Source organism: Streptomyces sp. NPDC001532, assembly GCF_040298625.1.
Lineage (GTDB): Bacteria > Actinomycetota > Actinomycetes > Streptomycetales > Streptomycetaceae > Streptomyces.
Genome location: NZ_JBEPAL010000060.1, coordinates 1 through 42943, shown reverse-complemented (window position 1 = coordinate 42943; position 42943 = coordinate 1). Strand labels below are relative to the sequence as shown.

Sequence of the window (42943 nt, the reverse complement as noted above, 5' to 3'; positions counted from 1 at the left end):
CGTTCAGGCTGGACATCACCGTACGCATACCGCGCTCGTCGGCCTCGCCGATGGCCTGGAGCTCGATGCCGCCAGCACCGCCACGCCCGCCGCCGCGGCCATGAGCGCCGGCCGCGGGTTGCGCAGCGCGATCCGGGCGGCCCTGCGCACCGGCTGGGGCGCGCGGTGCTCCACGGCGTGCCCCGCCCGCGTGGCCCCGCCCTGGACGGCCTGACCCGCCTGGGCCGCGCTGCTGCGCAGCTGGACGGTCATCGCCCCCGCCTTGTCCCTGAGGTCGGCGGCGCGGGCCAGGGCGCGGTCGCGGACGTCCGCGCGGGAGGCCAACTCGCTCAGGGTGGAGCCGAGTTCGACCCGGGTGCGCTCGATCTGCCGACGCAGTTCGTCGGGCGCCTTGGCGCCGCCCAGCTGCGCCTTGATGCGGTTCGTCATCGGTGTGCCCTTCCATGGTCCTCGCCTCTGCGGACCCTTCGGGTACCCTGACCGGCCGTCACTACCCGCGTGGCCGACGGGCTCCACGTCTCAGCATCGCTTACACGTACCCCGAAGAAGATTTAAGTGGTGCTTGACTGTCCGGCTGCCGAGACTGCTTCCATGACGCACACCACCCTCTCCGCCCCGCCCCTCGGCCGCGCCCTGTGCGCGATGGTCACCCCCTTCACCCCGACCGGCGCCCTCGACCTCGGCGGCGCGCAGCGTCTGGCGGACCGGCTGGTGACCGAGGGCTGCGACGGACTGGTGCTCAGCGGCACCACCGGCGAATCACCGACCACGACCGACGAGGAGAAGGCGGCGCTGGTGCGGGCGGTCCGCGAGGCGGTCGGCGACCGTGCCTCGGTGATCGCGGGCGTCGGCACCTCCGACACCCGGCACACCGCCGAGCTGGCCCGGCAGGCCGAGAAGGCGGGAGCGGACGCCGTCCTGGTCGTCACGCCGTACTACAGCAGGCCTCCGCAGGACGCCGTGGAGGCCCACTTCCGGGAGGTGGCCGACGGCTGCGGCCTGCCGGTCGTGCTCTACGACATCCCCGGCCGCACCGGCACCCGGATCGAGCCGGAGACGGTGCTCCGGCTCGCCGCACACCCCAGGATCGTCGCGGTGAAGGACTGCTCGTACGACTTCCTCGGCACCCAGAAGGTCCTCGCCCGCACCTCCCTCGCCTACTACGCCGGCTGCGACGAGCACAACCTCGCCCTGTACGCGGTGGGCGCGGCGGGCTACATCAGCACCGTGGCCAATGTGATCCCGGGCCGTCTGCGGGCGGTCCTCGACGCCTTCGACGCCGGCGACACGGCCGGCGCGGCCCGCCTCCAGCGGCGGGCCACCCCGCTGATCGAGGCGATGATGTCCGCGGACCTGCCCGGCACGGTCACCGCCAAGGCGCTCCTCGCCCAGCTGGGCCTGTCCGGCGGCCCGGTCCGCGCACCGCTGCGGCCCGCCGGCCGGGAGGCGGTCGACGGGCTGCTCGCGGCGTACGAGGAGGCGGTGACCGGCTGCTGAAAGCTGGTCCTTACGGCTGCTGGGAGCAGGTCCTGACGGCTACTGCGAGCAGGTGTCCTGACAGCTGCTGCGAGCAGGTGTCCTGACGGCTGCTGAGAGCAGGTCCTGATTGCTGCTCAGCGCCGGGCGAAGACCGGCCCCCACTGCGTACGGGCCGTGTTCGCGTTCTGCTCACGGACACCGGTGAGCGGCACGACCTCCTCGCTGCCGACGGTGACCAGGACCAGCCGGGGCCGGTAGGTCTCCGGGCCGGCTCCCGCCGCGTTCTCCCAGGTGATGAGCCGCCGGTCGTCCGCCCAGGCCTCGGCGCCGCTGCCACGCACCTCGCCGACCTCGGCGCCGGTCCGCGGATCGAGCAGCGAGGTGTACGACCTCCCGCCCTTCTCCCGGCCCAGCCCGCCCGCGGCGATCCTGCCGTCCGGCGAGAGCCCGGCCGGGGCGTCCCAGACCAGGTGCCGCTCGGCGGCGGGCGGCTCGATCTCGTCGCCGCCGAGGTCGTAGTACTGCCGCTCCGAGTTGCCCGGGACCACCCGCGACCACACGGTCCTGCCGTCGGCGCCGAAGGCGAAGTCCTCGCGGAAGTTGAGGTCGTCGCGAGGCGCGGTCGCGCTCCAGGTGCTCTTGCCGGAGGACAGCTCGAAGAGGAGGAACCCGGTGCGGTTGTCCGTCCCGAACGGCGCGACCCAGTCCTTGACCTTCCCGTACGCCGCGTCCCGCAGATCCGGGTTCTCCGCGTACGCCGTGGCGACCAGCCGCCGCCCGTCGGGCGAGAACTCGACGGCACCCACCCCGTGGTCGACGTCGATCCAGGTGTCCACGTTCCCCGTGCGCAGGTCGAGCAGCCCGATCCGCTTGGTGGGCAGCTCCCGCTCCAGCACGGCCGCGGTGTCGAGCCCGGGCGCGACGGCGACGTAGGACCAGCGGTCGTCCTCCTCGTACCGCCCGGTGCCCGGATCCAGCAGGTGGTACGTACGCTCGGCGACGCCGCGCGTCTCCGACCGGGCGGCGACCTCCATCGTGTAGTACGCGGCGAGCGCCACGTCCCCGGCGGCGACCATGTCCCGCGGCGGCGACTGATCGGGATGCGCGTGCACGTCCTTCTGCTCGACGACCCCGGCGGGCCGCACGTCCTCCTTGCCGCCGGAGTCGAGCAGCGGCACCCCGACCGAGACGGCGACCACCGCGGCGGTGGCCACGGCGACGGCGGCGAACCGGCGGGCGCGGCGGCGCCGGCGGACGGCCAGCACCCGGTCGGCGAAGCCCGCACCCGCCGACGACTGCTCGGCGGCCTGCTCGCGCAGCGCGTCGCGCACCAGTTCCTCGACGTTCACGGACGTACCTCCACGGTCTCGGCGGTCTCGGCGGTCTCGACGGGCGCGAAGTCACGCGACGGCAGGGGCTCGGCGTCCGCGTCCGGCCGGCCGAGCGCGGCCAGCTCGGGGGCGAGCGCGCGCAGCCGGGCGAGGGAACGGTGTGTGGTGGACCGCACGGTGCCGACCGAACAGCCCAGGGCGCGGGCCACGTCCGCCTCCGGCAGATCCTCGAAGTAGCGCAGCACCAGCACGGTGCGCTGCCGCGCGGTGAGCCGGGACAGCGCCTCACGCATCACCAGCCGCAGCTCGGCCGCGGCCGAGACATCGATCGCGGCGACGGCCGGATCGGGCGGCTCGGCGACGCTCAGCTCACGCCGCGGCCACTTCAGCCGCCAGCGGCTGACCTGCTGCCGGTACAGCACCTGCCGGACGTACGCCTCGGGCTCGTCGATCCGATGCCACCGCCCCGCCGCCTTGATCAGCGCGTTCTGCAGCAGATCCTCGGCGGCGTGCCGATCGCCTCCGCTGAGCAGCACCGCCGTCCTCAGCAGCGCGGACGACCGGTTGGCCACGAAATCCCGGAAGTCCTCCTGCGCCTGGGCATCCATCGTCACCTTCTCCACCCCGGGCCGGACCCGCTGTCCGCACCCCTGTGCCCCTACGGACGAGTCGGGAGCCCCGCCACTATGCCTGCTGCCGGAAAAGAAGGCGGGCCCGCACCGCGACGGCATGCGGTACGGGCCCCGAGCCCCGTCACTCCGCGGCGGCTCCCCCACCCAACTGGAGGAAGTGCTGGAGCACGTCCTCCAGAGGATCGTCGATCTGCCCGGCGTTGACGAGCCCGATCCGGGGCCCGTTGTGCGAGCCGCTGTTGGTCTCATCGGCATGGGCGACCCCGGCCGGCCCCGCACACACCCCCACGGCCACCACGACACCGACCACCCACCGCACTACACCCCTGCTCATCACTCAGCCCTCGCCATCCCGTGTCGTTCCGCTTGGTTTCGGCATCTGATCGGACGACCTGCGCGTCCACCCGTTCATCTGCGGAATCGCCGAAAGGTCACGGTCGGTAATCCGTTTACGTGATCGTCGCGAGGACGGCGGAGCGCTCGGTGGATACTTGCCGCACATCAACCCGGGGGGGGTCCATGCGGTTCGACCAGAGCCTGGCGGACAAGCTCGACGCAGCCATGTTCGATCAACTGCTGCCGCAGGACGCCGTGGAGTCGCTGACCGGCTGGCTGGCCGACCCCGCGCGAGGCAAGCGGTACGCGAACGGCAGCGGCCCGCACGCCATCGTCTACACACCGTCGAAGTGGCCGGCCGTGGCCCCTTGGCCCGCCGGCTTCGCCGACCGGACGACGGCGGGCCCCTCCACCGTCAGCCGGGCCGACGTCGTGACCGCTGTCAGGGCCGCGGGAGCAGCGGAGAACTGGACGGAGGCGTTCGTGGCCACCCAGGTCTGGGGCTACGGCCCCACGGGCTACGGCCCGCACCGCACCGCCCGGACACTCGCCCGGCCACATGTGGACGCGGTTCTCGCGGATGCGGTGTCACTGCTGGTGCACGAGGGGGCGATCGCGGCGTACGAGAGGCTGAGCACCCTCCATGGCCTCGGCCCGGCGTTCCACACCAAGTTCCTCTACTTCGCCGGCCTGGCCCTCCCTGAGGTGCGGGGTCCGCTCCCGCTGATCCTCGACAGCGTCCTGGCCGGCGTTCTTCGCCGCCACGCCACGAGGGCCGGGCACGCGGCGGGCTACGACTGGTCAGAGGCCATCGCCAACCGGGTATGGGGCAGGGGCAACTGGACCTCCCACCGCTACGACGTCTACCTCCGCTGGATGCATGAAGCCAACGACCACCTGACCACCGCGTCGAAGGACTGGCGCGTGCCTCCGGACGTCCTCGAACTGGCCCTTTTCAGCCAGGCCTGGGCTCCCGCAGGCCACTTCGGTGGTCCCGCCTGATCACGTCGGCACCGCCCGGTTGCGTGCCGTCCGCCCGCCGGGGTGGGATGGACCGCATGATCACTCGAACCCTCTACTTGTTCAGCTCGGCGGCACCCCCGGTCTTCGACGTGGCGAAGGTGATCGAGGACGCTCAACAGCGCGGGTTCGACGTCTGCTTGGGACTCACCCCGACAGCCGCTCGCTGGCTCGAGGAGAGCCTGGACGGGCTCGCGGCGCTGACCGGGCACCCGGTGCGCTGGGATTACGAACTGCCCGCCCAGCCGGACCCGTGGCCGCCGGCGGACGTGATCGCGTTCGCTCCGGCCACCTTCAACAGCCTGAACTCCTGGGCGACGGGCATCACCCGGGACTTCGTGGTGGGCGTCGTCGCGGAAGGGATCGGCAAGGGCATCCCCATCGTGACGATGCCGTGCGTGAACGCGGCCTACACCCGGCACCGCCAGTTCGAGCGAAGCGTGACGGAGCTGCGGGAGATGGGGGTGACGGTGCTGTACGGGGAGGACGGATTCGTCCCGAACGAGCCCGGCGAGGGTTACCCGCTCGCACACCCGTGGCACCTCGTCCTCGACGCCGCTGAGCGGGCTGTGGTGTCGTAGGAGCCCTGCCGCATCACGTGCGCCGCCGATCTGCTCCGTGATGGTTGCGGATCTCCACGTTGCAGTCGGAGACCCGCGAAGAGTCACCCCGCCGGGCCGCCTCCTGCCGTTGCCTGGCAAGGGCTTGGCACACTCCGCACTCCGGTGCCACGGCCGGCCAGCCGAGCGGTGGGCACATCGAGCGGCCGCTCCTGGGACGGCGACCCGGAAGCAGCGTACCGATATGCCGCTCAGGCACTCGACCAGCTTGAGCGCACCTGGTACGCGACCGGCATGGACCGCGTCCGAGACGTGCGTCGCGCGTTGGCGCAGCACCAGCACGAGCGCTGTGTACGAGAGCTGGACGAGCGCCTGTACAGCTGGTCGACGGTCGTCAGCGCCCTCGCTCGTTGAACCGGGCGATCCGCGGGGACAGCGCCAGGAGGCTCTCGACGCGGAACGTCGGGAACTTCTCGGCCTCTTCGGTCCGCCACTGGATCGTCGCCCACGGACCACGGTGCACCAGCGCGGTGTGCATCCCCGCCGCGGCAGCCGGTTTGATGTCGTTGTCCACGCGGTCGCCGACGTACAGCATCTCGTCGATCTCGGCCGGAACGACCTCCGCGACCCGGCGGAAGAACGCCGGGTCCGGCTTCGAAGCACCCCAGTCGTCGGAGGTGCCGATGAGATCGACATCGTTGCTGAACAGCGCGCGCAGGATCTTCCCGGCACGCACGGTCTGGTTGCCCGCGATACCCAACCACAGGCCGTCCGCGCGCAGAGTGGCGAGCGCGTCCCGCACGTCCGGGTACAGGTCGCTCTCCTTGAAGGTCTGCGGCCGACCCGCCTCCGCCCGCCGCTCACGCTCCGCACAGAGATCGAAGCCGGGCCGGAACTCCTCGAACACCTCTCGATAGTCCCGGCCCTGGGCGATCATGGCACCGAACATCGCTGCGAACGTATGTCGGGGTACGACGAGCCAGTCGGCCCAGGTGCCGTACTCCGTGGTCTCGTCCACGAGGCATTCACTGCGCGGGCGCGAGCAGCCTCTGCGGCACGGCCTGCCTGCTGTCTTCACCCCGAACTTGTGAAGCGGCTGTCTCCCTCAACGCACAAGCGCCCTCCCTGGCCGTCCCAGGGCCGTGGAAGGGCGCTCAGCGTTGACCGACGTCGACGGCCACCGGACAGCTCGGCAGCAGCTCAGGACGTTGATCGACAAGGCGGCCGCAGCTCACGCCGCGGCCGTCCGTGATCAGTTGTGGCTGTGCAGGATCTCGTTCAGGCCGCCCCACTCCGCGTTGTTCGGGCGGGCCTCGACCGTGCCGGTGACCGAGTTGCGGCGGAAGAGGATGTTGGAGGCGCCGGACAGGTCGCGGGCCTTGACGATCTGGCCGTCGGGGAGGGTGATGCGGGTGCCGGCGGTGAGGTAGAGGCCCGCTTCGACGACGCAGTCGTCGCCGAGGGCGATGCCGATGCCCGCCTCGGCGCCGACCAGGGAGCGCTCGCCGATGGCCACCCGCTCCTTGCCGCCGCCGGACAGCGTGCCCATGGTGGAGGCGCCGCCGCCGATGTCCGAGCCGTCGCCGACGACGACGCCCTGGGAGATGCGGCCCTCGACCATGGAGGTGCCGAGGGTGCCGGCGTTGAAGTTGACGAAGCCCTCGTGCATGACCGTGGTGCCGGCGGCGAGGTGCGCGCCCAGGCGGACGCGGTCGGCGTCGGCGATGCGGACGCCGGCCGGGGCGACGTAGTCGGTCATGCGCGGGAACTTGTCCACGCCGAAGACGCTGAGGTGCAGGCCGCGGGCGCGGGCCGCGAGCCGGACGGTCTCCAGGGTGTCGACGGCGACCGGGCCGAGCGAGGTCCAGGCGACGTTGGCGAGCAGCCCGAAGATGCCGTCGAGGCTGGGCTCGTTCGGCTTGACCAGGCGGTGCGAGAGCAGGTGCAGGCGCAGGTACGCGTCGTGGGTGTCGAGCGGCTTGTCGTCCAGGGAGGAGATGACCGTACGGACCGCCACGGTCTCCACACCGCGCACGTCGTCCTTGCCGAGGGCGGCCACGGCGTGCTCGCCGAGCAGTTCGGCGGTGCGGTCGGCGTCCAGGCGCTCGGTACCGGAGGGGCCGGGCTCGGCGGCGAGCTCGGGCGCGGGGAACCAGGTGTCGAGAACGGTGCCGTCGGCGGCGATCGTGGCGAGGCCGGCGGCCACGGCGCCGGTGGTGCGAGGAGCAGTCGTGTCGGTCATGAGGGAAACCTAACGCGGCGGGGGCCGCCCGGGCGAACCGGTCCGGCCCCCGTCTCACGTGCCGGGCGAGCCCCGCGAGAGGGCTCAGGGACGCTCGTCCTCACCGTCCACCACGGCCGTGTCGAGGCGGGCGACGCTGATGACGACCTCCCCGTCCGAGTCGAGGAGGCGGGAGCCGCGGTAGCGGCGGGAGTCCGGGTCCAGGAGCAGTTCGCTCCGCTCCGCGGCGCCCGCGCGGTAGATGGCGACCGCGTCCCGTCCGGCCGCGTCCTGGACGTCCGCCGCCCGCACGCCGGGCACGGTGGCGAGGGCGCGGTAGACCTTGGCGAGGCCCTCGGGGTCGTAGACGTCCGAGCGGCTGATGATCGCGGTGAGCGCCCGGTACTCGTGCTGCGTGCGGCTCTCGAACGGGTCGGTGGCGTGGAAGAAGGCGCGGGCCTTCGCCCGGACCTGCGCCGGGTCGTCGGGCAGGCTCCTGAGGAAGGCGTAGTGCTCGCGGGGCGAGTGGTCGTCGCCGGCCTTGCCGTTCTCCGTCGCCGGGTCGGCGTAGCGGACGGTCCGCTCGTCGGTCTGCGGGTCGGGGGCGTCGTCCGTCGTGTTGATCTCGATGTCCTCGGTGTGGATCCACTGGCCGTCGCGCGCGGTGACGGCGGGACCCGCGGCGATGGCGTCCGCCGCGTCCTTCAGCCAGTCCTCGGCGCTGCCCAGTTCGACGGTGTAGCCGGGCCGGCTGCCCGGCCGGACCTCGTCGCGGCCGTCGGCCAGCCGGGGGCCGATCAGCGCCGCCGCCGTGATCGCCGCCGCCGCGCCGATCGCCGCGAGCCGCCAGTCGGAGCGCAGCCTGCGGGTACGGCCGGGCCGGGCCGTGCGCAGCAGCCGCGCGCGTCCTTCGGCGAGCCCGTCGCGCGGGCCGGGGGCGTCGGCCCGCAGTTCCCGCACCGCCGTCATCTCGTCCATGGTCAGACCACCTCCGTGGCGTCGAGCGTGAATGCGGGATCGGCGCCGAGTGCGGTGCGCACCTTGCGGCGGGCGCGGTTGAGCCGGGAGCGGACGGTGCCGACGGGGATGTCCAGGGCTTCGGCGACCTCCGGGTAGGTCAGGTCGGCCCAGGCCACCAGCAGCAGCACATGCCGGTCTCCGGCGGACAGGCCGGCCAGGGCGCCGGCGAGCGGGGCCTGGGCGGTCTGGGCGGTGACGCGGTCGTCGGCGCGCTCGGACCAGGAGGCGGCGACCGGGTCCAGTCCGGTGCGGGCGAGCGCGCGCAGGGCCCGCAGCTCGGCGCGGCGCTGCTTGCCGATGAGGTTGGCGGCGATGCCGTAGAGCCAGGGGCGGGCGTTGGGGCGGTCGCTGTCGTAGCGGGCCCGGCCGCGGAAGGCGATCAGGAACGTCTCGGCGGTGATGTCGTCGGCGGTGCCGGTGCCCAGTCGGCGCTGGACGTAGCGGTGGATGTCGGCCGCGTACCGGTCGTACAGCAGCGCGAACAGTTCCGGCTCCGCCAGGGACTGGACGACGATCTCGGCGTCCTGGGGTGGCGCGTGCGGTCCGGTCACGGGGCCTCCATGGGAAGGGTTCGAATGGACATGCCACCCGCTGTTCCCCGAAGGGCGCCGAGGGGTTCACGCCGGCGGCACGGCCGTCCCGAGCCTCCGCCCCAAGGCATTCCGGCCGTACGGGGTCCCGCCCGGACAACGCGGTGGCCCCCGGCGGAAGAACCGCCGGGGGCCACTGTGCGCGGTCGTCGAAGCGACCTCAGACGTTGAAGCCGAGCGCCCGAAGCTGCTCGCGGCCGTCGTCCGTGATCTTGTCCGGGCCCCACGGCGGCATCCAGACCCAGTTGATGCGCAGCTCGTTGACGAGGCCGTCCGTGGCGGACTTGGCCTGGTCCTCGATGACGTCCGTCAGCGGGCACGCCGCGGAGGTCAGGGTCATGTCGATGGTCGCGATGTTCGCGTCGTCGATGTGGATGCCGTAGATCAGGCCCAGATTGACGACGTCGATGCCCAGCTCCGGGTCGACGACGTCGTACAGCGCCTCACGGAGTTCCTCTTCCGAGGCCGGCTTCATCTCAACGGTCTCGCTCATGCCGTCTTCCTTTCGGCGTCGGCGCCCAGCGCCTGGGCCGTCGCGTCCTTCCACGCCATCCAGCTCAGGAGGGCGCACTTGACCCGCGCGGGGTACTTGGAGACGCCGGCGAACGCGACCGCGTCCTCCAGCACCTCCTCCATCGCGTCGTCGGGCTCGATCCTGCCCTTGGACTGCATCAGCTCCAGGAAGGTCTCCTGGATCTTCTGCGCCTCGGCGAGATCCTTGCCGACCAGCAGCTCGTTCAGCACCGACGCGCTCGCCTGGCTGATGGAGCAGCCCTGGCCCTCGTACGAGACATCGCCGATGGTCGTGCCGTCGTACTTCACGCGCAGCGTGATCTCGTCGCCGCACGTGGGGTTCACGTGGTGCACCTCGGCGTCGCCATCCCGCAAGCCCCGCCCGTGCGGGTTCTTGTAGTGGTCCAGGATGACGTCCTGGTACATGGAGTCCAGCTTCACCTTTTCAGCACGCCCCTCAGCCGAAGAAGTTCCGTACGTGCTCCAGGCCGTCGACCAGAGCGTCGATCTCGGCCGGCGTGGAGTACAGATAGAACGACGCTCGCGTGGTCGCAGGAATTCCGTAGCGCAGGCAGACCGGGCGGGCGCAGTGGTGGCCGACCCGGACGGCGATGCCCTGCTCGTCGAGGACCTGGCCCACGTCGTGCGGGTGGATGTCGCCGAGCGTGAAGGAGATCGCGGCGCCGCGGTCCTCGGCCGTGGTGGGGCCGATGATCCGCAGGTCGGGGACCTCCGCCAGCCGCTTCACCGCGTACTCGGTGAGCGCGTGCTCGTGGGCGAGGATCTTGTCCATGCCGATCGAGTTGAGGTAGTCGATCGCCGCGCCCAGACCGACCGCCTGCGCGATCGGCGGGGTGCCCGCCTCGAACTTGTGCGGGGCGGGGGCGTACGTCGACGAGTGCATCGACACGGTCTCGATCATCTCGCCGCCGCCGAGGAACGGAGGCAGGTCCTCCAGCAGTTCCTGGCGGCCCCACAGGACGCCGATGCCGGTCGGGCCGCACATCTTGTGGCCGGTGAAGGCCACGAAGTCGGCCTGGAGCGCCTGCACGTCCACCGGCATGTGCGGCGCGGCCTGGGAGGCGTCGACGCAGACCAGCGCGCCGACCTCCTGGGCTCGGCGGACTATCGCCTCGACCGGGTTGACGGTGCCCAGGATGTTCGACACCAGCACGAAGGAGACGATCTTCGTCTTCTCGGTGATGATCTCGTCGATGTTCGACAGGTCGAGGCGGCCGTCGTCGGTCAGGCCGAACCACTTCAGCTTCGCGCCCGTGCGCTGCGCCAGCAGCTGCCACGGCACGATGTTGGAGTGGTGCTCCATCTCGGTGATGACGATCTCGGTGTCCGAGTCCACCCGGTAGGGCTCATCGGCCCAGCCGAGCATGTTCGCCACGAGGTTCAGCGACTCGGAGGCGTTCTTGGTGAAGATCACCTCGTCGCGGCTGGGCGCGTTGATGAACGCGGCGACCTTGTCGCGCGCGCCCTCGTACAGCGCCGTGGCCTCCTCGGCGAGCACATGCACACCGCGGTGGACATTGGCGTTGTAGCGCTCGTAGTACTCGTTGAGTGCGTCCAGCACCTGGCGCGGCTTCTGCGAGGTCGCGGCGTTGTCCAGGTACACGAGCTTCTTGCCGTCGTGGATCACTCGGTCCAGGACGGGGAAGTCCTTGCGGATCGCCTCGGTGTCGAGGAGGCCCGGCAGCTGTGTCACGCGGATGCGCCACCCTTCGTGTATGCCTCGTAGCCCTCGTTCTCCAGCTTGTCGGCGAGCTCGGCGCCGCCGGACTCCACGATGCGGCCCGCGGAGAACACGTGGACGAAGTCGGGCTTGATGTAGCGCAGGATGCGCGTGTAGTGGGTGATCAGCAGGGTGCCGACCTCGCCGGTCTCGCGGACGCGGTTGACGCCCTCGGAGACGACCCGCAGCGCGTCGACGTCGAGGCCGGAGTCGGTCTCGTCGAGGATCGCGACCTTCGGCTTCAGCAGCTCCAGCTGGAGGATCTCGTGGCGCTTCTTCTCACCGCCGGAGAAGCCCTCGTTGACGTTGCGCTCGGCGAAGGCCGGGTCCATGCTGAGGCGCTCCATGGCCTCCTTGACCTCCTTCACCCAGGTGCGCAGCTTGGGGGCCTCGCCGCGGATGGCGGTGGCGGAGGTGCGCAGGAAGTTGGAGACCGAGACGCCGGGGACCTCGACCGGGTACTGCATCGCCAGGAACAGGCCCGCGCGGGCGCGCTCGTCGACGGACATCTCCAGGACGTCCTCGCCGTCGAGCAGCACGGTGCCGCCGGTGATCGTGTACTTGGGGTGGCCCGCGAGGGAGTAGGCGAGGGTCGACTTGCCGGAGCCGTTGGGGCCCATGATGGCGTGCGTCTCGCCCTGCTTCACGGTGAGGTCGACGCCCTTGAGGATCTCCTTCGTGGCGTTGTCGGCCTCGACGGTGACGTGCAGGTCTCGGATTTCAAGCGTTGCCATGGGTGCCTCAGGACTCCTGGGTGAGGGAGACGAGCACGTCGTCCCCTTCGATCTTTACGGGGTATACGGGGACGGGGCGCGTCGCGGGAAGGCCGGACGGCTTGCCGGTGCGGAGGTCGAACGCGGAGCCGTGCAGCCAGCACTCGATCTGGCAGTCCTCCACCTCGCCCTCGGAGAGCGAGACGTTCGCGTGCGAGCAGATGTCGTGGATGGCGAACACCTCCCCCTCGGTACGGACGACCGAGACCGGCGTGCCGTCGAGTTCCACCCGCTTCGGGGTGTCCTCCTCCAGCTCGCTCAGTCCGCACGCCCGTACGAAGCGGGCACGGTCGAAGGTGGTCATGCGACCGACGCCTCCAGCTCCTCGTCGATCTTGGCGATCAGGCGCTCCTCGATGTCCGGGACACCGATCTGCTGGACCAGCTCGGCGAAGAAGCCGCGGACGACGAGGCGGCGCGCCTCGTGCTCCGGGATACCGCGGGCCATCAGGTAGAAGAGCTGCTCGTCGTCGAAGCGGCCGGTGGCGCTCGCGTGGCCCGCGCCGACGATCTCCCCGGTCTCGATCTCCAGGTTCGGCACCGAGTCGACGCGCGCGCCGTCCGTCAGGACGAGGTTGCGGTTCATCTCGTAGGTGTCCGTGCCCTCGGCGGCGGCCTCGATCAGCACGTCACCGATCCAGACCGCGTGCGCGGCCTCACCCTGGAGGGCGCCCTTGTAGACGACGTTGGACTTGCAGTGCGGCACGTTGTGCGTGACCAGCAGGCGGTGCTCCTGGTGCTGGCCGGCGTCGGTGAAGTAGAGGCCGAACAGCTCGGCCTCGCCGCCGGGGCCCGCGTAGGTGATGCGCGGGTGCAGGCGGACGACGTCACCGCCGAAGGTGACGACGACCGACTTGAAGGAGGCGTCGCGGCCGATCAGCGTGTTGTGCTGGGCGATGTGCACGGCCTTGTCGTCCCAGTCCTGGACAGAGACGACGGTCAGCTTGGCGCCGTCGCCCAGGACGTAGTCGACGTTGGCGGCGAGCACGGCGTCACCGGTGTGGTCGATGACGACGACGGCCTCGGCGAAGGCGCCCAGCTCGATCACCTGCTGCCCGAAGGCGGTCCCGCCCTGGCCGTGCACCGCGATGCGGATCGGCTCGGTGAGGACGGTCTCCTTGGGGACGGTGACGACGGACGCCTGCTCGAAGGCGGAGTAGGCCTGGGCGGCGACGCGGTCCACGGGGGTGCCGGCCTTGCCGAGCCGCGCGTCGTCGCGGCCGACGGTCTCGACGGTGACGCCCTCGGGGGCCTCGACGGTGACCTTCACACCGTCGCCGGCGGCGACGGCGGTGCCGTCGTGCAGTCCGCGCAGACGCTCCAGCGGGGTGAACCGCCACTCCTCCTCACGGCCGTGCGGGACCGGGAAGTCCGCGACGTCGAAGGACGGGGGCGCGCTCATGCGCGAGACGACGGTCGACTCCGCGGCGACCGCGATCGAGCCGGCGGTGGTGGAGCCCACCGGGAGATTCTGAGCCTCAGCCATGGCTGTCGTTGTGCTCTCTTTCCTACGTCAGTTGAGATCCTCGGCCCGCCCGAGAGGGGGCGGGCCGCTGCTGCCGGGAGGCGGGCGTCAGCCGACCGCGCCTTCCATCTGCAGCTCGATCAGCCGGTTGAGCTCGAGGGCGTACTCCATGGGCAGCTCCTTCGCGATGGGCTCGACGAAGCCGCGCACGATCATCGCCATCGCCTCGTCCTCGGAGAGACCGCGGCTCATCAGGTAGAAGAGCTGGTCCTCGGAGACCTTGGAGACGGTGGCCTCGTGGCCCATGGACACGTCGTCCTCGCGGACGTCGACGTACGGGTACGTGTCCGAGCGGGAGATGGTGTCGACGAGCAGCGCGTCGCACAGCACGTTCGACTTGGAGCCGGGGGCGCCCTCGCCGATCTCGATGAGACCGCGGTAGGAGGTACGGCCGCCGCCGCGCGCCACCGACTTGGAGACGATGTTGGAGGACGTGTTCGGGGCCATGTGGACCATCTTGGCGCCGGCGTCCTGGTGCTGGCCCTCGCCCGCGAAGGCGATGGACAGGGTCTCGCCCTTGGCGTGCTCGCCCATCAGGTAGACGGCCGGGTACTTCATCGTCACCTTGGAGCCGATGTTGCCGTCGACCCACTCCATGGTCGCGCCCTCGTAGGCGACGGCGCGCTTGGTGACCAGGTTGTAGACGTTGTTCGACCAGTTCTGGATGGTCGTGTAACGGCAGCGGGCGTTCTTCTTGACGATGATCTCGACGACCGCGGAGTGCAGCGAGTCCGACTTGTAGATCGGGGCGGTGCAGCCCTCGACGTAGTGCACGTAGGCACCCTCGTCGACGATGATCAGGGTCCGCTCGAACTGGCCCATGTTCTCGGTGTTGATCCGGAAGTAGGCCTGGAGCGGGATCTCGACGTGCACGCCCTTCGGCACGTAGATGAAGGAGCCGCCGGACCACACCGCGGTGTTCAGCGCGGCGAACTTGTTGTCGCCGGCCGGGATGACGGTGCCGAAGTACTCCTTGAAGAGCTCCGGGTGCTCCTTCAGGGCGGTGTCGGTGTCGAGGAAGATGACGCCCTGCTCCTCCAGGTCCTCACGGATCTGGTGGTAGACGACCTCCGACTCGTACTGGGCGGCGACACCGGCGACGAGGCGCTGCTTCTCGGCCTCCGGGATGCCCAGCTTGTCGTAGGTGTTCTTGATGTCCTCGGGCAGGTCCTCCCAGGACTCCGCCTGCTTCTCCGTGGAGCGCACGAAGTACTTGATGTTGTCGAAGTCGATGCCCGACAGGTCCGAGCCCCAGTTCGGCATGGGCTTCTTCTCGAAGAGCTTCAGACCCTTGAGGCGCAGCTTGGTCATCCACTCCGGCTCGGACTTCTTGTCCGAGATGTCGCGGACGACGGCCTCGCTCAGACCGCGCTTCGCAGCGGCACCGGCCTCGTCGGAGTCGGCCCAGCCGTATTCGTACTTGCCCAGACCCTCGAGTTCGGGGTGGGCAGTCTCCGTGGGGAGAGTCATGCGGGGTTCCTCCCGGCCGTGCTTGCAGATGCGTTCTTGGAAGTCTTCGGGATAAACGTGGTGCAGACGCCGTCGCCGTGGGCGATCGTGGCCAGCCGCTGTACGTGAGTACCAAGCAGCTCGGCGAAAAATTCCGTCTCCGCTTCGCACAGCTGCGGAAACCGCTCGGCGACATGGGCGACCGGGCAGTGGTGCTGGCACAGCTGCTCGCCGGTGGGCGCGCTGCGCGCGGTAGCAGCGTACCCGTCCGCGCTCAAGGCCTTGGCCAGGGCTTCGGTCCGCTCCTCGGGGCCGGCCTGGTCGACGGCCGTGCGGTAGGCGGCGGCCTGAGCGGCGATGCGGGCGCGGGCGAACGCGGCGACCGCCTCGTCGCCGCCCTCGCGCTCGGCGATCCAGCGCAGGGCGTCCATGGCGAGCGTGTCGTAGGACTGGTCGAAGGCGTCCCGGCCGTCGTCGGTCAGGGCGAACACCTTGGCGGGGCGGCCGCGGGTGCGGGCGCCGTACACCCGCCGCTCACGGGCCTCCACGACACCGTCGGCGACCAGTGCGTCGAGGTGCCGGCGGACGGCGGCCTGGGTGAGGCCCAGCCGGCCGGCGAGTTCGGCGACCGTCGACTGGCCGTGGTCCAGGATCGACCGCGCGACCCGGTTGCGCGTCGAGCGCTCCCCGGTCGCGAGCTCCTCCTGCGGGGCCCCTGTGGGGGTCTCCCGAGCCGCACCGACGTTTTTCACAACGCCATTGTTGCGTAATTCCTCGGAGCGTGACAAGCGGCGTCCGAACCGGCGTACGGTGCCCTGCGTCACTTAGGTAAACCTAAGATGACCTGCGGAAACGATCTTTGATCGATCAAAGCAGATCACAGATCCCTGGCGTGCGCCGACCCCTTCCGGGACACTCCCTCACCATGCCCACACCCCCTCCGACCGGCCCTCTTGTCACCCGCGAGACCCTCGCCGCGGACCTCGCCGAGCTGGGTGTCCGACCCGGCGACACCCTGCTCGCGCACACCTCGCTCCGCAGCCTCGGCTGGGTGTGCGGAGGCGCCGTCGCGGTCGTTCAGGCGCTCCTCGACACCCTCGGTCCGGACGGCACCCTGGTCGTCCCCACCCAGACCGCCGACCTGTCCGACCCCGCCGTCTGGGGGAACCCGCCGGTCCCGGATACCGGCGCCGCTGGTCGAGGTGGGCCGCCCGGGCCCGGACGGCTGGGAAGTGGTGACCGAGGTGTCCATCTCCTCCGAGCGGTTCGACGAGCTGGGCCACGACTACGAACGGGACCGCCCCGTCGTCCACGGCAAGGTGGGCGCCGCCGAGGCACGGCTGTTCCCCGTGGCCGACGCGATGGCATACGCGGAGCGCTGGCTGGCGCTGCACCGGCCGCGGGCGCTCGAACCGGAGTGAGCGAACCGGCCGTCCTCGGGTGCACTTCCGCACCCGCCCGCCTGAGGCCCCCCGCGGCTACCTAGACTCTGGAACCATGCGAAACGAGCCCGTGCTCCAGGTCCAGGCCCTGGTGAAGCGGTACGGCGACAAGACCGCGGTGGACGGCCTCGACCTGGTGGCCCGGCCGGGCGTCACCGCCGTCCTCGGCCCCAACGGGGCGGGCAAGACGACCACGATCGAGACCTGCGAGGGGTACCGGAGGCCGGACTCCGGCACGGTGCGCGTCCTGGGCCTCGACCCGGTCCGCGACTCCCGCGAGCTGCGTCCGCGCATCGGTGTGATGCTCCAGTCCGGCGGTGTCTACTCGGGAGCGCGGGCCGGCGAGATGCTGCGCCACGTGGCCAGGCTGCACGCCCACCCGCTGGACGTGGACGCGCTGATCGAGCGCCTGGGGCTCGGCTCCTGCGGCCGTACCGCCTACCGGCGGCTGTCGGGCGGGCAGCAGCAGCGGCTCGCGCTGGCCATGGCCGTCGTCGGCCGCCCCGAGCTGGTCTTCCTGGACGAGCCGACCGCCGGTCTCGACCCGCAGGCCCGCCGCGCCACCTGGGAGCTGATCCGGGACCTGCGCGCCGACGGCGTCTCGGTGATCCTCACCACCCACCACATGGACGAGGCCGAGCAGCTGGCCGACGACGTCGCGATCATCGACGCCGGCAAGGTCATCGCCCAGGGCTCGCCCGAGGAGCTGTGCCGCGGCGGCGCCGAGAACACCCTGCGCTTCACCGGCCGCCCCGGCCTCGACGTGGGCGCCCTGCTCAAGGCGCTCCCCGCGGACTGCACGGCCGCCGAGCTGACCCCCGGGTCCTACCGGGTGGTCGGCAAGATCGATCCCCAGCTGCTGGCGACGGTCACCTCCTGGTGCGCCCAGCACGGCGTGATGCCGGACCGGATCTCCGTCGAGCGGCACACGCTCGAAGACGTCTTCCTCGAGCTCACCGGCAAGGAGCTGCGCTCGTGACCACCCCCGGCACCTACGCGCCGAAGCCCGGCGCCGCGCCGCTGCCCCGCATGATCGCCGCGCAGGCCGCGCTGGAGACGAGGATGCTGCTCCGCAACGGCGAGCAGCTGCTGCTGACGGTGATCATCCCGACCCTGCTGCTGGTGCTGTTCAGCACCGTCGACGTCGTCGACACCGGCCCCGGCGAGGCCGTCGACTTCCTCGCCCCCGGCATCCTGGCGCTCGCCGTGATGTCGACGGCGTTCACCGGCCAGGCCATCGCCACCGGCTTCGAGCGCCGCTACGGCGTACTGAAGCGGCTGGCGTCCTCGCCGCTGCCGCGCTGGGGCCTGATGACCGCCAAGACGGTGTCCGTGCTGGTCACCGAGGTGCTCCAGGTGCTCCTGGTGACGGCGATCGCGTTCGCGCTGGGCTGGTCGCCGCACGGCGACCCGCTCGCCGTGGTGCTGCTCCTGGTGCTCGGCACCGCCGCCTTCTCCGGGCTCGGACTGCTGATGGCGGGCACCCTGAAGGCCGAGGCGACGCTGGCCGCCGCCAACCTGGTGTTCCTGCTGCTGCTGGTGGGCGGCGGGGTCATCGTGCCGCTGGACAGGTTCCCGCCCGCCGCCCAGGACGTGCTCGGGCTGCTGCCGATCTCCGCGCTGTCGGACGGACTGCGGGACGTGCTCCAGCACGGCGCCGGGATGCCGTGGGGGAACCTGGCGATCCTCGCGGTGTGGGCCGTGGCGGGCCTGGCGGCGGCGGGAAGGTTCTTCCGCTGGGAGTAGGCCGTACGACGCCGTACGACCTGTTTCACACCCCTAGTGAAAGCGTGCACAAGCGGCCCCCTACGATGGTGCGCGTGCCAAAGTTGACCCGCGCCGACGCCGAAGCGGCGTTGCGCAACCCGCTCGCCTTCATCGCCGCACGCTGGACCCCCACCACCAGGACGGTTCAGCGGGCGGCTCTCGCCGCGCTCGTCATGTCGGTGGTCATCGTGGTCACCGGGGGCGCGGTGCGGCTCACCGGCTCCGGCCTCGGCTGCCCGACCTGGCCCAAGTGCACCGCCGACTCGCTCACCACGACCCGGGAGATGGGTCTGCACGGCGTGATCGAGTTCGGCAACCGCATGCTGACGTACGTGCTGTGTGCCGCGGTCGGCTGGGCGATCATCGCCGCGCGGGCGACCGATCCGCTGCGGCGCGGCCTCACCCGGCTGGGCTGGCTCCAGTTCTGGGTCGTGATGGGCAACGCGATCCTCGGCGGTGTGGTCGTGCTGGTCGGCCTCAACCCGTACACGGTCGCCGCGCACTTCCTGCTGTCGTCCGCGCTGATCGCGGTCGCCACGGTGATGTGGCAGCGCGCCCGGGAGGGCGACGGGACGCCGCGCCCGCTGGTCGGCGCCTCGGTGCGGCAGCTGGTGTGGGTGCTGGTCGTCGTCACCGTGCTGCTGATCGCCGTCGGCACGGTCGTCACCGGCGCGGGCCCGCACGCGGGTGACTCCAGCGATGTGCCGCGCATGCCGGTGGACTGGGAGACGGTCACCAAGCTGCACGCGGTGCTGGCGTGGATCGTGGTGACGCTGACGTTCGCGCTGTGGTTCGTGCTGAAGGCGGTGGACGCGCCGAGCGGCCCCCTGCACCGCACCCGCGACCTGTTCCTGATCCTGCTCGCACAGGGCGCGATCGGCTACGTCCAGTACTTCACCGACCTCCCCGAGGTCCTGGTCGGCGCCCACATGCTCGGCTCCTGCCTGGTGTGGATCGGCACCCTGCGAGTGCTGCTGGCCCTCCGCGAGCGCCCCGCACCCGACGAGGCCCCCGTACCCCCACAGCCGAACCGGGCTCTGGCCGAGGCCTGAGCGCGGGGTCCGAGCTCGGCGCCCGACCGGCCCCCCTCGCGCCCCACCCCGCCGAGCATCCCTCACTCCAGCCCGTAGACCCGCCGAGCGCCCCTCACTCCAGCCCGTAGACCCGCCGAGCGTTCCCCGCCGCGATCAGGCCCGCCACCCGTTGGGCGTCCGTGAGGGACCAGGCGCCCTCGGCCACCCAGCCGCCGAGCACTCGGGCCAGGGCCTCGCGGAACAGCCGGGCGCCCACGACGTGCAGTTCGGGCAGGCGCTGGCCGCCACTGGAGAAGAGGATCTTGCCGAACGGGGCCAGTTCCAGGATCTCGGCGAGGACGGTGGCCGCGCGGGCGCCGGTGCGCACCAGGGCGGCGCCGGAGTCGGCGTAGACATGCGGGAAGACGCCGGCCAGATGGGCCGCGTGCCGGTGGTACGGGTAGCCGTGCAGCAGCACCAGATCGGTGCCGAGGCCCGCAGTGGCGCGGACGAAGTCGGTGAGCAGCACCGGATCCGTCCGGTCGATCCGCAGCCCGGGCTCCCCGAGCCCGGCGTGCAGCTGGAGCGGCCGGCCGGTGGCGACCGCGCTCCACAGCAGATGCCGCAGCAGCACCGGGTCGCTCAGCTCGCCGCCGACCCGGCGGCCGGCCAGCCAGCGTCCCGCGGCGCCGCGAACCTCGCCGGGGCCCGGCGGTTCGGGGGCGAGGGCGAGGCCGTGCCGTACGCCCGCGACCGAGGTGAAGGCGACGGCGTTCGCGGCGGCGCCGTGCACCGACTCGGCGAGGTTGGCGAGGAAGGACTCGACGGTGCCGGAGGTGTCGGCGACCTGCTCGGCCAGCTGCTCCAGCCGGACGATCTCCCGGGCCTCGGCGGCGGAGGCGGAGGCCAGCTCATGGGGGCCGGTGAGGTCGCCGGGCAGGCCGGTGTCGACGAGGTAGGTGGTGATGCCGCTGCCGCGCAGCAGCCGCCGGCCGGCCTCCAGGACGCCCAGTTCGCGGCGCCGGGCGAGGTAGCGGGCGGGCGGGCAGTGCGGTTCCAGGCCGAGCAGGGGCGGGCACCAGCGCCGTACCGCGAACCCGGTCTGGGTGTCGAAGAGGGTGGTGCCGGGCGCGGGCGGGCCCTCGGTGCGGGCCAGCTGGGCCTCGAAGGTGCCGAGGCCCAGCTCCGTTCTCAGTACGCCGTGGCAGTACTGGTCCACGAGGGACGGCGTTTCGATCATCCGGACTCCCGTGACTGGACCGCGTGACTCTACGAGTCCTAACGGGTGAACCGGGCGTCAGGTACTGCGGTCGCACACCCCGTGCGAACCGCGTGCGGTGTCAGCCGTTCGCCGGACCGCCCACCTGGATGCCCGCCATCCGGGACCACTCGTACGGGCCGGTCCTCACCTTGGCGGCGAACTCGCCGTCGAACTCCTCGTGGGCGGTGATGCCCGACTTCGCCACGGCCTGCTGGGCGATCTCGTAGGAGGGGGCCACCAGGTCGCCCCAGCCGCCGTCCTCACCGACGAGGACGATCCGGGCGCCGCGCTGACCGATGTACGCCACCTGGCCCTCGGCCCCGCCGTGTGCCTTGGAGAAGGCGCTGATCCGCTTGGCGAGCCGGGCCACCGTGCGCTCGGCCTTCGCGTCAACCTGCTGCGTGTCTGCCATGGCCAGGATGCTACCGATGGGTAGATCAAACGGCGACGGGCGGGGTGCGTGGCCTTGGCCACGCACCCCGCCCGTCGGCCGGTACGCAAGGTGTCTAGCGCAGGAAGGGGTCCACCGCGACCGCGACGAAGAGCAGCGAGACATAGGTGATGGACCAGTGGAACAGGCGCATCTCCTTCAGCTTCGCGCCGGTCACCTCGGCCTTCGCCCGGTTCTGCAGCGCGTGCGCCTCCCACAGCCACCAGCCGCCGGCGGCCAGCGCGACCGCCGTGTAGAACCAGCCGGTGTAGCCGAGCGGGGTGAGCAGCAGGGAGACGGCGACCATCACCCAGCTGTAGATCACGATCTGCCTGGCGACGACCTTGTTGGAGGCGACGACCGGCAGCATCGGCACACCGACGCGGGCGTAGTCCTCCTTCACCTTCATGGACAGCGGCCAGTAGTGCGGCGGCGTCCAGAAGAAGATCACCATGAAGAGGATGACCGGGGCCCAGGAGAGCGAGTTCGTCACCGCGGTCCAGCCGATCAGCACCGGCATGCAGCCCGCGATGCCGCCCCACACGATGTTCTGCGCGGTGCGGCGCTTGAGGATCATCGTGTAGACGACGACGTAGAAGAGGAGCGCGCCGAGGGAGAGCCAGGCCGACAGCCAGTTGACGGTGAGGCCGAACAGGAGCGTGGAGACCACCGCGAGGGTGATGCCGAAGGCGAGGCACTCGCGCGGGCTGACCATGCCGGTGACCAGCGGACGCTGGGACGTGCGGTCCATCAGCGCGTCGATGTCGCGGTCGATGTACATGTTCAGCGCGTTCGCGCCGCCGGCGGAGAGGTACCCGCCGACACAGGTGAGCAGCACCAGACCGAGGTCGGGCACGCCCTGCTCGGCGAGGAACATCACCGGCACCGTGGTGATCAGCAGCAGCTCGATGATCCGCGGCTTGGTCAGCGCCACGAACGCCTTCGCACGGGCCCCGAACGGCCGGTGACTCGGGCTCTGGCTCGTCCCGATTTCCCCCATCGCCTTGACGGCATGGGAGGTGCCCCCATCCGCAGGACGGGATTCAACGGCCGTCACGCACACCCCTGACAGAGACATCCCAGCAAGCCCCCGGTGTGAAGTCCCGGTAAAGGCTCGCGCGTACCACGCCACTGTAGACGTTGCCCATACCCCGATCTTCGCGGGGGTGGGGTCGTGTTGGGCGGCGCACTGCGGCGCATGGCGGAGGCTCGGAAACGATCATTCGGCCGAGCGATCGGCCACCCGCTCAGATGTGCGCCCGATGACCGTCGGGTGACCCCTACATGTGCGCCGGATGAGCGTCGATTGAGCGGTCAGATGAGCACCTTCGTATTCACTTGGCGAAGTCGGTACGGCCCAGTCAGGAGGCGGATCCCCGCGAGTCCCGGCAGTCTGGAATGACTCGAAAAAATGCACGTTCTCACGGGGGTAGGCTCGACAGCGGCCGGTGGGCGCCGAGTGCACCGGCGGTCGGTGTACGCCCAGGACACCGGCATTCGACATGTGGAGAGGAGCCCTGACCCAGGGTGAGCACCAAGCCGACCACCACAGAACTCGAGTGGACCGAGCTGGACCAGCGGGCCGTGGACACCGCCCGAGTCCTCGCCGCCGACGCCGTACAGAAGGTTGGCAACGGCCATCCGGGTACGGCGATGAGCCTGGCACCGGCCGCCTACACCCTCTTCCAGAAGGTGATGCGGCACGACCCGGCGGACGCCGACTGGGTCGCTCGCGACCGGTTCGTCCTATCCGCGGGCCACTCGTCCCTGACCCTGTACACCCAGCTGTACCTGGCCGGCTTCGGCCTGGAGCTGGACGACCTGAAGGCCTTCCGCACCTGGGGTTCGAAGACCCCGGGCCACCCGGAGTACGGCCACACGACGGGCGTGGAGACCACCACCGGCCCACTCGGCCAGGGTGTCGCCAACGCTGTCGGCATGGCCATGGCCGCCCGCTACGAGCGCGGCCTGTTCGACCCGGAGGCCCCCGCCGGGGAGTCCCCCTTCGACCACTACGTCTACTGCATCGCCGGTGACGGCTGCCTCCAGGAGGGCATCTCCGCCGAGGCGTCCTCGCTCGCCGGCCACCAGAAGCTCGGCAACCTGATCCTGCTGTGGGACGACAACCACATCTCGATCGAGGGTGACACGGAGACGGCCGTCTCCGAGGACACCGTCAAGCGCTACGAGGCCTACGGCTGGCACGTCCAGCGCGTGGCGGCCCAGGACAACGGCGACCTGGACCCGAAGGCCATCTTCGAGGCGATCCAGCAGGCCAAGGCGGTCACGGACCGGCCGTCCTTCATCGCCATGCGCTCGATCATCGCCTGGCCGGCCCCGAACGCCCAGAACACCGAGGCCGCGCACGGCTCGGCGCTCGGCGACGACGAGGTCGCGGCCACCAAGCGGGTCCTCGGCTTCGACCCTGAGCAGACCTTCGAGGTCTCCGACGAGGTCATCGGCCACACCCGCCAGGCCCTCGACCGCGGCCGCCAGGCCAAGGCCGAGTGGGAGAAGTCCTTCCAGGAGTGGCGCAACAACAACCCGGAGCGCGCCGCCGAGTACGACCGCATCGCCCAGGGCGAGCTGCCGGCCGGCTGGGAGGAGAAGCTCCCGGTCTTCGAGCCCGGCAAGGGCGTCGCCACCCGCGCCGCCTCCGGCAAGGTGCTCCAGGCGCTCGGCGAGGTCGTCCCCGAGCTGTGGGGCGGCTCCGCCGACCTGGCCGGCTCGAACAACACGACGATCGACAAGACGTCGTCGTTCCTGCCCGCCGGCAACCCGCTGCCGGAGGCCGACCCGTACGGCCGCACGATCCACTTCGGCATCCGCGAGCACTCCATGGCCGCGGAGATGAACGGCATCGCGCTGCACGGCAACACCCGCGTCTACGGCGGCACCTTCCTGGTGTTCTCCGACTACATGCGCAACGCCGTGCGCCTGTCGGCCCTGATGCACCTGCCGGTGACGTACGTGTGGACGCACGACTCGATCGGTCTGGGCGAGGACGGCCCGACCCACCAGCCGGTGGAGCACCTGGCCTCGCTGCGCGCCATCCCGGGCCTGAACGTGGTCCGCCCGGCCGACGCCAACGAGACCGCGATCGCCTGGCGCGAGATCCTCAAGCGCTGGACGAAGGAGTTCGGCAAGGGCGCCCCGCACGGCCTCGCGCTGACCCGCCAGGGCGTGCCGACCTACGAGCCCAACGACGACGCGGCCAAGGGCGGCTACGTGCTGTTCGAGGCGGACGGCGGCGAGCCGCAGGTGATCCTGATCGCCACCGGCTCCGAGGTGCACATCGCCGTCGAGGCGCGCGAGCAGCTCCAGGCCTCCGGTGTGCCGACCCGCGTGGTGTCGATGCCGTCGGTCGAGTGGTTCGAGGAGCAGGACCAGGGGTACCGGGACAGCGTCCTGCCTCCGGCCGTGAAGGCGCGGGTCGCGGTCGAGGCCGGGATCGGTCTCACCTGGCACAAGTACGTCGGTGACGCCGGCCGCATCGTTTCCCTGGAGCACTTCGGCGCGTCCGCCGACGGCAAGGTCCTCTTCCGCGAGTACGGCTTCACCGCGGAGAACGTGGCCGCCGTGGCCCGGGAATCGCTCGACGCCGCCCAGCGCTGACGCCCATATACGACACGTAGGAGATGCAATTTCCATGACAGACGCACTCAAGCGCCTCTCCGAGGAGGGCGTCGCGATCTGGCTGGACGACCTGTCGCGCAAGCGGATCACCTCCGGCAACCTCGCGGAGCTGATCGACCAGCAGCATGTCGTCGGCGTCACCACCAACCCGACCATCTTCCAGAAGGCGATCTCCGAGGGCGACGGCTACGACCAGCAGCTGTCCGACCTGGCCGCCCGCAAGGTGACGGTCGAAGAGGCCATCCGCATGATCACCACGGCGGACGTCCGGGACGCGGCCGACATCCTGCGCCCGGTCTTCGACGCCACCGGCGGCCAGGACGGCCGGGTCTCGATCGAGGTCGACCCGCGGCTGGCGCACAACACCAAGGCGACGGTCGCCGAGGCCAAGCAGCTCGCCTGGCTGGTCGACCGGCCGAACACGCTGATCAAGATCCCGGCCACCGAGGCGGGCATCCCGGCGATCGCCGAGGTGATCGGCCTGGGCATCAGCGTCAATGTGACGCTGATCTTCTCGCTGGAGCGCTACCGCAAGGTCATGGACGCCTACCTCTCCGGTCTGGAGAAGGCGAAGGAGCGGGGTCTCGACCTCTCCCTGATCCACTCGGTGGCGTCCTTCTTCGTGTCCCGCGTGGACACCGAGATCGACAAGCGGATCGACGCGCTCGGCACCGACGAGGCCAAGGCCTCGCGCGGCAAGGCGGCCCTCGCCAACGCCCGGCTCGCCTACCAGGCGTACGAGGAGATCTTCTCCTCCGACCGCTGGAGCGCGCTGGAGAGCGCGGGCGCCAACAAGCAGCGTCCGCTGTGGGCGTCGACCGGTGTGAAGGACCCGGCGTACAAGGACACCCTGTACGTCGACGACCTGGTCGCGCCGAACACCGTGAACACCATGCCGGAGGCCACCCTGGTGGCCGCCGACGACCACGGCGAGATCACCGGCAACACCATCGCCGGCACCTACGAGCAGGCCCGTGCCGAACTGGACGCGGTCGAGAAGCTCGGCATCTCGTACGACGATGTCGTGCAGCTCCTGGAGAAGGAGGGCGTCGAGAAGTTCGAGGCGTCCTGGAACGACCTGCTGGCGTCTACCGAGGCCGAGCTGAAGCGCCTCGCCCCCTCGGAGGGCTGAAATCTTGTCAAGCAGCAACCCGCTGCGTGACCCCGCAGACCGACGGCTCCCGCGTATCGCGGGGCCGTCGGGCCTGGTCATTTTCGGCGTCACGGGTGATTTGTCACGTAAAAAGCTGATGCCCGCCGTGTACGACCTCGCGAACCGCGGACTGCTGCCGCCGGGCTTCTCGCTGGTCGGCTTCGCACGCCGCGACTGGGAGCACGAGGACTTCGCCCAGGTCGTGCACGACGCCGTCAAGGAGCACTCCCGCACCCCGTTCCGCGAGGAGGTCTGGCAGCAGCTCATCCAGGGCATGCGCTTCGTCCAGGGCACTTTCGACGACGACGAGGCCTTCGAGAAGCTGCGCGCCACGATCGAGGAGCTGGACAAGGCGCAGGGCACCGGCGGCAACTTCGCCTTCTACCTGTCCGTGCCGCCCGGCTCCTTCCCGGTGGTCATCCAGCAGCTGAAGAAGCACGGGCTGGCCGACCAGACGGGCGGTTCCTGGCGCCGCGCGGTCATCGAGAAGCCGTTCGGCCACGACCTGAAGTCGGCCGAGGAGCTGAACAAGGTCGTCCACGAGGTCTTCGCCTCGGACCAGGTCTTCCGCATCGACCACTACCTGGGCAAGGAGACCGTCCAGAACATCCTGGCGCTGCGCTTCGCCAACACGATGTTCGAGCCGATCTGGAACCGGTCCTTCGTGGACCATGTGCAGATCACGATGGCCGAGGACATCGGCATCGGCGGCCGGGCCGGCTACTACGACGGCATCGGGGCCGCCCGAGACGTCATCCAGAACCACCTGCTCCAGTTGCTCGCGCTGACCGCGATGGAGGAGCCCGCCTCCTTCGACGCGGACGCGCTGGCCGCGGAGAAGACCAAGGTGCTCGGCGCGGTACGGCTGCCGAAGGACCTGGGCCGGGACACCGTGCGCGCGCAGTACTCGGCCGGCTGGCAGGGCGGCGCCAAGGCCGTCGGCTATCTGGAGGAGGAGGGCACCGACCCCGACTCCAAGACCGACACCTACGCCGCGATCAAGGTGGGCATCGACAACCGCCGCTGGGCGGGCGTCCCGTTCTACCTGCGCACCGGCAAGCGCCTGGGCCGCCGGGTGACGGAGATCGCGGTGGTCTTCCAGCGCGCCCCGCACTCCCCCTTCGACACCACGGCGACGGAGGAGCTGGGCCAGAACGCGATCGTCATCCGTGTCCAGCCCGACGAGGGCGTCACCGTCCGCTTCGGCTCCAAGGTGCCGGGCACCTCGATGGAGATCCGGGACGTGTCGATGGACTTCGCCTACGGCGAGTCGTTCACGGAGTCGAGCCCGGAGGCGTACGAGCGGCTGATCCTGGACGTGCTGCTCGGGGACTCGAACCTCTTCCCGCGCACCGAGGAGGTCGAGCTGTCCTGGAAGATCCTCGACCCGATCGAGGAGTACTGGGACACGCACGGCAGGCCGGCCCAGTACCCGGCCGGTACCTGGGGTCCCGTCGAGGCCGACGAAATGCTGGAGCGAGACGGACGGAGCTGGCGCCGGCCATGAAGATAGACCTCACGGACACCACCTCCAGCAAGATCAACAAGGCGCTGGTGCAGGGCCGCCGAGCCATCGGCACCCCGGCCGTCGGCATGGTGCTCACGCTGGTCATCGTCACCGACGAGGAGAACGCCTACGACGCTCTGAAGGCCGCGAACGACGCCTCGCGCGAGCACCCCTCGCGCACCCTCGTGGTCGTCAAGCGCGTCTCGCGCACCCCGCGCGACCGGACGCAGTCCCGGCTGGACGCCGAGGTCCGGGTCGGCGCGGACGCCGGCACCGGCGAGACCGTGGTGCTGCGGCTGTACGGCGAGGTGGTCGACCACGCCCAGTCGGTGGTGCTGCCGCTGCTGCTGCCCGACGCCCCCGTGGTCGTCTGGTGGCCGGTGAACGCGCCGCTGGATCCGGCGAACGACCCGCTGGGCGCGCTGGGCCAGCGCCGGGTCACCGACACCTACGCGGCCGAGCAGCCGGTGCGGGAGCTGACCGCCCGCTCCAAGACGTACACCCCCGGCGACACCGATCTGTCGTGGACCCGCATCACGCCCTGGCGTTCGATGCTGGCCGCGGCCCTGGACCAGGTCGTCTGCCAGGTGCAGGCCGTCGAGGTCGAGGGCGAGGAGTTCAACCCGAGCTGCGAGCTGCTGGCGATGTGGCTCGCGGACCGGCTGGACGTGCCCGTCAAGCGCTCGGTGTCGGCCGGCCCCGGTCTGACGGCCGTCCGCATGGAGACCGACTGCGGCCCGATCGTGCTGGACCGCGCCGACGGCTCGCTGGCGACGCTGTCCATCGAGGGCCAGCCGGGCCGGGCGGTGGCGCTCAAGCGGCGTGAGACCGCCGAGCTGATCGCGGAGGAGCTGCGCCGGCTGGACCCGGACGACACCTACGCCTCGGCACTGCGGTTCGGTGTGGAGCGCCTGACGACGGCGTCCGCGGAGCCCGCCCCCGCGCACGCGGCGGACCCGGTGGCCTCCGAGGACCCGGTCGTCTCCGAGGAGGAGGCGGTCGCGGTGCGGGAGCCCGAGGAGAAGGCCGCGAAGGCACCCGCGAAGAAGGCCGCCAAGAAGGCCCCGGCGAAGAAGGCGGCGGCGAAGTGAGCACTCCGCAGCTGGTCGTGCACCGCGACAAGGAGCTGATGGCGCAGGCCGCGGCGGCCCGGCTGATCACGAAGATCGTGGACGCCCAGGCCTCGCGCGGCTACGCGTCCATCGTGCTCACCGGCGGCCGCAACGGCAACGGTCTGCTCGCCGCGCTGGCCGCCGCGCCCGCGCGGGACGCCGTGGACTGGGGCCGGCTCGAACTGTGGTGGGGTGACGAGCGGTTCCTGCCCGAGGGCGACCCCGAGCGCAATGTCACCCAGGCCCGGGAGGCGCTGCTCGACTCGGTGCCGCTGGACCCGAAGCGCGTGCACGCCATGCCTGCCTCGGACGGCCCGTACGGCTCCGACGTGGACGCGGCGGCCGCCGCCTACGCGGAGGAGCTGGCCCGCGCGGCCGGTCCCGAGAACCACGGCGCGGTGCCGGCGTTCGACGTGCTCATGCTGGGCGTCGGACCCGACACGCATGTGGCCTCGCTCTTCCCGGAGCTGCCAGCGGTGCGCGAGACCGAGCGCACGGTCGTCGGCGTCCACGGCGCGCCGAAGCCCCCGCCGACGCGGGTCACCCTCACCCTCCCGGCGATCCGGGCGGCCCGTGAGGTGTGGCTGCTGGCGGCCGGCGAGGACAAGGCGAACGCCGCGGCGATCGCCCTCTCGGGCGCGGGCGAGATCCAGGCCCCGGCGGCGGGCGCCCACGGCCGCTCCCGCACCCTGTGGCTCCTGGACACGGCGGCGGCCTCACAGCTGCCGCGATCGCTGTATCCGCCGGCGTCGCCCTGACGCACGGCACCGACGACGCCGGGCCCGCTCGCCGCGGGCCCGGCGTCGTCATGTCTCAGCCCAGCTTGGGGAACTCGTAGTCGCGCCAGTCGTCGGGTTCGTCCTGGATCTCCCGCAGGAGGTCGGCGAAGACGTCGCCGTCGAAGAGCAGTCCGTTGAACTCCGTCGGGATGCGGACGTCGTTGATGACGGCCGTGGGCGTGCCGGGTCCCTCGGGCTCCTCGGTTCCTCCCGCGCGCTCGTAGGCCTTCTCGGAGGCGGTCACGAAGGCGCGGTACCTCATGGTCCTGACCGCGGAGTCGAAGGCCGGACCCCGCAGTCCGTCGACCTGGCCGGCGAGTTCGAGCAGGTAGGCGTCGGTGAAGCCGTCGACGGCCTCCTCGGGCTGGTTGGCGTAGAGCACCTCGTGGTACTCGGCGAACCTGCCTTCCTCCAGGGCGGCTCGCAGGGCGTTGACCGCCTTCTTGGAGCCGCTGCCGCCGACCCGGTCGTCGAGGAAGGACGCCAGGGTGTAGCGAACGCTGGCCTTCCGCTGCAACACCGCCTCCCGCACCTCCTCGGCGGCGCCCGTCGTCTCGAACTCCTCGCAGACCGGGCAGCGGGGGTCCTCGTAGAGGTGGATGGTGAGGGCGGCCGACGGATCGCCCACCACCACGGTCGTGCCGTCCGCCGCCAGCTTCTCCGGCACCTCGGCCGGCCCGTCGTAGGGCACCCGGCGTTCGCCGCAGCCCACGAGCGACATGCCGAGCACGATCACGGTCGCCGCCACAGCGGTCACCGCACGTCTCATTCCCACCCCTTGCCTCTCCTGAAGTCAGCGAGAGGCTAGGGCATTCGAACAGGAACCGCACAGGGGATTCTCGCGGGGGCGGCGGGGGCCTACTTGACCGAGCCCGCCATCACCCCCTGCACGAAGTGCCGCTGGAAGGCGAAGAACACCGCGACCGGTACCACCAGGGACAGGAACGCTCCCGGTGCCAGTACGTCGATGTTGCTGCCGAACTGGCGGATCTGGGACTGGAGTTCGACGGTCAGGGGTTGTGCGGAGCTGTCCGCGAACAGCAGGGCCACCAGCATGTCGTTCCAGACCCACAGGAACTGGAAGATGGCGAGGCTGGCGATGGCCGGCCGGCCCACGGGCAGGACCAGGCGGGTGAAGATCCGCCATTCGCCGCCGCCGTCCATCCGGGCCGCCTCCAGCATCTCCTTCGGCATCTCGGCGAAGTAGTTCCGCAGCAGGAACACCGCGAAGGGCAGTCCGTAGGCGACGTGGAAGAGGACGACGCCGGGAATGGTGCCGAACAGGCCGAGCTGGCCGAAGAGTTTGGCGACCGGCAGCAGTCCGATCTGCACGGGCACCACCAGCAGCGCCACCACGACCAGGAAGAGCGCGTCCCGCCCGGGGAAGTCCAGCCAGGCGAAGGCGTATCCGGCGAGCGCGGCCACGACGACGACCAGCACGGTCGTCGGCACCGAGATGAGGACGGTGTTCCAGAACGCCTGTGTGATGCCCGCGTTCTCCAGCAGCGCGGAGTAGTTGCCGAAGGACAGCCGGCCGGGGCTGGTGAACACCGTCCACCAGCCGCCCTTCGCCGTGTCCTCGGCGGACCGCAGCGAGGACAGGAACAGTCCGGCCAGCGGCGTCATCCACACCAGCCCGACCACCACCAGGAAGGCCTGGACCAGGCCGCTGCCCAGTCCGCGGCGGACCGCGTTCATCGCTGACTCCTTCGGAAGCGCCGGACGTTGAAGACCATCGCCGGGATCACCAGCAGCAGGAGCAGGACCCCGAGCGCGCTGCCGAGCCCCTGGTTGTTGCCGCCGCCGAACGACACCAGCCACATCTGGGTGGCGAGCACGGTCGCGTCCTCCTGCACGGGGCCGGGCGCGATGATGTAGACGAGGTCGAAGACCTTCATCACGTTGATCACGAGCGTCACGAAGACGACCGTCAGCACCGGCGCCAGCAGGGGCACGGTGATCCGCCGGAAGATCTGCCACTCGTTCGCGCCGTCCATCCGCGCCGCCTCCAGCGCGTCCCTGGGCAGCGTGGACAGGCCGGCGCCGATGAGGACCATGGCGAACCCGGTCCAGATCCACAGGTACGCCCCGATGATCGCGGGGGTGACGAGGGCCGGTCCGAGCCAGCTGATCCCCTCGTAGGGCGGGGCGAAGTTGGCGGCCGGCAGCCGCACGGTGTACGCGCCGTCGTCCAGGTCCGCGAAGCGGAAGGAGCCGTCGGACGCGGTGGTCGTGGCGGCGGCCGCCTCGCCGTCGCGGACCGCCTCGACCCGCATCCCCGGCAGCCCGCTCTCCCGCGGGTCGACCCTGCCCTGCTCCCCTCCCCCGCCGGGCGTGAAGTCCAGGTAGACCACGCCGCGCAGTTCACCGGGGGCTGCCGGGCGGCTCGCCGCCGCGCGAGCGGGCTCGGCGCCGCCGGGCAGGTCGGCCGGCCGGACGCCGACCAGCCCGAGCGTCACGCTGTCCCCCGGCGACACGCTCCCGCCGGTCCGGTAGGCCCCGTCCGCCTCCTTCACCAGGCCCTGGCCGTCGCGCGCCCGGGCCGTCGGATAGGACGAGGTGCCCTGGAAGGCGTCGTGGACGGAGACGACGGCGGCGTTCAGCACGCCCTTGTCCGGGTCCTCGTCGTAGGCGAGCCGGAAGATGATCCCGGCCGCGAGGAAGGAGACCGCCATCGGCATGAAGAGCAGCAGCTTGAAGGCGGTCGCCCAGCGGATCCGCTCCACCAGCACGGCGAGGATCAGACCGAGTCCGGTGAGCAGCGCCGGAGCCACGACGACCCAGATCGCCGTGTTGCGTACGGCCTTGAGGGTGGCCGGGTCGCGGAACATCTCGGTGTAGTTCTCGCCGCCGACGAACCGGGTCCCGGAGGCGTCGAAGAGGCTGCGGCCGACGGAGAAGAGCACCGGGTAGACCACCAGCGCGCCCAGCAGGAGCAGCGCGGGCAGGACGAACAGCAGGGCGATGAGCCACCCTCGCCGTCGCGGTCGCGGGCCGCGGGTGCCGCCGCCGGGGGCGGTCGGCGGGCTCGTCGCTTTCATCAGGGTCGTGGTCATGGTCAGTCCCGGTAGGCCTTGGCCGCGGCGGTCTCCAGCGCGGCGGCGGTGGCCTTCGGGTCGGACGGGTCGCGCAGGAAGTCCTGGAGGATCTTCCACTCGCCGGCGCCCTTGGTGCCGCCGAAGGCCGCGGGGGCCTGGTCGGACATGTCGAAGCGGACCGAGTCGCCGGCCGCGACCAGGGACTTGGCGGTGGCGCGGGTGACGTCGTCGCCGTAGGAGGCGAGGTCGACCTTCTTGTTCGGGGAGAGGAAGCCGCCCGCCTCGGCCCAGACGGCCGCGGCCTCCGGTGTGGCCAGGTACTCCACGAGCGCCTGGGCGGCCTTCTGGTTCTTGCCGTCCTTCAGGACGACGGCCGCGTCGCCGCCACTGACCACGGGTGCCGTGCCGCCGCCGACCGCCGGGAACGGGAAGAAGTCGGCGTCCTCGCCGATCGTCCGGCCGAACTGGTCCTTGGCGACCCCGGCGACGAAGTCGCCCTCGTAGACCATGCCGGCTTCCGGCTCCGGGCCGAACACCTTCTCCACCGAGCCGGGGAAGTCGGTGTTCAGGGCGGCCTTGGAGCCGCCGGCGATCAGCTGCTTGTCCTGGAAGAGCTTGCCGAGCGTGGTGAGCGCGTCGACCACCGAGGCGTCGGTCCACTTCAGTTCGTGGGCGGCGAGGGCGTCGTACTTCTCGGGGCCGGCCTGGGAGAGGTAGACGTTCTCGAACCAGTCGGTGAGGGTCCAGCCGTCCTGTCCGGCGACGGAGAAGGCGGCGAGTCCGGAGTCGGAGACGGTCCGTCCGGCCTTCAGCATCTCGTCGTAGGTCTTCGGCGGCTCGACGCCGGCCTGGGCGAGGGCGTCGGGGCTGTACCAGACGGTCGACTTGTGGGCGGCCTTGAAGTAGACGCCGTACAGGGTGCCGTCGACGCTGCCGTAGTCCTTCCAGACCGGCGCGAAGTCGGCGGTCACGGACTGCTGGGTCTTCTGCGAGAGCGGCTTGAGCCAGCCCTGTTCGGCGAACTGCTTGAGCACACCGACCTGCGGGACCATGACGACGTCGGGCGCGTTGCCGCCCTCGATCTTGCTGCCGACGACGGTGGAGACGTTGTCGCCGGTGGAGACGAACTGGGTGGCGGCGCCGGTCTCCTCGGCGAAGGCGTCGAGGACCTTCTGGAAGTTCTTCTGCTCGGCGCCGGACCAGACGCCGGCGACGGTGACCGTCTGGCCGTCGAGCGCCTTGCCGCCGCCGCCGGCCGCGACCGGTTCGCCGCCGCCGCAGGCGGTCGCGCCGAGTGCCAGGACGAGGGCGGTGCAGCCGGTGAGCAGGGTGGTACGTCGTCGCATCATCGTTGATGTCCCTTCGGGAGGAGGTCACGGGATGGCGCAGGGTGCGGGGGGTGTCGGGGGTGACGGGGGTGTGGGGGTGTGGGGTGTGGGGGTGTGGGGGTGTCGGGGGTGGCTCAGGAGGGGAGCGGGAGGTCGTCGATCCACCAGGCCGCCGTCGAGCCGGGCAGCACCCCGGCGGGGCAGGGGCCGCTGGACAGCAGCGGGGTGCCGGAGACCGGTGCCGGCACCGGCGCGGTACCGAAGTTGACGGCGCAGACCAGGTCGTCGCCGCGGGCGAAGGCCAGCACACCGGGCTGGGTGTCGAGCCAGCGCAGCGGGCCCTCGCCCAGCTGGGGCAGCGCGGCGCGCAGTTGGAGGCCGTCGCGGTACAGGTGCCAGAAGGAGCGGGTGTCGGCGAGGGCGCGGTCGGTGGCGTACTCGGCGAAGTACTCCGGCTGCGGCAGCCAGGGCTTGGCGCCCTCCGCGCCGCTGGTGAAGCCGAAGGGCGAGGCCTGGCCGGACCACGGCAGCGGTACCCGGCAGCCGTCGCGGATCCGGGCGCGGCTGCCGGTGCGGTGGAATATCGGGTCGGTGAGCACGTCGTCGGGCAGGTCGACGACCTCGGGCAGGCCCAGTTCCTCGCCCTGGTAGATGTAGGCGGCGCCGGGCAGCGCCAGCATCAGCAGCGCGGCGGCGCGGGCGCGGGCGGCGCCGAGGCCGCTGCCGCCGGGGGCGGGTTCGCCGTAGCGGGTGACGGTGCGGACCTGGTCGTGGTTGTTGAGGACCCAGGTGACCGTGGAGCCGGTGCCGGCGATGTCCTGCATGGCCTCGGAGATGACCTTGCGGAAGGCGTCGGCGTCCCAGGGCGCGCCGAGCAGGTCGAAGAAGAAGGCCTGGTGCAGCTCGTCGGGCCGGACGTAGCGCGCGTGCTCGCGGGCGGTGGGCACGGAGACCTCGCCGACGAGGAGGCGTTCGCGGCCGTCGCGTTCCCAGTACTCCTCGCAGACCGACCGCCAGTGCCGCCACGCGTCGTGGACCTCGGGCTGGTTCCAGGCGAGCGGGTTGACCGAGTCGCGGGTGCGGGCGTCGGCCTCGGGGTCGTCCGAGTCGGGCAGTTCGGGGTGCTTGAACAGGCCGGCGGCGACATCGATGCGGAAGCCGTCGACGCCCCGGTCGAGCCAGAAGCGCAGGATCCGGTCGAACTCGGCGGGCGTCCCGGGGTGGCGCCAGTTCCAGTCGGGCTGTTCGGGCGTGAACATGTGCAGGTACCACTGGCCGGGCCGGCCGTCCGCCTCGGTGACGCGGCTCCAGGCGGGGCCGCCGAACATGGCGTGCCAGTTGTTGGGCGGCTCGGCGCCGTCGGGGCCGCGGCCGTCGGCGAAGTGGAAGCGGGCGCGGGCCGGGCTGCCGGGGGGCGAGGCGAGGGCCTCGCGGAACCACGGGTGCTCGCTGGAGCAGTGGTTGGGGACGATGTCCAGCAGCACCTTGATGCCGAGGCGCCGGGCCGCGGCGACGAGCAGGTCGAACTCGGCGAGGTCGCCGAAGAGCGGGTCGACGTCGCAGTAGTCGGCGACGTCGTAGCCGTGGTCGTGCTGCGGCGAGGGGTAGAAGGGGCTGAGCCAGATCCCGTCGACGCCGAGCTTCTTCAGGTACGGCAGTCCGGCGCGGACGCCGGCGAGATCGCCGACACCGTCGCCGGTGCTGTCCAGGAAGCTGCGGACGTAGACCTGGTAGATCACCGCGTCCCGCCACCAGTGGTGCTTGTTCAACCCGTCGACTCGTCTCTGTGAAGTCTCTGCGGAGGCGCCAAGGCCGCCTGCTGGTTATGCATGCATGTTAAGTAGGCGTGTCGCGAGGGTGTCAACGAACGGACAGAAGCTACTGAGAAGTTGGCCGAGAAAATCCGGACTTATCAGGGCACGAAAAGGCAAGCCGATACGTCGGCGTTACCTAACAAGTAACTAGCGGTGGGAGATGGCGGCCAGCTCGCGGGCCAGCCTGCGCACCGCGGACCCGGGTGTCTGGCGCCCGGCCATCGCGTCGTGCACGACCGCCTGCACCACCAGGCTGACCTGGTCGTAGTGCGGGCTCTTGGGACGCGGCGCGGCCGTCAGCACGCTCTGGCGCAGCGTCGGCAGATACGGGAAGGCGCGGACCAGCGCCGGATCGTCGTAGAGGTCGGCGCGCACGGGCGGCAGCGCGCCGCGGGTGAGGACCTGGCGCTGGACGCGCTCGCTGGTCAGGTGGGCGATCAGGCGCGCGGCGGTGTCCGGATGCCGCGCATGGGCGCTGACGGCGAGGTTGGAGCCGCCGAGGACACTGGTCCCCGGCCCGTCCGGCCCCGGCAGCGGCACGGCGCCGATCTTCCCGGCGACCGCGGAGCCCTCTGCGGAGGCGACGGCGTACGCGTACGGCCAGTTGCGCAGGAAGAGCAGCCGGCCGTCCTGGAACGCCTGCTTGGACTCCTCCTCCTTGTACGTCAGCGCCTCGCGCGGGATCCACCCCTCGCGCACCCCGCGGGCGAGGAACCCGATGCCCTCGCGGGCGGCCGCCGAGTTCACGGTGACCCGCTCGCCCTCGTCACCGAGGATCGTGCCGCCCGCCGAGTAGACGGCCTCGGCCGCGTTGACGGTCAGGCCCTCGTAGGGCAGGAACTGGCCGGCGTAGCCGTCGAGGCCGTGGCGCGGGGCGATGGTCTTCGCGTACCGCTCCAGCTCGGCCCAGGTGCGCGGCGGCGGCACGCCCTCCTCGTCGAGCACGTCCTTGCGGTACAGCAGCAGGCCGGCGTTGGTGACGTACGGGACGGCGTAGAGCCGGCCGTCGTAGGTCGCGGTGTCGACGACCGGCGGCAGGAAGGACTCCAGCGGGAAGCGGTCGGGCGGCAGCGGCCGTATCCAGCCAGCCGCGGCGAACTCCGAGGTCCAGTCGACGTCGATGTTGAGCACGTCGAACCGGCTGCGGTCGCCGCCGCGCAGGTCCGTGGCCAGCTGCGCGTGCGTCTCGTCGGCGGAGTCCGGCAGCTCCACGAGCGTGACCCGCTCGCCGGGATGCCGGCGGTTCCAGCCCTCGAGGAGCGGGCCGAGATAGCCGGTGAGGTCCCCGGCGGTGGCCAGGGTGAGCGGGCCGCGCCCGCCGTCGCCGTGGCCGTCCTGCGCCCGCGCGCCGGAGGCGGCGTGACCGGTCAGCAGCACCACGAGGACGAGGAGGCCCCTACCCGCGGCACGCATCCACCGCATAGGTTCCTCCCTGTACACCGGCCGCGGGCACCCTCGCCCGGGTCAGAGGCCATGTATACCCGTTAGGTATGGGCGATACTAGGGCCTGGAGCACATTACGGAGGACAGGAGGACTGCACGAGTGCGCCTGCCCCTCCTGGCACTCCTCGCGCGCGGCCCGGCCCACGGCTACGAGCTGAAACAGGACCTTGAGCAACTGCTGGGCTCCGCGTACCCTCAGCCGAACGTCGGCCAGATCTACGTGACCCTCGGCCGCCTCGAGAAGTCCGGACTGATCGAGGGCGAGGACATCGAGCAGTCCGGCCGGCCCAACAAGAAGGTCTACCACCTGACCGACGCCGGGCGGGAGGCTCTGACCGTCTGGTTCGAGGAGACCGAGGACGAGCCGCGCGTGCGGGACGAGTTCTTCATGAAGCTCGCGCTCGCCCCGCAGACCGGTCTCGCCGACCAGATCGCCCTGATCAACCGACAGCGGCGGCAGTACCTGAACACCATGCGGCAGCTGTCGCGGCTGGCCGCCGCCGAAGACCGGGACAACCGCGTCGCCCATCTGCTGATCGAGGGCGCGATGCTGCACCTGCAGGCCGACCTCGACTGGCTGGAGCGGTGCCAGGAAGAGCTGGAGGAGCTGGAGTGAACGACGGTCCCGCTCCCGTGCTGCGCGCCGAGGGCCTGGTGAAGACGCACCACGGCGAGGGCGCGCCGGCCCACGCCGTGCGCGGGGTCGACCTGTCCGTCGGCTCCGGCGAGTTCGTGGCGATCACCGGTCCGTCCGGGGCCGGCAAATCGACCCTGCTGCATCTGCTCGGCGGGCTCCAGCGTCCGGACGCCGGCAGCATCCGGCTGGACGGCGAGCGCACGGACGGCTGGAGCGAGGCCCGCTGGGCCGTGGAGCGCCGCCGCCGCATCGGGATCGTCTTCCAGTTCTTCAACCTGGTGTCGAACCTGTCCGTCGCCGACAACGTCGAGCTGCCCGCGCTGCTCGCCGGTGTGCCGCCCAGGCGGGCGCGCGCCGAGCGGGAGGAGCTGCTGGCCGAGCTGGGGCTCGCCGGCAAGGAGCGCAGCATGCCCGGTGAGCTGTCCGGCGGTGAGCAGCAGCGGGTCGCGCTCGCCCGCGCCCTGGTCAACCACCCGCCGCTGCTGCTGGCGGACGAACCGGCGGGCAGCCTCGACAGCAAGGGCACCCGCGAGGTGATGCGGCTGCTGTCCCGCTTCCACCAGCGCGGCCAGACGATCCTGCTGGTCACGCACGACGCCCGACTGGCGAGCGCGGCGGACCGGGTGATCAGCTTCTTCGACGGGCGGATCGCCGACGACGCGGAACTCGACGGCGGCCCGCCGCCGCGCCGGCCGGGGATATCCGGTGTGCTGGAACTCAAGGACTGACATGCGGGTGCACGACCGCCGCCCGATACCCGGGCCGAGGGGCTGAGGCCGGTGCGAGCCACCCTGCGCTGGGCGCACTCCGATCTGCGCACCCACCGCGGCGAGGCGCTGTTCCTGGTCCTCGCCACCGCGGGCATCGTCACCTCGCTGCTGCTGGCCACGGCTCTGTTCGGCTACGCCACCAACCCCTGGCAGCGGGTCTTCACCCAGGCGCGCGGCGCGCACGTGTGGCTGCACACCGCGCCGTCCGCCGACACCGGCAGGCTCACCGCGCTCGACGGTGTCGAGTCCGTCGCCGGCCCCTATCCCACCGCCGCCACCACCGTCGCCGCGCGTGGCAGCCGGGTCTCCGTCGAGCTGCGCGGCAGCCCGGCCGCGCCACCGTCCGTCGGCCGGCCGCTGCTCGCCTCCGGCCACTGGCTGGACCCGGCCGCTCCCGACGGCGTGGTCCTGGAGAGCCGCCTCGCCCGCGCCCTGCTCGCCGAGCCGGGCGACACCCTCACCCTGCCCGGCGGCACCCGCCGGCTGACCGTCGTGGGCGTCGCCGACAGCGCCGAGCCGCGCCACCGGCCGGGTGAGCGGCCCGGGCTCGTCTGGGCGCTGCCGTCCGCGGTGCCGGATCCGGACTCCCAGGTGATCGGCCTGCGCCTGACGGACCCCGACGACACGGGGTACGCCGTCCAGCGGGCCGTGACCGTGCTGGGCGCCGGGGCGATCGGCGAGGTCTCCACCTGGCAGCAGGCCCGCTCCGAGGCGCAGGGCGACAACCGGCTGCTCGGGCAGGTGCTGGGGCTGTTCGGGCTCGGCGCGCTGGTCGCCGCCGGGCTCGCGGTGCACGGGGCGATCGGCACCCGGATCCGCGGTCACCTCCGGGACATCTCCGTGCTCAAGGCGATCGGCTTCACGCCCGGTCAGGTGGTCCGCGTCTTCCTGCTCCAGCATCTGGCGTACGCCCTGCTGGGCGCCGTGGCCGCGGCCGCGCTCACCGAGGCGCTGGGCCGCCGCTTCCCGGGGCGGCTCGGGGACGCGGTCGGGGTGTGGCAGGGGCTGCCCGGGCACACGGTCGCGCTGGTCACGGTGCCGGTGGCGGCGGTGCTCTTCATCGGCGCGACCACCGGTCTGGCGGCGTGGCGGGCGGGACGGGTGCCGCCGGTACCGGTGCCGCGCGCCGCGGGGCCCGCGGGCGGGCGGCGGCCGGGTGCGGGACACCGGACCGCCGGGGCCAGGACGCCCGGGGCGCGGGCGGTCGGGGCGCGGGCGCTCGGCCTCGGGGTGCCGCCCGCGCTGGTGCTCGGCTGGCACACCGCGTTCAGCCGGCGCCCGCGCTCGCTGGGCACGGTGGCCCGGCTCGCGCTGCCGCTGCTGCTGATCGTGGTCGCGCTGAGCGCGTGGACCACCATCGAGCGGTTCCACAGCAGCCCCGAACGGGTCGGTCTGCCGGCCGCGCTCAGCGTGCGCGCGGACAGCGGACTGAGCGACGCGCGGGCCCGCGCCCTGCTCGAACGCGACCCGCAGGTCGCCGCCGCCTACCCGGGCGTGGAGGTCGCCGCCCTGGTCCCGGGCCAGACCGCGACCATCGCCCTGCGCGGCCTCGGCACCCGCCAGGAGCCCTACCCGTACACGCTCGCCGAGGGCCGTCCCGCGCGCGGGCCCGACGAGGCGGTGGCCGGGCAGGGACTGCTCGATCTGCTGGACGCGCGGGTCGGCGACTGGGTGCGGATGACGGTGGGCTCGCAGCCGCAGATCCTGCACATCGTGGGCCGCAGCATCGAGCCGGAGAACGCCGGCCGGGTCGTCACCACCTCGCTCGACACCCTCCGCGCGAACGACCCGGGACTGCGCCCGACCCTGTACCAGCTGCGGCTGACGCCGGGCGCCGATCCGCACGAGGTCGCCGACCGCCTCACCGCGGCCGGCCAGGGCCGGCTGGATGTGCACGCCGTGGCGAACCCGGCCGACGGGCTGTCCGCGGTACGCGGAGTCGTCCTCGGGCTGGTCGGAGTCCTCGCCCTGATCGGGCTGATCGAGCTGCTGACCGCGATCGGCGGCACCGTCCGCGAGGGCGAGCGGGACCTGCTGGCGCTGAAGGCGATCGGACTGTCCCCGCGCCAGATCACCGCGATCACCGTCACGGCCACCGCCTGCACCACCCTCGCGGCGGTCCTGCTCGGTACGGCCCTCGGGCTGCCGCTCGCGCACTGGCTCATCGACGCCCAGGGCAGGTCGAGCGGTATCGGCGCGGGCATCGCCCAAGGGCCCGCGCCGGCGCTGCTGGTGCTGCTCGGGACGGCCGCCGTGCTCGGAGCGGCGGCGCTCGCCGCGCTGCCGGCGGCCCGTTCTGCCCGCCGCCGGCTCGCGGACACGCTCAGCGCCGTCGCCTGACCCCCACCGCCCTCACCGCCCGCGCGGTTCAGCCGCCGTGCGCACCGGGCCCGTAGGGATGGCCGTACGGGTTCGTCTGCGGCGGCGGGTACGGGGCGCCGTAGGGGCTGCCCTGCGGCGGTGCGTAGGGGGCGCCGGTGCCGTACGGGTTGCCCTGGGGCGCGTACGGGTTGCCGGACAGAGTGCCCTGCGGCGGGGTGTACGGGGCGTTGCCGTAGGGGTTGCCCTGCTGCGGGACGTACGGCGGTGCCGTCGGTGGCATGGCCGGTGGCATCGGCGGCGGGCCGGGGAGGTGGGGCAGCGTGGCCGGGTGGGCGGCCAGGCGGATGCCGTAGCGCTGCTTGAGGCGGCCCATCTCCAGCAGGGCGATCCCGGTGACGGTCAGCGGCGCGCCCAGGATGAAGACGACGCCCATGGTGAGGCTCAGCCCGTGCAGGTCGCCGGTGACCAGGTCGGGGACGGCCATCAGCCAGCTGGTCACCGTGGCCAGCAGCGGCGGCAGGCAGCGGTGGACTCCGGCGGTGCCGAAGAAGTTGCCGGAGACGTGCACGGCGCCGCGGATCACGACGGCGGTCAGCCAGAGCGCCAACGGCCCGAGCAGCAGCACCAAGAGCCCCGCGCCACTCGCCAGCCGCCACACCAGGACGGTGCCGACGATCGTGCCGACGAAGGCGAGCAGCAGCTTCAGCGAGTTCAGCAGCGCCCGCTTCAGCGACCGGACCGTGCCACCGCGCCGCCAGACGTAGAGCATCGCGCCGACCGTCAGCGGGGTGATGAACAGCAGCACGGCGGAGGCGGTGAGCATGTTCTCCAGCACCTCGTCGAAGGCGAACCCGCCCTGGACGAAGGTGTAGACGCCGACCGCCGCGATCGTCCCGGCGATCAGCCGGATCCGCTTGAGCGTGTCCACCGAGGGGTCCAGCGAGTCCGGGATCCAGACCGGGTGGAACACCGCCCGGGCCACTTCCTTGGGCCTCAGCAGCGACCGCGGCGTCAGCGTGCCGCCTGTCCAACTCCCATGTGCAGATGTCACGTTGTGCTCCCCCGAGCCATCGTGTTCATGATCGCCCGGAGTCTACGGGAAGCGGGCGCCCGAGGCCGCCCGCTCGCCCGCAAGCGCCCGCAGCTCCGCAGCGCCCGCCGATCCGCGGCCGGTCGTCAGCGCCCGCCGATCCTCACCCGGCGGTCAGCTCCGGCCGCGCAGTTCCCGGTACTTGGCGACCAGAGCCTGGGTGGAGGGGTCCAGACCCGGCACCTCGGCACCCTCGGTGAGCGCGGGCTCGACGCGCTTGGCCAGCACCTTGCCCAGCTCGACGCCCCACTGGTCGAAGGAGTCGATGTTCCAGACCGCGCCCTGCACGAACACCTTGTGCTCGTAGAGCGCGATCAGCTGGCCGAGGACGGACGGGGTCAGCTCCCGGGCGAGGATGGTGGTGGTCGGGTGGTCGCCCTTGAAGGTCTTGTGCGCCACCAGCTCCTCGGGCACGCCCTCGGCGCGGACCTCCTCCGGCGTCTTGCCGAAGGCCAGCGCCTGCGTCTGGGCGAAGAAATTGGCCATCAGCAGGTCGTGCTGGGCCGCCAGCCCGGCGTCGAGTTCGGCGACCGGCTCCGCGAAGCCGATGAAGTCCGCCGGGATGAGCTTGGTGCCCTGGTGGATGAGCTGGTAGTAGGCGTGCTGCCCGTTGGTGCCGGGCGTGCCCCACACCACCGGCCCCGTCTGCCAGTCCACCTCCTGCCCGTCCCGGCCGACGTACTTGCCGTTGGACTCCATGTCCAGCTGCTGGAGGTACGCGGTGAACTTGGACAGGTAGTGGCTGTACGGCAGCACCGCGTGCGACTGGGCGCCCAGGAAGTTGCCGTACCAGATGCCCAGCAGGCCCAGCAGGAGCGGGGCGTTGGCCTCGGCGGGAGCGGTGCGGAAGTGCTCGTCGACGGTGTGGAAGCCGTCCAGCAGCTCCCGGAAGCGGTCCGGGCCGATGGCGATCATCAGCGACAGGCCGATCGCCGAGTCGAACGAGTAGCGGCCGCCGACCCAGTCCCAGAACTCGAACATGTTGTCCGGGTCGATACCGAACTCCGCCACCTTCCCGCCGTTGGTCGACAGCGCGACGAAGTGCCGGGCCACCGCGTCCTGACCGGCGTTCAGCTCGCGCAGCAGCCAGTCGCGGGCCGAGGTGGCGTTGGTGACCGTCTCGATGGTGGTGAAGGTCTTGGAGGCGACGATGAACAGCGTCTCGGCCGGGTCCAGGTCGCGGGTGGCCTCGTGCAGGTCGGAGCCGTCCAC

General features: G+C 71.6%; 41 protein-coding genes and 2 pseudogenes. 16 read left to right on the top strand and 27 right to left on the bottom strand.

Annotated features, from left to right (window positions below; genetic code table 11):
- Positions 1 to 15: 15 nt before the first annotated feature.
- Entirely contained in the window at positions 16 to 429 is a 414-nt protein-coding gene (locus ABT232_RS35260) for a DUF3618 domain-containing protein (RefSeq protein WP_351848018.1), read from the bottom strand.
- Positions 430 to 591: 162 nt separating this feature from the next.
- Here ABT232_RS35260 and dapA point away from each other — a divergent pair, with 162 nt between their 5' ends.
- Positions 592 to 1497 carry a 4-hydroxy-tetrahydrodipicolinate synthase gene (gene dapA / locus ABT232_RS35255; RefSeq protein ID WP_351848015.1) on the top strand — a complete coding sequence of 302 codons (906 nt, stop codon included), beginning with the start codon at positions 592 to 594 and terminating at the stop codon, positions 1495 to 1497.
- 116 nt (positions 1498 to 1613) lie between these two features.
- Here the strand turns inward: dapA and ABT232_RS35250 are convergent, their stop codons facing one another.
- The 3 genes from ABT232_RS35250 to ABT232_RS35240 all read right to left on the bottom strand — a co-directional run bounded on the left by ABT232_RS35250 (position 1614) and on the right by ABT232_RS35240 (position 3776).
- Positions 1614 to 2828 carry a WD40 repeat domain-containing protein gene (locus ABT232_RS35250; RefSeq protein ID WP_351848013.1) on the bottom strand — a complete coding sequence of 405 codons (1215 nt, stop codon included), beginning with the start codon at positions 2826 to 2828 and terminating at the stop codon, positions 1614 to 1616.
- Positions 2825 to 3418: a SigE family RNA polymerase sigma factor gene (locus ABT232_RS35245; RefSeq protein WP_351848026.1), complete on the bottom strand. Its 594-nt coding sequence runs from the start codon at positions 3416 to 3418 to the stop codon at positions 2825 to 2827. The genes ABT232_RS35250 and ABT232_RS35245 overlap by 4 nt, the downstream gene beginning before the upstream one ends.
- Before the next feature lie 145 nt (positions 3419 to 3563).
- Positions 3564 to 3776 carry a hypothetical protein gene (locus tag ABT232_RS35240; protein WP_351848010.1) on the bottom strand — a complete coding sequence of 71 codons (213 nt, stop codon included), beginning with the start codon at positions 3774 to 3776 and terminating at the stop codon, positions 3564 to 3566.
- 185 nt (positions 3777 to 3961) lie between these two features.
- Between ABT232_RS35240 and ABT232_RS35235 the strand changes: the two genes are divergently transcribed.
- From ABT232_RS35235 to ABT232_RS38505, 3 genes and pseudogenes are all read left to right on the top strand, one after another.
- Positions 3962 to 4780: an 8-oxoguanine DNA glycosylase OGG fold protein gene (locus tag ABT232_RS35235; RefSeq protein WP_351848008.1), complete on the top strand. Its 819-nt coding sequence runs from the start codon at positions 3962 to 3964 to the stop codon at positions 4778 to 4780.
- Between the two features lie 56 nt (positions 4781 to 4836).
- Entirely contained in the window at positions 4837 to 5379 is a 543-nt protein-coding gene (locus ABT232_RS35230; RefSeq protein ID WP_351848005.1) for a flavoprotein, read from the top strand.
- Positions 5380 to 5577: 198 nt separating this feature from the next.
- Positions 5578 to 5772 (top strand): annotated as a pseudogene (locus ABT232_RS38505) (transcriptional regulator); the annotation flags it as partial.
- Here ABT232_RS38505 and ABT232_RS35225 read toward each other — a convergent pair.
- From ABT232_RS35225 to ABT232_RS35170, 12 genes are all read right to left on the bottom strand, one after another.
- The gene (locus tag ABT232_RS35225) at positions 5753 to 6376 is read right to left on the bottom strand and encodes an HAD family hydrolase (RefSeq protein WP_351848003.1); all 624 of its coding nucleotides are present in this window, start codon (positions 6374 to 6376) and stop codon (positions 5753 to 5755) included. The pseudogene ABT232_RS38505 and the gene ABT232_RS35225 sit on opposite strands and share 20 nt — an antisense overlap.
- A gap of 234 nt (positions 6377 to 6610) precedes the next feature.
- The gene (dapD, locus tag ABT232_RS35220) at positions 6611 to 7600 is read right to left on the bottom strand and encodes a 2,3,4,5-tetrahydropyridine-2,6-dicarboxylate N-succinyltransferase (protein WP_351848000.1); all 990 of its coding nucleotides are present in this window, start codon (positions 7598 to 7600) and stop codon (positions 6611 to 6613) included.
- An 84-nt stretch (positions 7601 to 7684) separates the two neighbouring features.
- A complete protein-coding gene (locus ABT232_RS35215; protein WP_351847997.1) occupies positions 7685 to 8557 on the bottom strand; it encodes a CU044_5270 family protein in 873 nt (290 codons plus the stop codon).
- Between the two features lie 2 nt (positions 8558 to 8559).
- On the bottom strand, positions 8560 to 9150 hold the full coding sequence (locus ABT232_RS35210) for an RNA polymerase sigma factor (RefSeq protein ID WP_351847994.1): 591 nt from the start codon (positions 9148 to 9150) through the stop codon (positions 8560 to 8562).
- A 199-nt stretch (positions 9151 to 9349) separates the two neighbouring features.
- Positions 9350 to 9682 (bottom strand): metal-sulfur cluster assembly factor, encoded by a 333-nt coding sequence (locus tag ABT232_RS35205; protein ID WP_037743875.1) that lies wholly within the window; start codon positions 9680 to 9682, stop codon positions 9350 to 9352.
- On the bottom strand, positions 9679 to 10143 hold the full coding sequence (gene sufU / locus ABT232_RS35200; RefSeq protein WP_351847992.1) for a Fe-S cluster assembly sulfur transfer protein SufU: 465 nt from the start codon (positions 10141 to 10143) through the stop codon (positions 9679 to 9681). The genes ABT232_RS35205 and sufU overlap by 4 nt, the downstream gene beginning before the upstream one ends.
- Before the next feature lie 16 nt (positions 10144 to 10159).
- Positions 10160 to 11416 carry a cysteine desulfurase gene (locus ABT232_RS35195; RefSeq protein WP_351847989.1) on the bottom strand — a complete coding sequence of 419 codons (1257 nt, stop codon included), beginning with the start codon at positions 11414 to 11416 and terminating at the stop codon, positions 10160 to 10162.
- On the bottom strand, positions 11413 to 12177 hold the full coding sequence (gene sufC, locus ABT232_RS35190; protein WP_351847986.1) for a Fe-S cluster assembly ATPase SufC: 765 nt from the start codon (positions 12175 to 12177) through the stop codon (positions 11413 to 11415). Before sufC ends, ABT232_RS35195 begins: the two co-directional genes overlap by 4 nt.
- Before the next feature lie 7 nt (positions 12178 to 12184).
- Positions 12185 to 12520, bottom strand: a complete 336-nt coding sequence (locus ABT232_RS35185) for a non-heme iron oxygenase ferredoxin subunit (RefSeq protein WP_351847984.1) — start codon at positions 12518 to 12520, stop codon at positions 12185 to 12187.
- A complete protein-coding gene (gene sufD / locus ABT232_RS35180; protein ID WP_351847981.1) occupies positions 12517 to 13701 on the bottom strand; it encodes a Fe-S cluster assembly protein SufD in 1185 nt (394 codons plus the stop codon). Before sufD ends, ABT232_RS35185 begins: the two co-directional genes overlap by 4 nt.
- A gap of 87 nt (positions 13702 to 13788) precedes the next feature.
- Positions 13789 to 15210, bottom strand: a complete 1422-nt coding sequence (sufB, locus tag ABT232_RS35175) for a Fe-S cluster assembly protein SufB (protein ID WP_351847979.1) — start codon at positions 15208 to 15210, stop codon at positions 13789 to 13791.
- Positions 15207 to 15941 (bottom strand): helix-turn-helix transcriptional regulator, encoded by a 735-nt coding sequence (locus ABT232_RS35170; RefSeq protein WP_351847978.1) that lies wholly within the window; start codon positions 15939 to 15941, stop codon positions 15207 to 15209. Before ABT232_RS35170 ends, sufB begins: the two co-directional genes overlap by 4 nt.
- Positions 15942 to 16114: 173 nt before the next feature.
- On the opposite strand from ABT232_RS35170, the pseudogene ABT232_RS35165 reads away from it, so the two are divergent.
- The 4 genes and pseudogenes from ABT232_RS35165 to ABT232_RS35150 all read left to right on the top strand — a co-directional run bounded on the left by ABT232_RS35165 (position 16115) and on the right by ABT232_RS35150 (position 19450).
- Positions 16115 to 16610, top strand: a pseudogene (locus tag ABT232_RS35165) (AAC(3) family N-acetyltransferase).
- Between the two features lie 76 nt (positions 16611 to 16686).
- The gene (locus ABT232_RS35160; protein WP_351847976.1) at positions 16687 to 17610 is read left to right on the top strand and encodes an ABC transporter ATP-binding protein; all 924 of its coding nucleotides are present in this window, start codon (positions 16687 to 16689) and stop codon (positions 17608 to 17610) included.
- Between the two features lie 50 nt (positions 17611 to 17660).
- The gene (locus tag ABT232_RS35155; protein WP_351848023.1) at positions 17661 to 18377 is read left to right on the top strand and encodes an ABC transporter permease; all 717 of its coding nucleotides are present in this window, start codon (positions 17661 to 17663) and stop codon (positions 18375 to 18377) included.
- Positions 18378 to 18442: 65 nt separating this feature from the next.
- Positions 18443 to 19450, top strand: coding sequence for a COX15/CtaA family protein (locus ABT232_RS35150; RefSeq protein ID WP_351847974.1), 1008 nt, complete (start codon positions 18443 to 18445; stop codon positions 19448 to 19450).
- Positions 19451 to 19544: 94 nt separating this feature from the next.
- On the opposite strand, the gene ABT232_RS35145 is transcribed toward ABT232_RS35150, so the two are convergent.
- The 3 genes from ABT232_RS35145 to ABT232_RS35135 form a co-directional block, all read right to left on the bottom strand.
- Entirely contained in the window at positions 19545 to 20651 is a 1107-nt protein-coding gene (locus tag ABT232_RS35145; RefSeq protein ID WP_351847972.1) for an amidohydrolase family protein, read from the bottom strand.
- Positions 20652 to 20751: 100 nt separating this feature from the next.
- Positions 20752 to 21084: a hypothetical protein gene (locus tag ABT232_RS35140; RefSeq protein ID WP_351847970.1), complete on the bottom strand. Its 333-nt coding sequence runs from the start codon at positions 21082 to 21084 to the stop codon at positions 20752 to 20754.
- A 94-nt stretch (positions 21085 to 21178) separates the two neighbouring features.
- The gene (locus ABT232_RS35135; RefSeq protein WP_351848020.1) at positions 21179 to 22165 is read right to left on the bottom strand and encodes a heme o synthase; all 987 of its coding nucleotides are present in this window, start codon (positions 22163 to 22165) and stop codon (positions 21179 to 21181) included.
- A gap of 464 nt (positions 22166 to 22629) precedes the next feature.
- On the opposite strand from ABT232_RS35135, the gene tkt reads away from it, so the two are divergent.
- Genes tkt through pgl form a run of 5 tightly spaced genes read left to right on the top strand, consistent with a single transcriptional unit; the run spans position 22630 to position 29268 of the window.
- Positions 22630 to 24717, top strand: a complete 2088-nt coding sequence (tkt, locus tag ABT232_RS35130; RefSeq protein WP_351847968.1) for a transketolase — start codon at positions 22630 to 22632, stop codon at positions 24715 to 24717.
- Between the two features lie 34 nt (positions 24718 to 24751).
- Positions 24752 to 25870: a transaldolase gene (gene tal, locus ABT232_RS35125; protein ID WP_351847966.1), complete on the top strand. Its 1119-nt coding sequence runs from the start codon at positions 24752 to 24754 to the stop codon at positions 25868 to 25870.
- A gap of 4 nt (positions 25871 to 25874) precedes the next feature.
- A complete protein-coding gene (gene zwf / locus ABT232_RS35120) occupies positions 25875 to 27398 on the top strand; it encodes a glucose-6-phosphate dehydrogenase (RefSeq protein ID WP_351847964.1) in 1524 nt (507 codons plus the stop codon).
- Positions 27395 to 28489, top strand: a complete 1095-nt coding sequence (gene opcA, locus ABT232_RS35115) for a glucose-6-phosphate dehydrogenase assembly protein OpcA (RefSeq protein WP_351847961.1) — start codon at positions 27395 to 27397, stop codon at positions 28487 to 28489. Before zwf ends, opcA begins: the two co-directional genes overlap by 4 nt.
- Positions 28486 to 29268, top strand: a complete 783-nt coding sequence (pgl, locus tag ABT232_RS35110; RefSeq protein WP_351847959.1) for a 6-phosphogluconolactonase — start codon at positions 28486 to 28488, stop codon at positions 29266 to 29268. The genes opcA and pgl overlap by 4 nt, the downstream gene beginning before the upstream one ends.
- A gap of 55 nt (positions 29269 to 29323) precedes the next feature.
- Here the strand turns inward: pgl and ABT232_RS35105 are convergent, their stop codons facing one another.
- From ABT232_RS35105 to ABT232_RS35080, 6 genes are all read right to left on the bottom strand, one after another.
- Positions 29324 to 30058: a DsbA family protein gene (locus ABT232_RS35105; protein ID WP_351847956.1), complete on the bottom strand. Its 735-nt coding sequence runs from the start codon at positions 30056 to 30058 to the stop codon at positions 29324 to 29326.
- An 89-nt stretch (positions 30059 to 30147) separates the two neighbouring features.
- Positions 30148 to 30987 (bottom strand): carbohydrate ABC transporter permease, encoded by an 840-nt coding sequence (locus ABT232_RS35100; protein WP_351847953.1) that lies wholly within the window; start codon positions 30985 to 30987, stop codon positions 30148 to 30150.
- Positions 30984 to 32345, bottom strand: a complete 1362-nt coding sequence (locus ABT232_RS35095; protein ID WP_351847951.1) for a carbohydrate ABC transporter permease — start codon at positions 32343 to 32345, stop codon at positions 30984 to 30986. Before ABT232_RS35095 ends, ABT232_RS35100 begins: the two co-directional genes overlap by 4 nt.
- Before the next feature lie 2 nt (positions 32346 to 32347).
- Positions 32348 to 33676: an ABC transporter substrate-binding protein gene (locus ABT232_RS35090; protein ID WP_351847948.1), complete on the bottom strand. Its 1329-nt coding sequence runs from the start codon at positions 33674 to 33676 to the stop codon at positions 32348 to 32350.
- Positions 33677 to 33789: 113 nt separating this feature from the next.
- Complete coding sequence (locus ABT232_RS35085) at positions 33790 to 35424, bottom strand: glycoside hydrolase family 13 protein (RefSeq protein ID WP_351847945.1); 1635 nt, start codon at positions 35422 to 35424, stop codon at positions 33790 to 33792.
- A 192-nt stretch (positions 35425 to 35616) separates the two neighbouring features.
- On the bottom strand, positions 35617 to 36891 hold the full coding sequence (locus ABT232_RS35080; protein WP_351847943.1) for an ABC transporter substrate-binding protein: 1275 nt from the start codon (positions 36889 to 36891) through the stop codon (positions 35617 to 35619).
- A 121-nt stretch (positions 36892 to 37012) separates the two neighbouring features.
- Here ABT232_RS35080 and ABT232_RS35075 point away from each other — a divergent pair, with 121 nt between their 5' ends.
- The 3 genes from ABT232_RS35075 to ABT232_RS35065 are packed head-to-tail and all read left to right on the top strand — an operon-like array spanning position 37013 to position 40659.
- Positions 37013 to 37528, top strand: a complete 516-nt coding sequence (locus ABT232_RS35075) for a PadR family transcriptional regulator (RefSeq protein ID WP_351847940.1) — start codon at positions 37013 to 37015, stop codon at positions 37526 to 37528.
- Positions 37525 to 38277, top strand: a complete 753-nt coding sequence (locus ABT232_RS35070) for an ABC transporter ATP-binding protein (protein WP_351847938.1) — start codon at positions 37525 to 37527, stop codon at positions 38275 to 38277. Before ABT232_RS35075 ends, ABT232_RS35070 begins: the two co-directional genes overlap by 4 nt.
- 51 nt (positions 38278 to 38328) lie before the next feature.
- Positions 38329 to 40659 (top strand): FtsX-like permease family protein, encoded by a 2331-nt coding sequence (locus ABT232_RS35065; RefSeq protein ID WP_351847935.1) that lies wholly within the window; start codon positions 38329 to 38331, stop codon positions 40657 to 40659.
- Between the two features lie 28 nt (positions 40660 to 40687).
- On the opposite strand, the gene ABT232_RS35060 is transcribed toward ABT232_RS35065, so the two are convergent.
- Complete coding sequence (locus ABT232_RS35060) at positions 40688 to 41692, bottom strand: hypothetical protein (RefSeq protein WP_351847932.1); 1005 nt, start codon at positions 41690 to 41692, stop codon at positions 40688 to 40690.
- Positions 41693 to 41845: 153 nt separating this feature from the next.
- Positions 41846 to 42943: glucose-6-phosphate isomerase (gene pgi / locus ABT232_RS35055; RefSeq protein ID WP_351847929.1), on the bottom strand; the 1098-nt coding region annotated here is incomplete at its 5' end.

Coding starts and splice junctions, on each gene's coding strand:
- ABT232_RS35245 (WP_351848026.1), bottom strand. CDS start 3,418: ATGGATGCCCAGGCGCAGGAGGACTTCCGGGATTTCGTGGCCAACCGG.
- dapA (WP_351848015.1), top strand. CDS start 592: ATGACGCACACCACCCTCTCCGCCCCGCCCCTCGGCCGCGCCCTGTGC.
- sufD (WP_351847981.1), bottom strand. CDS start 13,701: ATGGCTGAGGCTCAGAATCTCCCGGTGGGCTCCACCACCGCCGGCTCG.
- sufB (WP_351847979.1), bottom strand. CDS start 15,210: ATGACTCTCCCCACGGAGACTGCCCACCCCGAACTCGAGGGTCTGGGC.
- dapD (WP_351848000.1), bottom strand. CDS start 7,600: ATGACCGACACGACTGCTCCTCGCACCACCGGCGCCGTGGCCGCCGGC.
- ABT232_RS35150 (WP_351847974.1), top strand. CDS start 18,443: ATGGTGCGCGTGCCAAAGTTGACCCGCGCCGACGCCGAAGCGGCGTTG.
- ABT232_RS35230 (WP_351848005.1), top strand. CDS start 4,837: ATGATCACTCGAACCCTCTACTTGTTCAGCTCGGCGGCACCCCCGGTC.
- ABT232_RS35155 (WP_351848023.1), top strand. CDS start 17,661: ATGATCGCCGCGCAGGCCGCGCTGGAGACGAGGATGCTGCTCCGCAAC.
- ABT232_RS35160 (WP_351847976.1), top strand. CDS start 16,687: ATGCGAAACGAGCCCGTGCTCCAGGTCCAGGCCCTGGTGAAGCGGTAC.
- ABT232_RS35240 (WP_351848010.1), bottom strand. CDS start 3,776: ATGAGCAGGGGTGTAGTGCGGTGGGTGGTCGGTGTCGTGGTGGCCGTG.
- ABT232_RS35105 (WP_351847956.1), bottom strand. CDS start 30,058: ATGAGACGTGCGGTGACCGCTGTGGCGGCGACCGTGATCGTGCTCGGC.
- opcA (WP_351847961.1), top strand. CDS start 27,395: ATGAAGATAGACCTCACGGACACCACCTCCAGCAAGATCAACAAGGCG.
- ABT232_RS35100 (WP_351847953.1), bottom strand. CDS start 30,987: ATGAACGCGGTCCGCCGCGGACTGGGCAGCGGCCTGGTCCAGGCCTTC.
- tal (WP_351847966.1), top strand. CDS start 24,752: ATGACAGACGCACTCAAGCGCCTCTCCGAGGAGGGCGTCGCGATCTGG.
- ABT232_RS35140 (WP_351847970.1), bottom strand. CDS start 21,084: ATGGCAGACACGCAGCAGGTTGACGCGAAGGCCGAGCGCACGGTGGCC.
- sufC (WP_351847986.1), bottom strand. CDS start 12,177: ATGGCAACGCTTGAAATCCGAGACCTGCACGTCACCGTCGAGGCCGAC.
- ABT232_RS35215 (WP_351847997.1), bottom strand. CDS start 8,557: ATGGACGAGATGACGGCGGTGCGGGAACTGCGGGCCGACGCCCCCGGC.
- ABT232_RS35145 (WP_351847972.1), bottom strand. CDS start 20,651: ATGATCGAAACGCCGTCCCTCGTGGACCAGTACTGCCACGGCGTACTG.
- ABT232_RS35090 (WP_351847948.1), bottom strand. CDS start 33,676: ATGATGCGACGACGTACCACCCTGCTCACCGGCTGCACCGCCCTCGTC.
- ABT232_RS35260 (WP_351848018.1), bottom strand. CDS start 429: ATGACGAACCGCATCAAGGCGCAGCTGGGCGGCGCCAAGGCGCCCGAC.
- ABT232_RS35080 (WP_351847943.1), bottom strand. CDS start 36,891: ATGCGGTGGATGCGTGCCGCGGGTAGGGGCCTCCTCGTCCTCGTGGTG.
- ABT232_RS35235 (WP_351848008.1), top strand. CDS start 3,962: ATGCGGTTCGACCAGAGCCTGGCGGACAAGCTCGACGCAGCCATGTTC.
- ABT232_RS35095 (WP_351847951.1), bottom strand. CDS start 32,345: ATGACCACGACCCTGATGAAAGCGACGAGCCCGCCGACCGCCCCCGGC.
- ABT232_RS35205 (WP_037743875.1), bottom strand. CDS start 9,682: ATGAGCGAGACCGTTGAGATGAAGCCGGCCTCGGAAGAGGAACTCCGT.
- ABT232_RS35185 (WP_351847984.1), bottom strand. CDS start 12,520: ATGACCACCTTCGACCGTGCCCGCTTCGTACGGGCGTGCGGACTGAGC.